This is a genomic window from Enterocloster citroniae, assembly GCF_040545455.1.
GTDB classification, from domain to species: Bacteria; Bacillota; Clostridia; order Lachnospirales; family Lachnospiraceae; genus Enterocloster; species Enterocloster citroniae.
Genome location: NZ_JBEPLZ010000008.1, coordinates 115,343 through 173,013, shown reverse-complemented (window position 1 = coordinate 173,013; position 57,671 = coordinate 115,343). Strand labels below are relative to the sequence as shown.

General features: G+C 51.5%; 47 protein-coding genes, 1 pseudogene and 2 riboswitches (1 of these 50 cut by a window edge). Of the genes and pseudogenes, 40 read left to right on the top strand and 8 right to left on the bottom strand.

Annotated elements, in window-relative coordinates; all coding sequences use genetic code 11:
• The first annotated feature begins 233 nt into the window (after positions 1–233).
• The 5 genes from ABID13_RS13225 to ABID13_RS13205 are packed head-to-tail and all read left to right on the top strand — an operon-like array spanning position 234 to position 5,613.
• A complete protein-coding gene (locus ABID13_RS13225; protein ID WP_007867895.1) occupies positions 234–1,337 on the top strand; it encodes a GntR family transcriptional regulator in 1,104 nt (367 codons plus the stop codon).
• A 33-nt stretch (positions 1,338–1,370) separates the two neighbouring features.
• Complete coding sequence (gene araA, locus ABID13_RS13220) at positions 1,371–2,867, top strand: L-arabinose isomerase (protein ID WP_007867893.1); 1,497 nt, start codon at positions 1,371–1,373, stop codon at positions 2,865–2,867.
• Between the two features lie 14 nt (positions 2,868–2,881).
• Positions 2,882–4,489 carry a xylulokinase gene (locus tag ABID13_RS13215; RefSeq protein WP_048930776.1) on the top strand — a complete coding sequence of 536 codons (1,608 nt, stop codon included), beginning with the start codon at positions 2,882–2,884 and terminating at the stop codon, positions 4,487–4,489.
• A gap of 37 nt (positions 4,490–4,526) precedes the next feature.
• Entirely contained in the window at positions 4,527–5,222 is a 696-nt protein-coding gene (locus ABID13_RS13210; protein ID WP_007867889.1) for an L-ribulose-5-phosphate 4-epimerase, read from the top strand.
• Between the two features lie 37 nt (positions 5,223–5,259).
• Positions 5,260–5,613 (top strand): MGMT family protein, encoded by a 354-nt coding sequence (locus ABID13_RS13205; RefSeq protein WP_040417236.1) that lies wholly within the window; start codon positions 5,260–5,262, stop codon positions 5,611–5,613.
• Positions 5,614–5,702: 89 nt separating this feature from the next.
• Here ABID13_RS13205 and ABID13_RS13200 read toward each other — a convergent pair whose 3' ends face one another.
• Together ABID13_RS13200 and ABID13_RS13195 are read right to left on the bottom strand one after the other, a co-directional pair.
• Positions 5,703–7,436, bottom strand: coding sequence for a sensor histidine kinase (locus ABID13_RS13200; RefSeq protein ID WP_007867883.1), 1,734 nt, complete (start codon positions 7,434–7,436; stop codon positions 5,703–5,705).
• A complete protein-coding gene (locus ABID13_RS13195) occupies positions 7,430–8,170 on the bottom strand; it encodes a response regulator transcription factor (protein ID WP_045093139.1) in 741 nt (246 codons plus the stop codon). Before ABID13_RS13195 ends, ABID13_RS13200 begins: the two co-directional genes overlap by 7 nt.
• 231 nt (positions 8,171–8,401) lie before the next feature.
• Between ABID13_RS13195 and ABID13_RS13190 the strand changes: the two genes are divergently transcribed.
• The 14 genes from ABID13_RS13190 to ABID13_RS13125 all read left to right on the top strand — a co-directional run bounded on the left by ABID13_RS13190 (position 8,402) and on the right by ABID13_RS13125 (position 23,254).
• A complete protein-coding gene (locus tag ABID13_RS13190) occupies positions 8,402–9,763 on the top strand; it encodes an ABC transporter substrate-binding protein (RefSeq protein ID WP_048930775.1) in 1,362 nt (453 codons plus the stop codon).
• 20 nt (positions 9,764–9,783) lie between these two features.
• Positions 9,784–10,701 carry a carbohydrate ABC transporter permease gene (locus tag ABID13_RS13185; protein WP_048930774.1) on the top strand — a complete coding sequence of 306 codons (918 nt, stop codon included), beginning with the start codon at positions 9,784–9,786 and terminating at the stop codon, positions 10,699–10,701.
• Positions 10,701–11,540: a carbohydrate ABC transporter permease gene (locus tag ABID13_RS13180; RefSeq protein WP_048930773.1), complete on the top strand. Its 840-nt coding sequence runs from the start codon at positions 10,701–10,703 to the stop codon at positions 11,538–11,540. Before ABID13_RS13185 ends, ABID13_RS13180 begins: the two co-directional genes overlap by 1 nt.
• Before the next feature lie 6 nt (positions 11,541–11,546).
• Complete coding sequence (locus ABID13_RS13175; RefSeq protein WP_048930772.1) at positions 11,547–12,941, top strand: family 4 glycosyl hydrolase; 1,395 nt, start codon at positions 11,547–11,549, stop codon at positions 12,939–12,941.
• A 61-nt stretch (positions 12,942–13,002) separates the two neighbouring features.
• Entirely contained in the window at positions 13,003–13,515 is a 513-nt protein-coding gene (locus ABID13_RS13170; RefSeq protein ID WP_053095364.1) for an RpiB/LacA/LacB family sugar-phosphate isomerase, read from the top strand.
• A complete protein-coding gene (locus tag ABID13_RS13165; RefSeq protein WP_045093134.1) occupies positions 13,499–14,323 on the top strand; it encodes a transketolase in 825 nt (274 codons plus the stop codon). Before ABID13_RS13170 ends, ABID13_RS13165 begins: the two co-directional genes overlap by 17 nt.
• A gap of 11 nt (positions 14,324–14,334) precedes the next feature.
• A complete protein-coding gene (locus ABID13_RS13160; RefSeq protein WP_048930771.1) occupies positions 14,335–15,264 on the top strand; it encodes a transketolase family protein in 930 nt (309 codons plus the stop codon).
• Positions 15,265–15,282: 18 nt separating this feature from the next.
• Positions 15,283–16,086, top strand: a complete 804-nt coding sequence (locus tag ABID13_RS13155) for a sugar phosphate isomerase/epimerase family protein (protein ID WP_048930770.1) — start codon at positions 15,283–15,285, stop codon at positions 16,084–16,086.
• A 118-nt stretch (positions 16,087–16,204) separates the two neighbouring features.
• Positions 16,205–16,483, top strand: a complete 279-nt coding sequence (locus ABID13_RS13150; RefSeq protein WP_007867869.1) for a type II toxin-antitoxin system HicB family antitoxin — start codon at positions 16,205–16,207, stop codon at positions 16,481–16,483.
• A gap of 257 nt (positions 16,484–16,740) precedes the next feature.
• Positions 16,741–17,457, top strand: coding sequence for an ABC transporter ATP-binding protein (locus ABID13_RS13145; RefSeq protein WP_007867867.1), 717 nt, complete (start codon positions 16,741–16,743; stop codon positions 17,455–17,457).
• On the top strand, positions 17,441–19,711 hold the full coding sequence (locus ABID13_RS13140) for a COG1361 S-layer family protein (protein WP_048930769.1): 2,271 nt from the start codon (positions 17,441–17,443) through the stop codon (positions 19,709–19,711). The genes ABID13_RS13145 and ABID13_RS13140 overlap by 17 nt, the downstream gene beginning before the upstream one ends.
• Entirely contained in the window at positions 19,708–21,069 is a 1,362-nt protein-coding gene (locus ABID13_RS13135) for an ABC transporter permease (protein ID WP_007867861.1), read from the top strand. Before ABID13_RS13140 ends, ABID13_RS13135 begins: the two co-directional genes overlap by 4 nt.
• A 123-nt stretch (positions 21,070–21,192) precedes the next feature.
• Positions 21,193–21,885, top strand: a complete 693-nt coding sequence (locus ABID13_RS13130) for a response regulator transcription factor (protein ID WP_007867859.1) — start codon at positions 21,193–21,195, stop codon at positions 21,883–21,885.
• A complete protein-coding gene (locus tag ABID13_RS13125) occupies positions 21,878–23,254 on the top strand; it encodes a HAMP domain-containing sensor histidine kinase (protein ID WP_048930821.1) in 1,377 nt (458 codons plus the stop codon). The genes ABID13_RS13130 and ABID13_RS13125 overlap by 8 nt, the downstream gene beginning before the upstream one ends.
• Before the next feature lie 63 nt (positions 23,255–23,317).
• Here ABID13_RS13125 and ABID13_RS13120 read toward each other — a convergent pair whose 3' ends face one another.
• Both ABID13_RS13120 and ABID13_RS13115 read right to left on the bottom strand, forming a co-directional pair.
• Entirely contained in the window at positions 23,318–24,382 is a 1,065-nt protein-coding gene (locus tag ABID13_RS13120; RefSeq protein WP_007867855.1) for a HAMP domain-containing sensor histidine kinase, read from the bottom strand.
• The gene (locus tag ABID13_RS13115; protein WP_007867854.1) at positions 24,379–25,053 is read right to left on the bottom strand and encodes a response regulator transcription factor; all 675 of its coding nucleotides are present in this window, start codon (positions 25,051–25,053) and stop codon (positions 24,379–24,381) included. Before ABID13_RS13115 ends, ABID13_RS13120 begins: the two co-directional genes overlap by 4 nt.
• 177 nt (positions 25,054–25,230) lie before the next feature.
• Here ABID13_RS13115 and ABID13_RS13110 point away from each other — a divergent pair, with 177 nt between their 5' ends.
• Genes ABID13_RS13110 through ABID13_RS13095 form a run of 4 tightly spaced genes read left to right on the top strand, consistent with a single transcriptional unit; the run spans position 25,231 to position 31,692 of the window.
• Positions 25,231–26,343 carry an efflux RND transporter periplasmic adaptor subunit gene (locus tag ABID13_RS13110; protein ID WP_007867851.1) on the top strand — a complete coding sequence of 371 codons (1,113 nt, stop codon included), beginning with the start codon at positions 25,231–25,233 and terminating at the stop codon, positions 26,341–26,343.
• A gap of 11 nt (positions 26,344–26,354) precedes the next feature.
• On the top strand, positions 26,355–29,360 hold the full coding sequence (locus tag ABID13_RS13105; RefSeq protein WP_045093131.1) for an efflux RND transporter permease subunit: 3,006 nt from the start codon (positions 26,355–26,357) through the stop codon (positions 29,358–29,360).
• Between the two features lie 44 nt (positions 29,361–29,404).
• Entirely contained in the window at positions 29,405–30,565 is a 1,161-nt protein-coding gene (locus tag ABID13_RS13100; protein ID WP_048930768.1) for a TolC family protein, read from the top strand.
• A gap of 14 nt (positions 30,566–30,579) precedes the next feature.
• Complete coding sequence (locus tag ABID13_RS13095) at positions 30,580–31,692, top strand: TolC family protein (RefSeq protein WP_007867845.1); 1,113 nt, start codon at positions 30,580–30,582, stop codon at positions 31,690–31,692.
• A 79-nt stretch (positions 31,693–31,771) separates the two neighbouring features.
• Here the strand turns inward: ABID13_RS13095 and ABID13_RS13090 are convergent, their stop codons facing one another.
• Together ABID13_RS13090 and ABID13_RS13085 are read right to left on the bottom strand one after the other, a co-directional pair.
• Complete coding sequence (locus ABID13_RS13090) at positions 31,772–33,658, bottom strand: cache domain-containing sensor histidine kinase (protein ID WP_007867843.1); 1,887 nt, start codon at positions 33,656–33,658, stop codon at positions 31,772–31,774.
• Entirely contained in the window at positions 33,655–35,211 is a 1,557-nt protein-coding gene (locus ABID13_RS13085; protein ID WP_048930767.1) for a response regulator, read from the bottom strand. The genes ABID13_RS13090 and ABID13_RS13085 overlap by 4 nt, the downstream gene beginning before the upstream one ends.
• Positions 35,212–35,344: 133 nt before the next feature.
• Between ABID13_RS13085 and ABID13_RS13080 the strand changes: the two genes are divergently transcribed.
• From ABID13_RS13080 to ABID13_RS13030, 11 genes are all read left to right on the top strand, one after another.
• Positions 35,345–36,415: a substrate-binding domain-containing protein gene (locus ABID13_RS13080; RefSeq protein WP_082173970.1), complete on the top strand. Its 1,071-nt coding sequence runs from the start codon at positions 35,345–35,347 to the stop codon at positions 36,413–36,415.
• 199 nt (positions 36,416–36,614) lie between these two features.
• A complete protein-coding gene (locus ABID13_RS13075) occupies positions 36,615–36,842 on the top strand; it encodes an HPr family phosphocarrier protein (protein ID WP_007867837.1) in 228 nt (75 codons plus the stop codon).
• 315 nt (positions 36,843–37,157) lie between these two features.
• Positions 37,158–38,282: an SLC13 family permease gene (locus ABID13_RS13070; RefSeq protein WP_048930819.1), complete on the top strand. Its 1,125-nt coding sequence runs from the start codon at positions 37,158–37,160 to the stop codon at positions 38,280–38,282.
• A 72-nt stretch (positions 38,283–38,354) separates the two neighbouring features.
• Positions 38,355–39,761 (top strand): AmmeMemoRadiSam system protein A, encoded by a 1,407-nt coding sequence (gene amrA, locus ABID13_RS13065; RefSeq protein ID WP_045093129.1) that lies wholly within the window; start codon positions 38,355–38,357, stop codon positions 39,759–39,761.
• Positions 39,758–40,585, top strand: coding sequence for an AmmeMemoRadiSam system radical SAM enzyme (gene amrS, locus ABID13_RS13060; protein ID WP_007867830.1), 828 nt, complete (start codon positions 39,758–39,760; stop codon positions 40,583–40,585). The genes amrA and amrS overlap by 4 nt, the downstream gene beginning before the upstream one ends.
• Positions 40,586–40,747: 162 nt before the next feature.
• On the top strand, positions 40,748–41,785 hold the full coding sequence (locus ABID13_RS13055; protein WP_048930766.1) for a collagen-like protein: 1,038 nt from the start codon (positions 40,748–40,750) through the stop codon (positions 41,783–41,785).
• A gap of 68 nt (positions 41,786–41,853) precedes the next feature.
• Positions 41,854–41,963, top strand: a riboswitch (TPP riboswitch).
• An 89-nt stretch (positions 41,964–42,052) separates the two neighbouring features.
• Positions 42,053–42,349: a thiamine-binding protein gene (locus ABID13_RS13050; protein ID WP_007867824.1), complete on the top strand. Its 297-nt coding sequence runs from the start codon at positions 42,053–42,055 to the stop codon at positions 42,347–42,349.
• On the top strand, positions 42,318–43,079 hold the full coding sequence (locus tag ABID13_RS13045) for an ABC transporter permease (protein WP_007867822.1): 762 nt from the start codon (positions 42,318–42,320) through the stop codon (positions 43,077–43,079). Before ABID13_RS13050 ends, ABID13_RS13045 begins: the two co-directional genes overlap by 32 nt.
• A 69-nt stretch (positions 43,080–43,148) precedes the next feature.
• Positions 43,149–44,258: an ABC transporter substrate-binding protein gene (locus tag ABID13_RS13040; protein ID WP_048930765.1), complete on the top strand. Its 1,110-nt coding sequence runs from the start codon at positions 43,149–43,151 to the stop codon at positions 44,256–44,258.
• 75 nt (positions 44,259–44,333) lie between these two features.
• Positions 44,334–45,092: an ABC transporter ATP-binding protein gene (locus tag ABID13_RS13035; protein ID WP_007867817.1), complete on the top strand. Its 759-nt coding sequence runs from the start codon at positions 44,334–44,336 to the stop codon at positions 45,090–45,092.
• Positions 45,093–45,248: 156 nt separating this feature from the next.
• Positions 45,249–49,910 (top strand): EAL domain-containing protein, encoded by a 4,662-nt coding sequence (locus ABID13_RS13030; RefSeq protein ID WP_048930764.1) that lies wholly within the window; start codon positions 45,249–45,251, stop codon positions 49,908–49,910.
• A 134-nt stretch (positions 49,911–50,044) separates the two neighbouring features.
• Here ABID13_RS13030 and ABID13_RS13025 read toward each other — a convergent pair whose 3' ends face one another.
• Complete coding sequence (locus ABID13_RS13025) at positions 50,045–51,067, bottom strand: PTS sugar transporter subunit IIC (RefSeq protein WP_048930763.1); 1,023 nt, start codon at positions 51,065–51,067, stop codon at positions 50,045–50,047.
• A gap of 234 nt (positions 51,068–51,301) precedes the next feature.
• Between ABID13_RS13025 and ABID13_RS13020 the strand changes: the two are divergent.
• The 5 genes and pseudogenes from ABID13_RS13020 to ABID13_RS13000 all read left to right on the top strand — a co-directional run.
• Positions 51,302–51,823, top strand: a pseudogene (locus ABID13_RS13020) (phosphatase PAP2 family protein); the annotation flags it as partial.
• Positions 51,824–51,956: 133 nt separating this feature from the next.
• Complete coding sequence (locus tag ABID13_RS13015) at positions 51,957–52,982, top strand: MBL fold metallo-hydrolase (protein ID WP_048930762.1); 1,026 nt, start codon at positions 51,957–51,959, stop codon at positions 52,980–52,982.
• A 137-nt stretch (positions 52,983–53,119) separates the two neighbouring features.
• Positions 53,120–53,224: riboswitch (THF riboswitch) on the top strand.
• Between the two features lie 182 nt (positions 53,225–53,406).
• A complete protein-coding gene (locus tag ABID13_RS13010) occupies positions 53,407–53,973 on the top strand; it encodes a folate family ECF transporter S component (protein WP_007867806.1) in 567 nt (188 codons plus the stop codon).
• 67 nt (positions 53,974–54,040) lie between these two features.
• Complete coding sequence (locus tag ABID13_RS13005; protein WP_156200172.1) at positions 54,041–54,181, top strand: hypothetical protein; 141 nt, start codon at positions 54,041–54,043, stop codon at positions 54,179–54,181.
• Positions 54,182–54,297: 116 nt separating this feature from the next.
• A complete protein-coding gene (locus ABID13_RS13000) occupies positions 54,298–55,533 on the top strand; it encodes an NAD(P)-dependent oxidoreductase (protein WP_048930761.1) in 1,236 nt (411 codons plus the stop codon).
• A 2-nt stretch (positions 55,534–55,535) separates the two neighbouring features.
• On the opposite strand, the gene ABID13_RS12995 is transcribed toward ABID13_RS13000, so the two are convergent.
• Positions 55,536–56,906, bottom strand: a complete 1,371-nt coding sequence (locus ABID13_RS12995; RefSeq protein WP_007867803.1) for an MATE family efflux transporter — start codon at positions 56,904–56,906, stop codon at positions 55,536–55,538.
• Positions 56,907–57,092: 186 nt separating this feature from the next.
• On the opposite strand from ABID13_RS12995, the gene ABID13_RS12990 reads away from it, so the two are divergent.
• On the top strand, positions 57,093–57,671 hold the 5' portion of the coding sequence (locus ABID13_RS12990) for a Cof-type HAD-IIB family hydrolase (protein WP_007867801.1). Its footprint extends 219 nt past the window's final position; the window shows 579 of its 798 coding nt (coding positions 1–579); its start codon is at positions 57,093–57,095; its stop codon lies off the right edge, out of view.

Sequence of the window (57,671 nt, the reverse complement as noted above, 5' to 3'; positions counted from 1 at the left end):
ATCAATACTTGTTGACATCCATATCGGAAAAATGTATAGTAGGAATAAAGAGGATTGATTGGTTAAATAAACGAAATATCCAGGGATATGGGCAGATATTATGATCAAAACCGCAGATGGATGCATGCGTTTTGCGAAAAAGACCTGTGATAGGCTGCCCCGTGCACCAAAACTTGGCTGCATGATTACCGGGTAAGTTGTACGTACATAAAAATGAGGAACAGGGGCTGCTTATGGGATTACAGGAACCAAAATATCGGGTGGTCTATAACTGGATTGTGGACAGTATGAGCAATGGGAGTCTGAAGCTGGGGGCCAGGCTTCCCTCGGAGAATGAACTCAGCCAGCGGTTTCAGCTGAGCCGCCAGACGATCCGCCATGCCATCGACCTGCTGGAACAGCAGAAACTGGTGACCAGGGTCAGGGGAAGCGGGACCTATGTGGGCGGAGAGGGCAGGCTGGGGCGCCAGGAGCGGTATATGAACATTGCCGTGATTAGCACCTATGTGGACAGCTATGTATTTCCCACCGTACTCAGGGAGATAGAAAGCGTGCTGTCACAGAAGGGATATACGACCCAGATCGCCTTTACAGGCAACCGGACCGGCAGGGAGCAGGAGATACTGAGCAACCTGATCGACAAGGATATGATAGACGGCCTGATCGTGGAGCCGGCCAAAAGCGCTCTGCCTAATCCCAACCTGCGCTGCTACAGGGAACTGATGAATAGGCATATACCGGTTTTGTTCTTTAACTGCACGTATCCGGAGCTGGGCCTGCCCTTTGTGGCAATGGATGATGTGAGTGTGGGCAGAAAGGCTGTGGAGTACCTGGTAAAGGCCGGACATAGGAAGATCGGCGGTATCTTTAAATGCGATGACGGACAGGGGCCTCTGCGCTACAAGGGGTTTATGCAGGGAATGGAGGAGGCTGGTTTAAGGGCCAAGGACAGGAATGTGGTGTGGATCGATTCCGAGGATATGGTGGAGATGGAGTATTGGTCAGACTATCTCTTCCGCCGCATCGGGGACTGTACGGCTGTTGTGTGTTATAATGATGAGGTGGCCTATATTCTGTCCGGCATCTGTGAAAAACGGGGAATCTCCATTCCGGACCAGCTTTCCCTGGTGGGTATTGACAATTCGGAGCTTTCCACCCTGGCGGAGGTGCCAATCACATCCCTGCCCTATCCCATGGAGGAACTGGGGCGGAAAGCGGCTGAGAATATTGTGAAGATGATCGAGAATCCATGTTTTGACGGGAACTATCGCTTTGACCCGGATGTGATTGGGCGGGATTCCGTGAAGCTTATAAAAGATGATGATGCAAAGCAGTAAAAAAATATTATAATATCCAGGAGGACGATAAAAATGACAGGAGTTAAAAATTATAAGTTTTGGTTCTGCACCGGTTCACAGGATCTGTATGGGGAGGAGTGCCTGGCACATGTGGCGGAGCACTCCAGGATCATTGTGGAAAGCCTGAACCGGTCAGGGATCCTTCCATACGAAGTGGTATGGAAACCAACCCTGATCACCAATGAACTGATCCGCAGGACGTTTAACGAGGCAAATGCTGATGAGGAGTGCGCAGGCGTCATCACATGGATGCACACATTTTCACCGGCCAAGTCCTGGATTCTGGGACTCCAGGAGTTTAGAAAGCCTCTGATGCATTTCCATACCCAGTTTAACCGGGAGATCCCTTATGACACCATTGACATGGATTTTATGAATGAGAACCAGTCCGCACACGGCGACAGGGAATACGGCCATATGGTCACACGCATGGGCATTGAGCGGAAGGTGATCGTGGGACACTGGAGCGATGAGAAGGTGGTCGGCCGAATTGCGGGCTGGATGCGCACTGCGGTGGGGATCATGGAAAGCAGCCATGTGAGGGTGGTGAGATTTGCCGACAACATGAGAAACGTGGCTGTCACAGAGGGAGATAAGGTAGAGGCCCAGGTGAAATTCGGCTGGGAGGTGGATGCCTACCCGGTAAATGAACTGTGCCAGTATGTGAAGGCGGTTCCCAAAGGGGATATCACAGCCCTGGTTGACGAGTATTACAGCAAATATACCATCCTGCTGGAGGGAAGGGATCCTGAGGAATTTAAACGCCATGTGGCGGTGCAGGCGCAGATCGAGGCAGGACTTGAGAGATTCCTTGTTGAAAAGGATTATCATGCCATTGTGACCCATTTCGGTGATCTGGGCGAGCTGCAGCAGCTTCCGGGCCTGGCGATCCAGAGGCTGATGGAAAAGGGCTATGGATTTGGCGGCGAGGGAGACTGGAAGACAGCTGCCATGGTAAGGCTCATGAAGATCATGGCCCAGGGCGTTAAGAACGCAAAGGGCACATCCTTTATGGAGGACTATACATACAATCTGGTGCCGGGCAAGGAGGGGATCCTGGAGGCCCATATGCTGGAGGTCTGCCCGTCCATCGCCGATGGGGAGATCAGCATCAAGGTAAATCCGCTGTCCATGGGCGACAGGGAGGACCCTGCAAGGCTTGTGTTCACGTCCAAGACAGGACATGGCATTGCAACCTCACTTGTGGACCTGGGAACCAGGTTCCGCCTGATCATCAATGATGTGGAATGCAGGAAGACGGAGAAGGCAATGCCTAAGCTTCCCGTGGCAACCGCGTTCTGGACCCCTGAGCCCAGCCTGGCAACAGGTGCGGAGGCATGGATCCTGGCCGGTGGCGCCCATCATACCGCATTCTCATATGACCTGACGGCAGAGCAGATGGGAGACTGGGCAGAGTCCATGGGCATTGAAGTGGTTTATATTGACAAGGATACTACCATCAGAGGACTGAAGAACGAGATGCGCTGGAATGGGGCGGTCTACAGATAAGGGAGGGGGATTTTATGAGTTTAGATCATAATACAGTCAGGGAATGGATTGAAAAAGGAAACACATCGCTGGGAATCGAACTGGGCTCCACCAGAATCAAGGCAGTGCTCATCGGGGAGGACCACACTCCGATTGCTTCCGGAAGCCATGACTGGGAGAACCGGTATGTGGATCATATCTGGACCTATACCCTGGAGGATATCTGGACCGGCATACAGGACTGCTACGCAGCCATGGCGGCGGATGTGAAGGATAAGTACGGCGTCACTCTTACCACGGTTGGCTCCATTGGATTTTCAGCCATGATGCACGGCTACATGGCATTTAATAAGGAGGGCGATCTGCTGGTTCCCTTCCGTACCTGGAGGAACACCATCACAGGTCCGGCCTCTGAGAAGCTGACCCAGGTCTTCCGTTACAACGTGCCTCAGAGATGGAGCATTGCCCATCTGTACCAGGCCATCCTTAACAAGGAGGAGCATGTAAAGGAGATCGACTACCTCATTACCCTGGAGGGATATGTGCACTGGAAGCTGACAGGGAGGAAGGTCCTGGGAATCGGTGATGTGGCTGGTATGTTCCCGGTGGATATCCATACAAAGGATTTTGACCAGAAGAGGATCGACCAGTTTGACGAACTGGTGGCCGGGGAGCATTTCCCATGGAAATTGCGGGATATACTTCCCAAAGCCCTGGTGGCTGGAGAGGATGCGGGCACACTTACAGAGGAAGGCGCAAAGCTTTTGGATATATCCGGCAGTCTGAAGGCAGGGATTCCTATGTGTCCCCCGGAAGGGGATGCGGGAACCGGCATGGCGGCCACCAACAGTGTTGCGGTGCGCACCGGCAATGTGTCTGCTGGTACAAGTGTGTTTGCCATGGTGGTTCTGGAAAAGGAATTGGAGCATGTGTACCCGGAGATCGATCTGGTAACCACGCCGGCCGGTGACATGGTGGCAATGGTGCACTGTAATAACTGCACCTCCGACCTCAATGCATGGGTGAACCTGTTTAAGGAATTTTTAGAGACAATGGGCATGAAGGCGGATATGAACGACCTGTTTGGAACGCTTTATAATAAGGCGCTGGAGGGAGATCCGGACTGCGGCGGCCTGTTGGCCTATAACTATTTCTCCGGAGAGCACATCACCCACTTTGAGGAGGGACGCCCCCTGTTTGTGCGCATGCCGGACAGCAAGTTCAGCCTTGCCAACTTTATGAGGGTACACCTTTATACTTCTCTGGGAGCGCTTAAGACAGGTATGGATATCCTGTTAAAGGAGGAACATGTGAAGGTGGATACCCTGCTGGGCCATGGAGGCCTGTTTAAGACAAAGGGTGTGGGTCAGAGGATCCTGGCAGGGGCCATGAACGCGCCTGTATCCGTGATGGAAACGGCCGGTGAAGGCGGAGCATGGGGAATTGCCCTGCTGGCAGCCTTTATGAGGAACAAGAAAGAGGGCCAGAGCCTGGACCGGTATCTGGCGGATCAGGTATTCGGAGGAGATCAGGGCATTTGTGTGGAGCCGGTGAAGGAAGACGTGGAAGGCTTTGAGGCATTTATGGAGCGGTACGCACAGGGGCTTGCCATTGAACGGGCGGCTGTGGATCATATGAGATAGACGGAATAACAGGCAAAAGGCCGATGGAGGAACAGAGATGTTAGAGGAACTGAAACAGATCGTATATGAAGCAAACATGGAACTGCCCAGAAGAGGGCTGATCACTTATACTTGGGGAAATGTCAGCGGCATTGACAGGGAAAAGGGACTTTTTGTGATCAAGCCCAGCGGCGTGGACTATGACAAGCTGAAACCATCCCAGATGGTAGTGGTAGATCTGGAGGGCAACAAGGTGGAGGGCGATATGAACCCATCCTCAGATACTGCAACCCATGTGGAATTGTACAAGGCATTTAAGGACATTGGCGGCATTGTGCACACCCACTCTCCCCACGCCGCGGCCTGGGCCCAGGCCGGAAGGGCGCTTCCATGCTATGGGACCACCCATGCGGATTATTTTTACGGAGAGATCCCATGCGCAAGGAACCTGACCGAGGAGGAGATCGAGGAAGGGTATGAGATGAACACTGGCAAGGTGATCGTGGAGACCTTTGCAGGCAAGAACCCTGTCTATGTCCCGGCAGTGCTGTGCAAGAACCACGGGCCCTTTACCTGGGGAAAGGACGCGGCTGAGGCAGTGCACAATGCCGTGGTGCTGGAGGAAGTGGCCAAGATGAATTACATGACCGAGATGCTTAACCCACAGGTGGAGCCCGCCCCACAGTGTATGCTGGATAAGCATTTCATGCGCAAGCATGGTCCAAACGCATATTATGGACAGAGGAACCGGTAAGGCGGATCCTAAGCAGAAGACAGGGTCCGGGGCGGCCGTGGATTTTTACCGCCGCGTAGGAGTGGTTCTGAGGGCTGTGCCGGAAGGGCGTGTGGTGACCTATGGACAGATCGCCCTGCTCTGCGGCCGCCCAAAGAACGCCAGGCAGGTGGGCTACGCCCTTAGGAATGATCTGTCCGGCCAGGTCCCGGCCCACCGCGTGGTCAATGGCCAGGGATTCCTAAGCGGGGCGGCCAGCTTTGATTATCCGGGATTGCAAAAGCAGCTCCTGATGGATGAGGGAGTGGCCGTATCTCCGGATAACCGGGTGGATCTGAAGAAATTTGGCTGGAGGAATACCCTGAAGGATGCCATGGGATTTCTGGATGAGTTTGAAAGGGAGAAGATCTGAGATACAGGTCTTCTCCTTTTTGTTTACACCCGTGGCGCGCTTTAACGGGCTGCTCAAGCGGGCGCTGGGAGACGTGTGAAAGGCATTTGTCATGGTTCTGCCAGAGGGCAGGACCAGGATACAATAGTGCCCATATTCTCTTTGGAATAGAGATGGATGCCCGGTGATCCGGGATACTGCAGTTTGATCCTCTGATTGGTGTTGGCCAGGCCGATATGGTTATGAGGCACGTAATTCTCCTGCTTCAGGCACTCTGCGATTTCCCGGAGACGGGCGGGAGCCATGCCGGTTCCGTTGTCTATAATGGTATAGTTCAGTGCATGGTTTTGTTTCAGGATCTTGATCTTGATGATCATTTTTCCCTGTTTTCCCTTCATGCCATAGAGAAGGGAATTCTCGATGATAGGCTGGATCAGAAGCCGCTTCACCAGTTCCTGCAATGCATCCTCCTCATAATCCCACAGCACGTCAAAGGTGTCCCCGTACCGGACCTTCTGAAGGGCGATATATTCCTTGGTCGCCAATATCTCATCCTGGAGGGAAGGCAGCTTTTCAGGGGAATCCAAAGTATAGCGCAGCAGGTGGGAAAGGTTGGCCAGCATCCGGACAGCACCGGCAGAGCCGGGAAGCTGCATCAGTTCAAAATTAATGGTCTGCAGGGTATTGAACAGGAAGTGGGGATTGAGCTGGCATTGCAGGGCAACCAGCTCAGCGGATGCCTTCTGGTATTGAAGGTTGGTCAGCTTCATATTCAGCTCATTGTTCCTCAAAAACGTCTTTATGATATTGTTCAGGATCAGGCTGTATTCATCTGTGATAACAGGCACCATTTCAGGAAGCTGCTGCTGTTTTTCCGCGGCTTCAAAAACCGACAAAATGCTGAAGATCTGGTTTCTTCTCTGGTCATTTGTGTACCAGGCGATACTGATGCTTATGAGAAGCCCCAGCCCGCCTGTGAGAAACGTGGTTGCCAGGATCTTATTGGACAGGGCGTACAGGGATCGGCGGGGGATCAGAAACACATAGTTCATATAAGGGTTGTCATTGACCGCTTCCACGAAATAATCCTGATGGCGGATGGTGATGGTATCTGAATCCTGCTCCATGATGGATGTAAAATCTATGCCATGGCTGTCCTCTGTGTTAAGGCTGGATACCAGGGGCTGGTTCTTAAGATCCAGCAGGAAAAACTGCATGTTCTCCAGCTCAGCCACATCGGTGAGGATATTCTCAAAATAGGAGCTGCGGATATTGATCACGATCACATTGTTTTTGTGAAAGCGCTGGTAAATAGATATCACATCATAGGTGAGGAGGGAGGATTCCCGGATGGTCCTGCGCTGGATCAGTATATTTTCATCTTCCGGCATATTGAGGAACGTCTGGTACCACTCCGGGTCCCTGGTTGTCTTAAGGTTCTCCCTGCGGTTATTGGACGAAAAGAAATTGTCAAACCGGTTGGGCATGTAAACATACAGGGAGTGATAAATATTGTCGTATCCCAAAGTGCTGTTAAAGATCGGAGTGATGGTGCGCAGGGTCTGTACCTGTTCGTAGGTCAGCGTTTCATTGTTGAGAAGCTGCAGGATGGTGAGATACAGAATGGAATTGCCCTCAAACAGCGATTTCTGCTTGTTGACTTCACGGAAAACATTGGTCAGGGACTGCTCCATCAGATGGCAGGAGGCATTAATACGGTTCTGAGTCTCCTTTACAAGGGTGGTGAATGAAAAATAAAAGACCAGGGTGCCGACACAGAGGATGGGCAGGCAGATCAGACTGGCAATGCGCAGAAAACTGTTGCGCAGGGAACGTTTCAGCATTTTGTACGCCCCTTTCTGTATTCCTGGGGAGTACATCCAATGGACTGGCGGAAGGTTTTTACAAAGTTTTTCGGATTGTCATAACCGCACATTAAGGACACCTCATACACCTTGAAATTTACGTTCTGGAGAAGCTGGCACGCATAATTCATTTTTTCCTGTATCAGGTATTCTGTAAATGTGATATCCATCTGCTCCCTGAATAGTTTGGAAAGGTAGTTGGGAGTCAGATTGAGCTCCAGTGAGATCTTATTCAGGGAAGCAGAGGCAAGGTTTTCCGACACATAGCGTTTTATGTAGGGGATGATCGGGGAATCTCCCTGGTCTGTACCGGGAATCAGGGATGTCTGTAAATGCTCACTGTCCAGTACTTCTTTGATCTTATTAAAAACAGTAAATATTTCCATATATGTGGTGGGTTTCAGGATATAATCCGTAACCTGGTACCGGATGGCTTTCTGGGCCAGCTCAAAATCAGAATAACCGCTGAGGAAAACAACCTTTGTGTGTATCTTTTGGTCGTGGATATACTTGGCAAAGGCGATTCCGTCCAGGACCGGCATGCGGATATCGCAGAGGACCGCGTCAACCGGATGGTGGAGAATGTAATCAATGGCCAGTTTTCCGTTTTCCAGGCATGCTTCTACCTCAAATCCAAGACTGTTCCAGTCATATAAGGATGCAATCCCTTCCCGCAGTTTCTTTTCATCATCTACAATTAGCAGACTGTACATAAAATCCCCCTCAGAGTTGTGCGATTATTTTTACCATAAATAGTAAATATATGAATGCTTTTTCATTATACGGTGAAATGTATGGAATTTCAACAAAAATGCCTCAAATTGTAGATTGCCATCCCGATTTTGTAGAATGGCAACCTTTGAAAAGAGGATCATATTGGATATAATTTTAACATCAGTTGGATCGGTCATCATCAATACCGCAACAGACAGGAGGAAGGTTAAATGAATTTAAAAAACATGGGGGCACTTTTTTTGGCAGGAGCTTTGGCAGCCGGAAGTCTGACAGGATGTTCCGGGGGGAACCAGACAGCCGCGCCCAAGGAAAGCGGCAATGAGACCACGGCCCAGGCAGGAAAAACTGCGGGGAAGCAGGAAAAGGTAACACTGAGATTTGCATGGTGGGGAGATGAAGGAAGGCACCAGGCCACATTAAAAGCCATTGAGCTGTATATGGACAGGAATCCCAATGTGACCATTGAAGCGGAGTACGGGGGGTTTGACGGCTATCAGCAGAAGATCTCCACACAGCTTGCAGGACAGACAGCGCCGGATATCATACAGCTTAACGCAAACTGGATGCCGGATTATGCCAACAAGGGAGATTTTTTTATTCATTTACAGGACTATCCGGATTTGATGGATGTTTCCGGATTTGACGAGGAATTCCTGAACAGCTTCTGCGTATTTAATGACCAGCTCATTGCCCTGCCAACAGGAATGAATGCGCGAACCGCTTATATGAACAAGGCATCGGCGGAGAAGTTCGGATTGGATATCAGCCTGGATGACAAGCTGACCTGGGAAGACTATATTGAGATGGGGAAAAAGGTCCAGGAACAGGATCCCAACTCCTATCTTCTTGTAACCGATCCCCGTCTGACCGCCATCTATGTGGTTAAGGGTTATATCCAGCAGACCACGGGGGAACAGGTAATCAATGATGATTATACGATCGGTTTCGACAAGGAGGTTCTCACGGATGCATTTGACCTGGTGCAGCGGATGTATGATGAAAAGGTATTTGAGCCCATTCAGGACTCAGCTGCCTTTAATGATGTGTTCTATACCAATCCCAAAGTGGCTTCAGGGGAATTGCTGGCCAGCTTTGGATGGACCTCCAACATTTCTGAACTCAATGGCCTGATCGGAGCAGACAATATACAGGTTATCCCCATTCCTGTTCTGGACAATGCCAAGGATACGGCACTTTTGATCCGGCCCGCACAGGTCATGTCCATACCGGCTTCCTGTGAGAACAAGGAAGAGGCCCTAAAGTTCCTGAATTTCTTCTTTAATGACGAGGAGGCGGGAAAGATCTTGGGGGATGTGCGCTCCATTCCGTCTGTGGATAAGATTCGTACCATGTGTGAGGAGGAAGGGATCTTGGACAGTAATTCGGTTATCACAATTGATTATGGCATCAGCCACAGCGGAAAAGCTGAGAACGGTCCTTCCTCCAACACGGAAGTGGAGGCGGTATTTACCAATGCGGTGGAGAAGATCGCTTACCACAAAGGGACTCCCGGGGAAGTTGCTGATGAGACCATGAAGCTTTTGGAGGATGTCTTAAATACATTGAAATAAAGAAAAGGGATGTGGGATAAATGGAAAATAAGAAAAAAAGGAGGCGGCAAGGGTTCTTCAAAAGGAATATGGGGCTTATCTATATAAGCCCCTGGATATTAGGATTTCTGCTTCTGCAGCTTTATCCCTTTGTGGCCTCTTTCTGTTATTCGTTTACAAACTATAATATGTTCTCCAAACCTCAATTTGTGGGGCTGGCCAATTATATCAGGCTGTTTACTGTGGATTCTGACTTTTGGAATTCCCTGACAGCCACGTTAAAATACGCAGCCATGACAGTTCCGGCCAAACTGGTCTTTGCACTGATCGTGGCCATGATCTTAAATGTAAATCTGAAAGGGGTCAATTTTTTTCGGACGGTCTATTATCTTCCCTCCATTCTGGGGGGCAGCGTTGCCATATCCGCTCTGTGGAAACTGATGTTCATGAAGGAGGGCATGATCAACACTGTCCTCAGCATGATCCATGTAGGACCCATTGACTGGCTGGGAAGTACGGCCTGGGCCATGCCCACCATCAGCCTTCTCCAGGTATGGCAGTTCGGTTCATCCATGGTATTGTTCCTGGCCGCATTAAAACAGGTTCCCCAGGAATTGTACGAGGCCGCCAGCGTGGACGGTTCCACTCCGGTCAAAAACTTTTTCACCATCACCCTGCCCATGATCACACCCATTGTGTTTTTTAATATGATCATGCAGACCATCAATGCGCTGCAGAACTTCACTTCCGGATTTGTTGTAACCGGGGGCGGGCCCCTCAAGTCCACATATCTGCTGGGCATGAAACTCTATGATGACGCGTTTGGAAACGGAAGCTTTAAGATGGGATATGCCAGCGCCACGTCCTGGATCATGTTTTTGCTCATATTTATTTTCACATTGCTGATCTTTAAGAGTTCAGACGCATGGGTATATTACGAAGATGAAGGAGAATTCTGATGAAAAAGAAGACAAAGAAGACGATTTGGGCTTATGTGATCTTGGTTGTATTTGGATTCATCATGGTCTATCCGCTGATTTGGATGTTTTTTGCCACATTTAAGGATAATAAGGAATTGTTTGGCACAACAGCCCTTCTCCCATCCTCCTACAGCCTTGACGCGTACCTGAAGGGATGGAAGGGCAGCGGCCAGTATACCTTTACCACATTTTTTATCAATTCCTTTAAAATGGTCATCCCTGCCGTGTTTTTTACCATTGTTTCCTGCAGCATTGTGGCATACGGGTTTGCTAGATTCAAATTTGTGGGAAAAAAGCTGCTGTTCGGCCTGATGATCTCCACCCTTATGCTTCCCAATGCAGCCATCATCATTCCGCGGTACCTGCTGTTTCGCAACCTTGGATGGCTCAACACCTTTAAGCCCTTTTGGATGCCGGCCTTACTGGCAGCATATCCCTTTTTTATTTTCATGCTCATACAGTTTTTAAGGGGAATCCCAAAAGACCTGGATGAATCAGCAAAGATAGACGGGGCTAATTCATTTGTGATTTTTAAAAGCATTCTCCTTCCCCTCATGAAACCTGCTCTTTTTTCCGTGGGACTTATGCAGTTTATGTGGGTGTGGAATGATTTTTATAATCCCCTGATCTATATCAACAGTGTTAAAAATTATCCCCTTGCATTAGGAGTAAGAATGGTGCTGGATACAAGCGGCACCGTATACTGGAATCAGGTTCTGGCCATGGCCCTGGTATCCATACTGCCCCTGATCATACTGTTCTTCTTTGCACAGAGATATTTTATTGAGGGGATCGCCACTACGGGTATGAAAGGATAAGACATGATGAAATATGAAAAAAACTGCGTAAAGGATATTAAGATTGCCTACATAGGGGGAGGTTCCAGGGGATGGGCGTGGGGATTTATGAGCGACCTGTCCCTGGAAGAATCCATTTCAGGCACTGTGTTCCTGTATGATATCGATCTGCCCTCCGCCAAGGCCAATGAGATAATAGGAAATAAAGCGGCCCGGATGGAGGAGGCCAGATCACAGTGGAACTATGTTGTCAGCGAGGATATCGACAGTGCCCTGGAGGGAGCTGACTTTGTGATCATTTCCATTACACCCGGCACTATTCTTTCCTTTAAGGAAATGCGTTCAGACGTACATACACCGGAAAAGTATGGGATCTATCAGTCGGTGGGGGATACCGTGGGACCGGGCGGCCTGTTCCGGGCCATGCGCGTGCTGCCCATGTATGAGGGATTTGCAGATAAGATCCGGGAACACTGCCCCGATGCCTGGGTGATCAACTACACCAATCCCATGACATTGTGCACCAGGATCCTTTATGAGAGATTTCCCCTGATAAAGGCGTTTGGCTGCTGCCATGAGGTGTTCGGAACACAGAAAATACTGGCATATGCCCTTAAGGAATTCTGCGGTATCACGGTGGACCGCAGGATGATCAAGACCAATGTGCTGGGGATCAACCATTTTACCTGGATCGACCGCGCGGAATATCAGGGAAGGGATCTGTTTCCGCTCTATGAAAAGCTGGTGGAAAAATATGGGGAAACCGGCCTGGAGGGAGTGGAGAAAAATCACTGGGCCAATAAAGAATTTACATCAGGAAACAAGGTTAAATTTGACCTGTTTAAGAGGTACGGTCTGATCGCTGCCGCCGGTGACCGTCATCTGGCGGAATTTTGTCCGCCGTGGTATCTGAAAAATCCGGAGGTTGTGGCAAGCTGGGGCTTTATGCTGACAACCGTGGATAAGCGGGAGCAGATGCTTGAAGAACGTCTTAAGCGCAGCCGTGCCCTTGTGTCAGGGGAGGAAGCATTCAAGTTCCAGGTTACAGGGGAGGATGGTGTTTACCAGATCAAAGCGCTCCTTGGGCTGGAGGACTTTATGTGCAATGTGAACCTGCCCAACACAGGCCAGATCCAGGGATTGCCAAAGGGGGCTGTGGTGGAAAGCAATGCGTTTTTTACAAGGAACCGTATCATTCCCGTTCAGGCAGGAAGGCTTCCTGACCCGGTCAATATCCTGGTCCTGAGACATGTAATCAATCAGGAAATGATTCTGAAGGCATGTGTGGACAGGGATTACCATCAGGCATTCCAGGCATTTTGCAATGACCCGCTGATGACGCTGGACGTAAGGACTGCCAAAACACTCTTCTGTGAAATGATAGACCATACCAAAGAATTTTTGCCTGATTACAGATGGTGATCCGGGGGAGTGCTGTTTGAGAGCACTCCCTTTGTATGAATGGAAAGAAATGGAGGATAAAATGAAACTTGCGGTTGGATCAGATCAAGCCGGATATGAGTTAAAGGAAAAGGTAAAGGCATATCTGCTGGAAAAAGGACATGAGGTGGAGGATTTGGGCACCACGGACGTGCAGGCGCCTCTTCCATACTTTGAGGCGGCCCACAATGTGTGCTGCCGGATAAGGGAAGGCGGGGCCGAACGGGGATTCCTGATCTGCGGAACAGGCGCGGGCATGTGCATACATGCCAACAAACACCAGGGGATCTTTGCCGTGGTCAGTGAAAGCGTTTATTCCGCCAGGCTGTGCAGGATCATCAATGACGCCAATGTGCTTACTTTTGGAAGCCGGATCGTGCCCGCGGATATGGCATATGAGATGGCGGATGTGTTTATAAAGACAGAGTTTATTGAGGGCATGGGGCTGGAGCGTGCCGAACATTTGATGGGCCAGCAGCAGCGGTATCTGGAACTGGAGCGGTCTTTTGGCAAGGGGGCGGCAGATAAGGAGGTCGGACATGAGATACAGCGCTGAGTTGATTGAAAAACTGGATCAGACCGCTAAAAGGATCAGGAGAAATATGGTGGTCAGCGTTGGAGTGGGAGTGGCAGGGCATATAGGCGGTTCCTGTTCCGCCGCCGACCTGGTGACGGCAATCTATTTTTATAAAATGCGCCACGATCCATTCAATCCCGCAAAAAAGGACAGGGACCGTTTTCTGCTGAGCAAAGGGCATGTGGCGATCCTCCAGTATGCGGCATTGGCTGAGGCCGGGTATTTTCCGATCGAGGATCTAAAGACCACCAAGGAAATAGGATCCTATCTCCAGGGACATCCCGATGTGCAGAAGACCCCGGGAATTGAAGCCGGAACAGGCTCTCTGGGCCAGGGGGTGTCCATCGGGCTGGGAATGGCTCTGGGCCTTAAGGCGGACAAACTGGACAGCCGGGTGTATGTCCTGTGCGGAGACGGAGAAATGGCGGAAGGACAGATCTGGGAGGCCGCCATGGCAGCCAGCGTTTACCGGGCGGATAACCTGGTGGTTTTAGTGGATAAAAATGGACTTCAGGCAACAGGGGGTACAAAAGACCGGTTTGACACGGATCCCCTTCCGGACAAATGGCGCAGCTTTGGCTGGAATGTGCTGGAGATTGACGGCCACCATATGGAAGAGATCCTTGCCGCCCTGGATATGGCTGATTTTATGAAAGGAAAGCCAACAGTCATCATTGCCCGCACGGTAAAGGGAAAGGGGATCAGCTTTGCGGAGCATGTGGCGGGCTTTCACAATGGAATCCTCACAGAGGAAAACTATGAAAAGGCATTGAACGAGCTATCCTAGGAGGTGTTGAAATGGGCTATAGAAATCAAAGAATTGCGTATGGCAGCACGTTGGTTGAAGAAGGAAAAAAGAATGACAGGCTGGTGGTCCTGGATGCGGATCTAAGTGGTTCCACCATGGGAAAGATGTTTGAGCAGGCATTTCCGGACAGGCATTACGAGATGGGGATCGCGGAAGCTGACATGACCTCGGTGGCGGCCGGATTATCACTGACGGGCTGGATCCCGTTTACTAATTCCTTTGCCGTATTTTCAGCCGGACGGGCATATGACCAGATCAGGCAGACCATTGCCATTGGGAACCTGAATGTGAAGATTGTGGGATCTTCCGCCGGACTGTCCGACTTTGGAGACGGAGCCACACACCAGGCCATTGAGGATATGGCATACATGCGTGCAATCCCCAACATGACCGTGATCTGCCCGGCGGACGCAAATGAGACCGTGGAAGCCGTAAAGGCTATGATACAGAGCAAGGGGCCGTGTTATCTGAGATTAAACAGAAACGATTACGACAATGTAACTGAGGAGGGAAAGCCTTTTACCATAGGAAAGCCCTCGGTCCTTAAGCAGGGCACGGATGTGACCGTGTTTACCACCGGATATATGGTGTCCCTGGCCCTTGCGGCCGCCCGGGAGCTGGAAGGGAAGATCTCTGTCAGGGTGGTGAATGTGAGTACCATCAAGCCGTTGGATCAAACCATGATCATTGAACTGGCCAGGACCTGCAAAGGCGTGGTGACAGCGGAGGAGCACACAGTCATAGGCGGTCTGGGCAGCGCGGTTGCCCAGGCTCTTGCAAAGACTGGCAGGCCCGTTGAGTTTGTGGGGATCAATGATACCTTTGGCTGCAGCGGACACAGCTACCAGGAAGTGCTGGAGCATCACGGCCTTACAAAAGAACATATCGTGGATGCGGTTAAAACCATTTGGGAACTGTAACGGAACGTGGAGGGAAGGATGAAATTTGGCTGCTGCTTAAATATGGTGTCATCAGGACCGGATGGAACCGGGATGGAGTGGATCCCCCAGGCCGCCATGGCGGGCTGTGATTACCTGGAGCTTCCCCTGGCAGAGATCATGTACATGATGGAACCGGAGTTTCTTGCTTTAAAACAGAGACTGGGAGATGGGGGGATCAGGTGCAGGGCCTGCAATAATTTTTTTCCGGGAAAACTCAGGCTGATCGGGGAGAGACAAGAAAGGGAAAGGGCGCTTAAATATGCTTATGCAGCACTGCAGAGGGCCGGCAGCCTGGGGGCTTCCTGTGTGGTTTTCGGAAGCGGGGCCGCCAGGTGTATACCAGACGGTATTTCCTATGAAGCCGGTTACGGCCAGATCGTGGGCCTGTTAAGGAGCCTGTCGCCGGTGGCCGGCTTTTATGGCATAGATCTGGCGATCGAGCCCCTGCGCAAAGCTGAGTGTAATATTATCAACACATTCAAAGAAGGGTGCAGCCTGGCAAAGGATGTCAATGAACGGAATATAAAGGTGCTGGTAGATTTTTACCATTTGTGTGAGGAGAAGGAATCCCTTGACCATATTTCCAATTATGGAAAAGGACATCTGCTCCATGTGCACATGGCAGACCCTGAACACCGCGGTTTTCTGAGGGATTCCAACCGAAAGGAGTATGATGCGTTTTTCCAGGCGCTAAAAGGGGCAGGATATGATCATGCCATCAGTTTTGAGGCCTACAGCAGAAATTTTATAAATGATTTGAAGAAAAGCCTAATAATTGGAAACGAATTGTGGCAGTCCTGACACTGAAGGATACAGTCAGCGTCCCATGGCCCTGATTTAGAACAATGAAAGCCTGTACAAAGGGGAAAATTAAGTATATAATGGGGGTGTTTACTATGAATGTTGGAGGAAAACTATTATGACGTTTACGTACCCGGCTGTATTTACACCCCATAAGGAAGATGCGGGTTTTCATGTGGAATTTCCGGATCTGGAGTACTGTGTGGCGGATGGACCGGATTTGGAGGATGCAGTAGAGAATGCAAGATATGCAGCATACAACTGGCTCTGGGTGGAGTTTGAGGAAGGGACTTACGATTTCCCATCCCAGTCCCACTATGATGATATCACATTGGAGCAGGGTTCTTTCATAAAGTATATCATGGTCACGGTTAAACTAATGCCTGATAACGATTAAGACCATATACGATCTGTGCATCTATGGCCTGACTGCACCCTGTTCCTGGGATGCCGATTAAAACATAGAGATATTTAATTGATATCGATTAAAAACACCCCATCTATTTGGATACAAACGGATGGGGTGTTTTTTAGGATCTTAATCCAACCTGCGCATAGCAGTGTCACAACTTCAGATTTCTTAAGAATTATATGAGGCAGATCATGAGATTTTAGCCTGTATGATTGGTGGTATGAAAAAAAGGAGTGGGACAAATGAAGCAAAAGGAGCTGATGATCCATGTTCAGGATGTGCGCAAAGTCTACCGGATGGGGGATGAGGAAGTGGTGGCCTTAAACAGGATCAACCTGAAAATATATAAAGGTGAGGTGTGCTGCATCTTCGGGACCTCAGGGTCGGGAAAGAGCACCCTGTTAAACCAGCTGGCAGGCATGGAAAAACCTACCAGGGGACGGGTCCTGATACAGGGAATGAATATATCACAGATGGATGAGGAGGAACTGGCGGCGTTCCGTCAGAAACATATCGGCTTTATCTTCCAGTCCTACAATCTGCTGCCGTCCATGACAGCGGTGGAAAACGTGGCATTGCCCCTGATGTTCAGGGGAATGGAAAAGGAAAAGCGGGAGGGCATTGCCCAGGTGCTTTTAAGACGGGTGGGCTTGTCCCACCGTCTGCATCACTATCCGGGGCAGATGTCGGGCGGCCAGCAGCAGAGGGCCGGGATCGCGCGGGCCTTTGTGACCAGGCCCCAGGTGGTGTTTGCAGATGAGCCCACCGGAAACCTGGATTCCAGGACCACGGAGGAGATCATGAAAATGATCATGGGCTTTGCCAGGAAATACCATGAAACCATTATCCTGGTCACCCATGACCCGGGTATGGCGCGCTTTGCGGACCGCATTGTGACGTTAAAGGACGGCAATGTAATTGGAGATGAAAGGATGGACGGATATGCTGAATCAATATAGGGGATTTAAAAGACTGGAGGTATTTCTGGCAGCCGTGGTCCTTATGGCCTCGGTTTTTGCAGGAGGGACTGCAGGGCGTGCCCTGGCCCAGGCGGGCAGGGGAGGAGCGGGGGCAGCCACAGGGACCCCATCGAATGCATCTCCCAGACCATCCGGAAGCGGAGAAAAGGAAGAAAATGATGAAACGGAAAATATACCGGGCGCTCCGCTGAACCTGAGCATAGACGGCTATGAGATCTATGCAGTGGCCGGATCAAGGGATACGCTGGATAACCTGCGAAAAGGCAGGCAGGCCAAAGTGCTTGTACATGTAAAGGGGACGGGGATACGCACAAAGGATGTGGGGAAGACCAATATTTCCGTCACAAAACTCAATGACAGCTTTAAAATGTCCGGGAATCCAAAGGTAAAGGTAACATCGGAAAAGGAAGATGATCTGGAGTTTACGGTTACATTTGCCAGGCTTACCTATCTTGGAAAGGGCAATGGCCTGAAATTCAGGACTAGTTTTAAAAAGGCGGGAATCCCATCTGAGATCCAGGAAGCCGCCATACTGGAGTGTGAGGAATCCTATCCCGGGGAGCACGGGGATTCGGGCAGTACAAACGGACAGCCGGTCATTAAAGTCAGAAGGATCAGCCCACAGGCTCCCGTGGGGCCCGGAGACCATTTCACCCTGGAACTGGATATGGAAAATACCAGCAGTGACGCGGATATAGAGGACATGGTGGTCACCGTGAGCCCGGGAGGTTCCGTGTTTATCGGGGATGACACCAATTCCCGGATCGTCAGCCGCCTGGATTCCAGGAAGACGGCTTCTGTAAAACTCAACATGATTGCGGGAACAGAGATATCCGGACCCACCCAGGTCATTGACCTGGAGCTGAAATATAATTATTATTCAGGGGGAAATCTGGTTTCAGGCACCTCCTCCCAAAAGGTACTGATTCCCGTAAAGGGAGGCTCTGTCTCAGGCCAGCCCGTCATCAGGGTGGGGAGGAGCATTGGAAGGACCGTCAACCCAGGGGAGGCGTTCCAGGTGCTGCTGACCCTTCAAAATACCAGTGCGGACAAGGATATCCGCAACCTTGCAGCCACCTTTGAATCCAATGACCAGATATCGCTTTTGGAGGAGACGGATACCAGGCGTTTGGGGGAACTGAGGGCCGGCCAGTCCATGGAAGTGCCTGTGCGCCTTCAGGCAGGGGCTGAGCTGTCCTCAGCTGCTTCCCAGTTATTGGGGATGACACTGAAATTTGATTATGATTCCGACAAGGGAGCAGTCCAGGGCACTTACAGTGAAAAGATTGTGATCCCCACCAATGGTCAGGCAAAGGGACCTGGGAATCCCACACCCAATGTGATCGTCACAAATTATACATATGGGGAAAAAGTGACGGCCGGCCAGGTATTTGATCTGGAGATGGAGTTTCAGAACACCAGTAACGCCTCAGCAGTAGAAAATGTGGTGATGTCCCTGGACACTGGGGAGGGCATCTCCATCAACTCATCCTCCAACACATTCTATATTCCAAAGCTGGGGCCGGGTGAGAGCAGAAAGGAGAAGGTAACGGTACAGGCCCTGTTCCAGTCCAAGCTTCAGTCACCCAAGATCACCATTGCCTGCAAATATGAATATGTGGACAAAAGGGAGCGGAAACAGTCCAACTCCAATGAAACCATTGCAATACCCGTATATCAGCCGGACCGGTTCCAGGTAAAGGAGCCCTCATTTACAGAAGCCATACGCCAGGGTGAGGAGGCCGCCATTTCTATTCCCTATGTAAATAAGGGGCGGGGACAGGTGTACAATGTGGAAGCCAGGCTGGAGGGGGAGATCGATGCCCTGTCCAGGGACCTGACCCTGGGGAATTTTGAACCGGGAAAAAGCGGAACCATTGATTTTGTGGTAACGCCTGGAACAAAGGGGGAATTTAAGGGACAGGTGATCGTGACCTATGAGGATGAGGCCATGGAGGTGAAGACCCTGCAAATTCCGGTGAATTTTACTGTGCAGGAGGCTGCACCTGAAATGAGTGAGCTCCCCGTGGATGCGGGAACGGATCAGGATCGGGGCGGCGCAGGCCCCGGGATATGGCTTATGGCCTTGGTGCCGGCCATTGTTGTTCCGGCCGCAGTGGTCCGAGTCAGAAGAAAAAGGAGGAAAAAGAAAGAGGCGGCGTCCGGGCTGGATCCGTGGGATGAGCTGGAAGATATGAGCCGGGATGACACAGACCAGGAGGGACGATCATGAAGACAAGGGATCTGATCACCGTATGCCTCCAGAATTTAAGCCGCCACAAGGCCCGCACCCTTCTCACTGTGCTGGGGGTCATTGTGGGCTGCTGCTCCGTGGTGATCATGATATCCATTGGGATCGGTATGAAGGACGCCCAGGAAAAGGCGCTGGCGCAGATGGGGGATCTGTCCATTATACAGGTGTATCCCACCGGGAAGGGAGCTAAATCCGCAAAGCTGAATACCAGGGCCATAAACAAAATAAAAGAACTCCGGGGGGTGGAGGCTGCCACTCCCAAGCTGAGCGAAGAAAATGTTCCCATTACAGTCTATGGGGGAAGGGATAAGCGGTACAAGGCCGGTTACGCATCCATTGTGGGAATTGACCTGTCCGCTGCCCGGGCCATGGGTTATAAGCTTACGCAGGGGGATTGGCAGCCGGATAAAAAGGACTGTATTTATGCCGGACAGAATTTCGCTTATATGTTTGAGGATACCAAACGGCCCCAGGGAAAAAATACAGTGGATATGTACGGCGGAGAATGGGATGACAAGGGAATGCCGGTGATGCCGCCGCCCTATTTTGACATTATGAAAACCCCTGTCACCATGGAACTGGACAGCGGAAAGGAAGACGGAAAAAGGGTGGTTCAGGCATTTAAGGCAGCAGGGAGGCTGAAAGAGGATTTCGCAAAGGGTGAGGAGACTTCCATGGGCCTGCTGATGAGCTTGGAAATGTACCAGTCCCTTTTGGAGCAGCAGGCCCGATTGGCTGGAAAAAAGTGGGATTCACGTAAGGGATACCAAAGCGCTCTGGTAAAGGTAAAAGATATCAGGGATGTGGCCCGGGCGGAATTGGAGATCAAAAAGATGGGATTTAGGACCAGTTCCATGGAGAGCATACGAAAGCCCATGGAGCAGGAGGCAAGACAGAAGCAGATGATGCTGGGAGGCCTGGGCGCAATCTCCCTGTTTGTGGCGGCATTGGGGATCACTAACACCATGATCATGTCCATATCAGAGCGCACAAGGGAAATCGGCGTGATGAAATCACTGGGGTGCTTTGTAAAAGACGTAAGAAAAATATTTTTACTGGAAGCCGGGTGCATCGGCCTGTTGGGAGGTATTGCGGGTTCGGTCCTAAGTTATGGGATCTCTGCTGTCATGAACCTGGCAGCTGCCCGGTTACCGGTCTCCGCCTCCATGCAGATCATAGACGGGATGGCGGATATCCCCTCCCGCCTGTCCGTGATCCCGTGGTGGCTCAGCCTGTTCGCCATCCTGTTTTCAGTGGCCATTGGCGTGGGAGCGGGTTATTATCCGGCCAACAAGGCGGTGGGGATCCCGGCCCTGGAGGCCATTAAGCATGACTGATCCCCAAAGAGTGTTTCTGAAGAAAACTTAAGAATTACTGTATTATATGGAATGCGTCCCTTGCCTGAGATATAATGGGGAAAAGTGCCGGGAAAGAGGCAGACATTGGAGGATGGGAATTTGATGGAACGAAAGATTCTGTTTGCAGATGATGATGCTGAGATAAGGGAGGTGGTGCGGATCCTTCTGGAGGGGGAGGGCTACCGGGTGGATGAGGCTGCTGACGGCATATCGGCAGTGTCCATGGCGGATGACACCTATGACCTGATCATACTGGATGTGATGATGCCCGGCCGCTCCGGTTTCTCCGCCTGTGCGGAGATCCGCAAAAAATCCGTGGTGCCGATCCTGTTTTTGACAGCCCGCACCCAGGATTCCGATAAGACCATGGGGTTTGGCGCAGGAGGGGATGATTACCTGGCAAAGCCCTTTTCCTATACGGAGCTGGCCGCCAGGGTGAAGGCCATGATACGGCGATACCATGTATATAAGGGCAAGACGGAGGAAAAGGAGGACGGTGCGGTTACGGTCAAGGACCTGACCATCCAGAAAGCATGGAATGAGGTCAGGAGAGCAGGGGAAGAACTCCTTTTAACGGATTTGGAATACCGGATCCTGCTCCTTTTGGCATGCAACAGGGGAAGGATATTTACCATTGAAAATATTTATGAGAGCGTATGGGAAGAGCCTTTTTTCTACAGTGCAAATAATACGGTGATGGTACATATACGGAACTTGAGGAAAAAGCTGGAGGCGGATCCTAAGAATCCCAAATATGTGGTCAATGTCTGGGGAAAGGGGTACCGGGTTGAGTAAAAGATGCAGGATCAACAAGCTGGGGATGGAACTGGCCCTGTCTGCCATCCTCTCTGCCATGGTCGGTATGTTCCTGTTCATGGGACTGAATTCCCTTGGCTATGGAATGTTAGACAGGATGCTTTTCAGGGAGGATGTGATACTGGCCAAGGAACAGGGGTGCATAGACAGCCTCCAGGAATATGTGACAAAAAACAGCCTGTCCTCAGGGGACAGCAATATGCTGGACCAATGGGCTAAAACACAGAAAAACCTTCTGATCACCCTGTATAAAAATGATAATATCTTTTACAGCAATGACGGAAAGATTGCGGCCGCGATCCCTTACATGGAGTACGGAACCTCGTCAGAGGAGGAAAAGGCAGGGGAAGATGAGATGAGGACAGATATGGATGCGATGGGCATTCCGTGGGCCTACCGGCTGCAGTTTGCAGACGGGACCGTGGAGGCTGTCATCAGCTATTTCTTCGAGGCCGGATACTATACGGCGGTGAGTGCGGTCAATGGAATCATATCCGTTTCGGCTTTTATGATCCTTTTGTTCCTGCTGATCCGCAGGAAGGTGCGTTATATTGCCCTGCTGGAGCGGGAAATCCATATTCTGAAAGGCGGGGACCTGGATTACAGCATCACGGTCAAGGGAAAGGATGAGCTGGCGTCCCTGGCGGCTGAGATGGATGCCATGCGCCTGGCCGTGAGGGAACGTCAGGAACAGGAGGAGTCGGCCAGGGATGCCAACCGGGATCTGGTGACAGCCATGTCCCATGACCTGCGCACGCCTTTGACCTCACTTCTGGGATATGTGGATATCCTTCAGATGGAGCGGTGGAAGGATGAGGAGCAGTACAGGCGGTGCCTGGCGTCTGTTAGGGACAAAGCCTATCAGATCAAGGATATGTCGGATAAGATGTTTGAGTATTTTATTGTTTACGGTAAGGAGAAGGAGGAACTGGAAACCATTGAGGTTAATGGGGCGGAGTTCCTGGGCCAGGTGGTGGAGGAGAGTCTCTTTGACATGGAAAACCAGGGATTTGCCATTGAGCGCAGTTCAGACGACATTGACTGCCGCCTTATGGTGGACATCGGGCTGGTGCGCCGGGTGTTTGGGAACATCTTCTCCAATCTCCTGAAATATGCAGATCCTTCCCACCCTGTTACAGTGGAGTACAGGCAGGGAAAGGACCGTCTGTGGATCCGATTTACCAATCATGCCGCAAAGGATCTTGCACAGAAGGAGAGCAGCAGCATCGGACTTAAGACATGTGCCAAGATCATGGGCCGCCACAGGGGAAGCTTTGTCTGCAGCAGGGAGGGATGCCTGTTTGTGACAGAGCTGGAATTTCCCACACTGCAATTTCCCGCAGAATAACTGCAAGACGGCCATAAAGCCTGATAAATAAGACTTGATAAATAAAGCCTGAATTTGGAAAGCCTACGTATTCCGGGGCTGGATATCCGGCAGGGTAACCACGAAGGTGGTACCGATACCCTCCTCGCTGTGAACCGTAATATTCCCACCGTGAAGGCGGATGATCTTCTCCACCACCGTAAGTCCGATCCCGTTGCCTTCCGTGGTATGGGAAAGATCACCCTGATAAAAGCGGTCAAATATGTGCTGACTGGTCTCCTCGCTCATTCCGCAGCCGTTATCCAGGATATGGAAGACAGAGGAGGTGCCTGACCGGTGAAGTTTCAGTTTGATTTTGCCGTGGTCGGGAGAGAACTTGATGGCATTGTCGATCAGGTTGATCCATACCTGGTTCAACAGGTTACGGCTGCCGTAATATTCAATCTCCTCCATGTCAATGATGAGTTCCAGCTGTTTTTTCTGCCATTTGGATTCCAGGAGCAGTACGGACTGGCGCACCTCCTCGGTCAGATCAAACAGCTCCATATCCGAGAGGATGTTCAGGTTTTCGATTTTGGACAGGTTTAGTACATTGGTGGCCAGCTGTGAGAGACGGTTGGATTCATGGATAATAATGTCCAGGTACTCCTGCCGCTCCTGCTCCGGCAGGTCGGGATTTTTTAAAAGCTTTGCAAAACCCCGCAGGGATACAATGGGGGTTTTAAATTCATGGGAAAAATTATTGATAAAATCAGACCGCAGAAGCTCTGTGTTCTCCAGCTCCTGAGCCATGGAATTAAAACTCTCGGAAAGCCTGACAAATTCCCGGGTCAGGTCCAGATGGACCCTGACATGGAAATTGCCTTCCGAAAGCTGGTTAATGGCTTCGATCAGGTCACGGATGGGTTTTAAAGGGATCCGGCTGGCCAGTATGGTGAGGACCACGCCCACCAGGGTGCTTACCAGTATGGTAAATGGTATGGGACGCCAGAACTGAGGCATAGGGATATCGGCCTGATACCATATCTTCAGGTATAGGTACATAAGGGTTCCCTGAAGTGTCATGACCGCAAACATGATCACAAAGATCACCAGGGACAGTACCAGGATAACGGTGCGCAGCGGTTTGTGATTGATTTTTTTCTTCATACGTTTTTGACCGCCTTATAACCCAGGCCGCGAATGGTTTCAATGGTAAACTCCGGATATGCCTCAAAGCGTTTGCGGAGCCGGTTGATGTGGACATTGATGGTATTGTCATCGGATTCAGATTCCATTCCCCATATTTCATCCATGAGCTGGATGCGGGTGAATATCTTGCCCGGATAGGAGAGGAGTTTATACAGCAGATAGAATTCCTTTCTGGGCAGGGTCTGGCTGTTACTGTCCCTGGTCACGGTAAGGGAATCATAGTCCAGGATCACATCACCGATCACGATTTTTCTTTCGCTGGCGATCTGAGCACGGCGCAGCAGAGCCTTGATGCGCAGGATCATTTCCTCCTCATCCACCGGTTTTGTCATATAGTCATCTGTTCCCACAATAAATCCTTTGCGTTTGTCTTCGGGAAGCTGCTTGGCGGTGACCATCAGAATGGGCAGGTTATAATCTGATGCCCGCAGCTGTTTTGTAAGTTCATACCCATCCATGCCGGGCATCATGATATCCAGAACCGCCAGGTCTACCAGGTGTTTGTCCAGAAGCTTCAGGGCTTCCTCCCCGTTGCAGGCCATGATCGGATGGAATCCATTGCTTTTTAAAACAGCCTCCATTAGTTTACGCGTGTTTTTATCGTCTTCCACTACTAATATCTGAAACATGGCATTATCCTCCAATTGATTTCTATTATACATTTATAGCATTCATTTATAAAGCGAACATGAATAAATCACAGAATGTTCACTTTTATTTTACGTACATTAGGGATTTGTTAATGTTTAATTTATCTTGAACCTTTACTATATGAGACGAATGGATAAAGGCAAAGGAGAGAGATAATGGAAAAGAGCATGAAGGTTAAGATTGGGATTGGGGCAGCTGTAGCGGTTGTGGCAGTCCTTTTGGTGCTGTCAGGAATGGATAAGGGACAGAAAAAAGCCATGGGGGCAGGCCAGGAAGCTTCCCCTACCATTGTAAAGGCCCAAAACCCGGTTAAGGGGGATATCAGACTGACCACTGGCCTTACCGGAACCGTGGAGCCCTCTGATTTTGTCTATGTGTATGCCAAAGCCTCCGGTGATGTGACCAGCGTTCTGGTTAAGTCCGGAGATGTGGTGGAACAGGGACAGGTGCTCTGTGAGATTGACACGGAGCAGGTGGAGACATCCAAGAATTCCATGGATGCGGCCTTTGTTTCCCTTTCCGAGGCCCAGAGCAATCTCAGCAGGATGCAGATCCTTTATAACAGCGGCGACCTCTCGGATCAGGAATATGAGCAGTACTCCAACCAGGTCAAGTCAGCCAGGCTGCAGTATGAATCGGCAAAGCTGGCCTATGAAAAACAGGTGGAATACAGCACGGTGACAGCTCCCATCAGCGGCAAGATCGAGAGCTGCGATATAGAAGTACATGACCGCGTGTCCCAGTCGGCCCAGCTGTGCGTCATTGCAGGGGAGGGAGAGAAACGCGTATCCTTTTACGTGACGGAGCGGATGATGGGTAACATAGCATCCGGGGATGCGCTGGATATCCAGAAGGACGGGGTGACTTACCAGGCAAATATCAGTGAGATCAGTTCCATGGTGGACTCGGATACAGGTCTGTTTAAGGTTAAGGCAGAACTTAAAGACGCGGACGGCATAGCGACAGGCAGCACCGTTAAACTGAGTCTGGTAACGGAATATACGGAAAATGCAATGACCATACCGGTGGATGCTGTTTACTACAGCGGCGGGGACGGGTATGTATATCTCTATAAAGACGGCATAGCGCAGATGGTGCAGGTGGAAGTGGGGCTTTATGATTCCGAGAAGGCTGAGATCCTGTCCGGCATTTCAGAGGATGACATGGTGGTAAGCACCTGGAGCTCCAACCTGTATGAAGGGGCCAGGGTTCAGCTGAGAGAAGAATCCGGCCAGGCGCAGGACAGCAGTGCGGATCAGGCAGAATAGGGAGGCATACCATGGGACTTACAAGACTTGTATTAAAACGGCCGGTAGCAACGGTCATGACCCTGCTTTGCCTGCTGGTGTTCGGTATCTCCTCCGTATTTTCAGCTACCCTGGAGCAGATGCCCGACACAGATACTCCCATGCTGATCGTCATGGGAAGATATTCCGGCGCAGGGCCTGAGGATATCAATGAACTGGTGACAGAACCCATAGAGGATGAGGTCAGCACCCTGGAAGGGGTAAAGAGCATGTCCTCATCCTCCAGTGACGGCCGTTCCATGGTCATGCTGGAATATGACTACGGTACGGATATGGATGAGGCATATGATGACTTGAAAAAGAAACTGGACAGTCTGGAGCGCCAGCTTCCGGATGATGTGGAAACTTCTGTCATGGAAATGAACAACAATGCCAGCTCGACTATGATGCTGTCCATTTCCCACAAAACAGAAAAGGATCTGTACGATTATGTGGACCAAAAGGTGGTGCCTGAGTTTGAAAAAATAACCTCAGTGGCCGATGTGGAGGCCATGGGAGGTTCCTCGGAATACATAAGGATCGAACTCCAGTCTGAAAAGATGGCCCAGTATAAACTGACCATGAGCCAGATCGGGACAGCTATGAGCGCAGCCAATCTTTCCTACCCCTCCGGTGATGCTGTGGCAGGGAACCTGGAGCTGTCCGTCACCACCTCGGTGGAGAATGACACATTGGACGACTTAAAACGTGTTCCCATCACCACATCCAGCGGACAGATCGTGTACCTGGAGGATGTGGCCAATGTATATGAGGCGGAGGAGCAGAGAGGCGGCATTTCCAGATATGACGGCCAGGAGACCATTTCCCTGTCCATCTCCAAACAGCAGAGCAGCACGGCCATGGATGTGTCGTCCGCCGTGCAGAAAACCATTGCCTCCCTGGAAGCAGCGGATGAGGATCTCCACGTTACCATTGCCAGGGACACGGCTGACAGCATTTTAAGTTCCCTGCAGGACGTGGCCGTGACCATGGTGCTGGCCGTGGTTATTTCCATGATCATTATTTTTGTGTTTTTCGGGGATTACAAGGCATCCCTGATCGTTGGAAGCTCCATCCCTACCTCCATCCTGCTTTCACTGATCCTCATGACCTCCTTTGGATTTTCCCTGAACGTCATAACCATGAGCGCCCTGGTGCTTGGCGTGGGCATGATGGTGGATAACTCCATTGTGGTGCTGGAGAGCTGCTTTAGGGCAACGGATGAAAGTGAGGACAAGGGACTGCTGGGCTATGCCAAATCAGCTTTGGGAGGCACCGGCATCGTGCTCCAGTCCATCATCGGTTCTACGATTACAACCTGCGTGGTATTTATCCCACTGGTATTCTTACAGGGTATGACGGGCCAGATGTTCAAACCGCTGGGATATACCATTGTGTTCTGTATGAGCGCATCCCTGTTCTCAGCCATGACCGTGGTGCCCTTAAGCTATATGATGTATAAACCCAAGGAGATGGAAAAAGCACCCATGTCCCGTCCCGTGGTCCATATGCAGAACGCGTACCGGCGCATCATGCCAAGCCTGTTAAAACACAAAGCCCTGGTGATGATTGCTTCGGTGGCGATCATCATTGCAACCCTGGTGCTGGCAAACGGCATGGAAACAGAGCTTATGACTTCGGATGACACGGGAACCGTAAGCGTATCCATAGAGACCAGGCCCGGCCTTCTCACCGACCAGGCCAATGACATGCTGTCCCGTGCAGAGGGTATTGTGGCGTCCAATGAAAATGTGGATTCCTACATGCTGCGGTATAACAACAGCAGCGGTACTATTACCGCTTATCTGAAGGATGACAGAACCATGGATACGGAGGATGTGGCCACGCTGTGGGAAAAGGAAATGTCGGATATTGACAACTGTACAATTACCGTGGAGGCGTCCACTTCCATGAGCTTTATGGGAAGAGGAAGGGGATATGAGACCATTCTCCACGGCACCCAATATGATGAGTTGAAGGAAGTGAGCGATAAGATCGTAAAGGAGATGACAGCCAGGGAGGATGTGGCCAATGTCCATTCCAGCATTGAAAATACAGCCCCTATTGTGACCATTGAGGTGGATCCTGTCATGGCGGCGGCGGAGGGACTTTCCCCTTCCGAGATAGGAAGCATGGTAAGCCAGATGCTGGATGGCGTGGAGGTTACCACCCTGGATATCGATGGCCGGGAGGTCAGCGTTATGGCTGAATACCCGGAGGAGGAGTACAGGACAGTGGACCAGTTACAGGGGATCATATTGTCAAAGCCCTCCGGCGGTTATGTGGCCCTTGCCGATGTGGCGGAAATCTATTTTAAGGACAGTCCGGCCTCCATTTCCAAAACAGATAAGTCCTATGAGATCACGATCACAGCAGACTACACGGGCGGTAATGTGAAATCCGTCATTGACAGCGAGGTCATAAATCCCAACCTGTCCGGTACCATTACCACAGGCGTTAACTCCAGGGACCGGATGATGCAGGAGGAGTTCTCGGCCCTGTATCAGGCCATTGCCATTGCCGTGTTCATGGTATTTGTAGTCATGTCGGCCCAGTTTGAGTCTCCAAAGTTTTCCTTCATGGTTATGACCACCATTCCCTTCAGCCTGGTGGGGTCCTTTGGACTCCTGAAGCTGACCGGCGTGTCCATCAGTATGACTTCCCTGCTGGGATTCCTGATCCTGGTGGGAACCGTGGTAAATAACGGCATCCTTTACGTGGACACCGTAAACCAGTACAGAATGACCATGGATTTAAAGACAGCCCTGATCGAGGCAGGCGCCACCAGGCTCCGCCCCATCCTTATGACCAGCCTGACCACCATCCTGTCCATGATCCCTATGGCGCTTGCCATTGGAAGCAGCGGTTCCACTACCCAGGGACTAGCGGTGGTTAATATCGGAGGACTGACAGCGGGTGTGCTGGTAGCCCTGTTCATACTGCCGATCTATTACGCGATCATGAACGGCAACAAGAAGCGGGTGGTCCTGGATATTTAGCGGGATCCGGCCCAAAAAAGGATTTGAAAAGGAAAGGTGATTACATGACGGGTAAAAGAAAGGCGGCAGGGGTCCTGCTTTGTGCAATATGCGTGGCTCTGACCCCTGCCAGTGCCCTGGCGGGAAGCCCTGAGTTTGCCTATACCGCTGAGAAATGGGCGCAGCTTCGGGACAACAGGCTGGAATTTGACGAGATCGGTGACCTGGTCCATGAGTATAACAACACGGTCATCCAGAACCAGATTGAATACGAGGAGTACAGAGGAGAAAGCCGGGATGATATTTCCCAGGATTATTATGATGCTGCGGATGATGTGTACGGCACCATGGATTATCCGGATTCCAGTGATTCCGACTATGCAAGCCGTCTGTCCTCTTATCTGAACAGCCAGATCCAGGTGGATAAGCTGAGGGAGCAGGGGGATGACAATGTGGATGACGGCGATACCAAGAAGCTGGGGTATGACCAGACCGAGGCCGGTCTGGTAAAACAGGCTCAGAGCAGCATGATCGACTATTGGAGCCAGACCTATGCCCTTAAGCGGCTGGAGGAAAGCAGGCTCCAGTCCCAGCTGGCCTATGAATCAACGGCCACAAAACTCAGCGCAGGCATGAGCACTCAGGCGGACCTGCTTTCCGCCAAAGAAGCGGTGACCACAGCCGAGGCATCCATTGTATCTGCAAACAGCAGCCTTGGCAAGACAAAGGAAACACTTTGCCTCATGCTGGGCTGGACTTACGGAGCGGATGTGGAGATCTGTGATGTTCCGGAGCCGGACCTGGAATGGATGGAATCCATTTCCCTGGAATCCGATATCCCGCTGGCCCTGGAAAATAGTTACAGTCTGAAAATACTGAAAAGACAGATTGAAAATGCAGTCAGCGTCAGCAACAGGGAGAGCCTGGAGCAGTCCTATAAAAGCCAGAGGGAAGTGGCGTCCAACAGTGTGAAAAATGCGTACCAGAACCTGCTGCTGGCCAGGGAAGACTATACCCAGGCCCTTCAGACATATGAGCTTGAAAAGAATACCATGGACACGGCTGACAGAAAACTCCAGGCAGGCACCATGACCAGGAATGCTTATGAAAAACAAAAATCCTCGTTTACCACATCGGAGATCAATGTGCAAACCCAGAAACTGGAACTTTTAAGGGCGCAGCTGGATTACCAGTGGGCAGTAAACGGCCTTGCATCTGTATCATGACAGGAGGGATCGGCATGAACAAACAACGTGTGCTCATATCCGCGTTTCTGTGCGCGTTTCTGGCCCTGAATCCGCCCATCACATCCTTTGGAGAGGAGTCTGATCCCTCTGGGGCTGTAAGGGTGGAATATGATGATCTCCGCACACTTCTGAAGGAAGGGAACCTGACCCTGAAAAAAACCATAGCGGACCAGGAGGATACCATCAATGCCTACCAGGAGATGTGGGATACCATGAAATGGGAACAGGATAACATGGAAGACAAGGCCGAGGACCTTTCAAATGAGAATGGGGAGACATCGGCGGTTTATTCCTCCAATGCATCCATGCTGAAGGCATCGGCCAGCCGTATCTATAACCAGATTAAAAACCTGACGGATGAAAAGAGCGCCAGGACCATAGAAAAGTCAGCGGATTCCTATACATATACGGCACAGACACTGATGAACTCCTACAATCAGATGGCGCAAAACCGGTATGCTGCCGAAAAAAATGTCCAGGCTTTGGAAGCGTCCTATCAGGCTCTTGTAAGAAAAAGTACAGCCGGTTCAGCGACCCAGGCCCAGGTCCTTTCTGAAAAAAGCAGTCTGGACATTGCGCGCAATTCCCTGGAATCCCTCAGGGAGCAGGAGCGGGAACTGCGCTTTCGCCTGCTGACCATGCTGGGTCTGGAGGATAGAGAGGATGTTGTCATCGGCGCCATACCGGCCCCGGATATGGAGGCCATTGCCGCCATTGATTTTGAATCAGATAAACAAAAAGCCGTGGGCAATGATTCCAACGTCCAGAACGAACGTCACACCAGGGCCTACAGCACAGCGGATATCAACAGGAGATTTAAACAGGTGGGGGAGGCCGAGGGCACGGCAGAGGCCTCCATTCAATATGCCTACCAGGAGCTGGAATCCAGGGTCATCCAATACCAGGCAGCCCTGGAGTCCTATGAAAGCGCCCTGCTTATCTACCAGTCTCTTCAGAGAAAACAGGCGGCCGGCCTGCTCTCCAACACAGAGTACCTGGAAGGGGAAGCCGCCTACGCACAAAAGCAGGCGGCCAAGGAGACTGCGTCCATGAATCTGGTGCAGGCCTATGAGTCCTATTGCTGGGAGGTGAAAGGGGTCAACTAGGAGCCTGCATCTCCTTTGGTAGTCTGTACTTCTTGGGGAGCCAGCGTCCGGTTGGGGAGCCAGCGTCCGGCCGGTGAGCCTACATCCGTTCCAGGGAATCCGTAATATGCCGTGCCGGAATCTTAAAGGTCACCTCCGTGCCCTTCCCCAGCGTGCTGGTAAAGAAAAGGCCATAGGACTCGCCATACAGACTCTTTAAGCGCAAATTGGTGTTATAGATTCCAATGTGTCCGGGAATGGCGGGCTGCTTTACTCCGGAATCAGTGTCCGTATGGTCCACATCATACATCAAAGTATCAAGTTTTTCAGGCGGTATGCCTGCTCCATCGTCAGAGATGATGAACTCAATGTCATCCCCTGACCTCCAACCAGTGAGCAGGATGCTGCCTTTTTTTTCTTCCGTGGTCATGATGCCGTGGAGAAATGCGTTTTCCACAATGGGCTGGAAGGTGAGCTTGGGGATGGTATATTCATAAAGCTCCTCCGGGACATCGATCACAAAGGTGACGCAGTCATCGTAGCGCATGTTCTGAAGCTTTACATACAGGCTCACGTGCTGGAGTTCCGTCTCAATGGAATTCATCAGGCTTTTGCGGCTTAAGGTCAGCTTGTAGAAACGGGAAAGGGCCTGGATGGCCTGGGTGACCTCCTCGCTGCGGCCGGTCTGGGAAAGCCAGTTGATCATGTCCAGGGTGTTGTACAGGAAATGGGGATTGATCTGGGCCTGCAATGCCCGGAACTCGGCACGTCTTAAGTCATCGGCCGCCTGTTTCTGACTGTCCATTAGCAGGCCGATCTCCTCGGTCATATAGTTGTAGGTATCGGCCAGTACACCTACCTCATCGCAGCCGGTGTCTTCAATGTCCATGGGCTGTGGACGCCCGGAGCGCACCTTTTCCATCTGCAGGGCCACGGCAATGATACGGTCCGCAATGGAGTTTGACAGCTGGAATGAGATATACATGGCGACCGCGGTGAACAGCAGGTAGACAACTGCAAAATGCATCATCATCCCCCTGCCCGCATCTGTGATATGAAGGGCCGGGATAATGGAAACCATGGTCCAGTCCGTGTCATTGATGGGAAAATAAGCGGCATAGGCCGTGCTGTCCAGGAATGATACAAGGGAAAATTCCTTTTCCGTGCCCATACGGGTGCTAAGCTGGGATTGGGGGATGAAATACATGCCGGCCAGGCTCATGTCCGAGGCCGACACGATCACATCACGTTCATTGATGATAAATGCAGCCTCATCCCTTACCGTGGCATCCTTTCTCAGCACATCGTCAAAGGCTGACCGGGACAGATAGACCGCCACATAGGCGGAAGCGGTGTTGGAGCCGGCCGGCATCTGATCGGCGTTTGTGTAGGGGATCCTTGTAATATAAGCCAGTTTCCCGTTCTTTTCCGCTTCGTCCGGTGTCAGGTAAAGCTCCGGGCAGAGCAGGTGGATGCGGTCGGAGGAGCTGTAGATCCCATACCAGTAGCTGCTGGAAATGGAGGACATGGGGATGAACAGGGCATTTCCCACCCGGTTGTACTGCATAAGGTCGTTGTAAGCCTTGTCATCATAGTATATCTTCACATCCGTGATCAGGGATGTATCCGTGATGTTCTGGGCCAGGTGGAACAGGCTGTTCATCCGCGAGGTGGTAATGGTCCTGTTTCCTGCTATGTCGGTGGGGATACGGAAGATATCCTGCACAAACAGGGAGTTGGTGATGGTATCCGAGGAGGAAGCCACATGGGACATCAGGTTCTCGATGGAGTTGACTGTCTGGGAGGAGAGTACCTGCTCGGAGCGTATGTTGTCCTTCATCACGATCCCGTAAATACGCAGGAAAAAGAAACCTGACAGCACTGCTGTGGGCAGAAGGATCAGGATGATATGGGATATGATGAGTTTTGTCTTCAGCCGCAGGTCATAGGTGTACCGGTGGACCAGCTGGTTAATGGGATTTTTCATGACAGCATTTTCTCCCTGTATTCAGAAGGGGAAAGCCCCACCAGCTTTTTAAACGCCTTGCTGTAATAATTGCCATCGCTGTATCCGACCTTGGAGGATATATCGGTTATCTTATACCGGGGATCGCTGAGGAACTGCTTGGACATCTTGATCCGGTAATCCGTCAGGTACTGGTTCAGGGTCTGGCCTGTTTCATTTTTAAATATGGTGCACACATAGCTGGGGGACAGGTGGACATGTTCGCTGACATCCGGCACGGACAGGGATGCGGTTCCGTAATTCTGGCGTATGAATTCCTTGATCTGGAACACAATGGGGTTCTCCCCGCTGTCTGCCTTTAGCTGCTCAAAATACAGGCGCAGCTTGGCGCATAAAAGCTCATGGAGTTCCTTTAAGGTAGCGCACCCCATAACACCGTCCCAGATGCTTTCCGCGTGCAGGCCCTCCTTCTGCCACAGGGAAATATAGTTGTTCATACTGTGCTCATCCAGCTTGCTGAAATATCTGTAATAGATATCCTTTACCTGGCTGGCTCCCAGCATGCTGCTGGGCACAATGGAGCGGTACAGCCGGTCCGCCAGTTTAAGAGCGTGTTCCTCCTGTTTTTCCGCCAGGGCAACGGTAAAGTCAAGCATCACGTCAGCAGGCGGATGAAAGGGGACATTGACCATATCTTTTGTGAGGATGGAGCCGTACTCATGGAAAAAGCTTTCCTTCAGATATTCCTGGGCGTCCAGGAAGGAGACATGGGCCCGCTCCATTCCGCTGACCATGGGACCCACGGATATAAAGGAGAGGAAATAATCCCGGATCTGATCGGACAGGAATTTGGCACAGGACCAGATCACCTCTTCCTCCTGCCTGGTGCCGGAATACAGGAAAATGATGATGTACCGGTCCGCTCTCAGAAGATACATCTGATGCATTCCCCTGTCGGCCACAAAGCCGGTAAATGATTTCCTGATCTGTTCCATCCCCTGCTCCGGAAGCAGGCTTAAGGGTGTCCTGCTCTCCACGATCAATGCACAAAAGCAGGTGGTGGGTGTGATGGAGAGGGACAGGCGGTTGATGATCCCGGATGCCTCCTCCATAAAATCCGTATTCTGTTCCGTGAGAAGCATGGACAGGTGTCCAAGCAGTTCCTTTTCATGGCTCCTGGCGGCCACCTGGCGCGTGCTCATGGTGCGGCAGTTTTCCACTGCCTCCCTCACGGCACTGGCCAGTTCCTCCATATCCAGGGGCTTTTCCACATAGCTTACTGCCTTCAGCTTGATGGCGGCTTTCAGATATTCCTTATCCGAATAGGCGCTCATGAAGATAATAACCGTATCCGGCTGAGCTGCCAGCAGTTTTTCCGCCATCTGGACACCGTTCATACGGGGCATGCGGACATCTGTAAGTACGATATCCGCATGCTCCCTCAGGCCTGTCTCCAGCCCGTGGATCCCATCGTCAGCCAGGAATACCTGGGTGATCCCCAGGCTCTGTAAGTCCAGGTTGCCACGGATCCCCTCCCGGGTCAGTTTTTCATCATCAGCAATCAAAAGTTTCATCTATATGCACGTACCTTTCATTCAGTCATACAATCATTTTAACAAGAAATCGGCAATTTGCAACGAAAATAGACAAAATACCTCATTAGGTATATACTGGAAAAAAGAATTGGGACAAAGGTGGTGGCTGGAAATGAAAGACAAGCGCGGGCTGTGGGCGGCGGCATGTATTTTTATGATCGTGGGTATTTTCGTGAGTTCCTGCTATGGAGAGCAGGTCCACGACAAGGGGACCTACGCCATCATCATGAAATCCAGGAATAACTGGTATAATGAGCTGGCCAGCCGCGGATACAGACAGGTGATCGAGGCGGCGGGAAGGAACTGCATTACCCTGTACCCGGATAATGCCACGGCCCAGGAGCAGATACGCCTGATCCGCAACCTGATCCACGAACAGGTGGATGGAATTGCCGTGGCAGCCAATGATGAATACGCCCTGTCTCCTGTACTGAAGGAGGCAATGGATCAAGGCATACCGGTGGTTACTTTGGATGCGGATACGGAGGCAGGGAGCAGGAGCATCTATGTCAAACCCGTGGACGCGGGGAAGCTGGGGCAGCAGCTGGTACAGTCCGTGTGCGATGTGTGCGGGGGCAGCGGACAGTGGGCCATCCTGTCTGCGGGAAGCCGGTCGGCCAATCAGAACGAGTGGATCTATTGGATGAAAAAGGAACTGGAGGGAACCAGGTACCGGGACTTGAGGCTGGTGGACATAGCATTCGGGGAAGGAATCTATGAAACCGCTTATGAGGAGACAAAACGGCTGCTGGACACATACCCGGATATGAAGGTGATCTGCTGCCTGTCCACAGAGGGGATCAAGGCTGCCGCGGACGTGGTCAGCGTCCGGGGTATTGAAAAGGACGTAAAGGTCATAGGACTGGGATTGCCGGGGCAGATGGCTGATCACATCGGTGATGGGGCGGAAGATGTCTGCCCTGTGATGTACATATGGGATCCTGTGGTCATGGGGGAGGTAGCGGCCTATCTTTCCCTGGGCTTGTCAAACGGTGAACTGGGTGATCCTAACGGTCAGAGCGGGACCAATGGGCAGAGCGGGACCAGCAGACAGGAGATCAAGCTGCCGGACGGCAGCAGCTACAGGCTGGAATTGGGCCGTGGCGGGGGTATGGAAATCATTTCCGGTGAGCCCATCCGGGTGGATGCAGACAGCGTGGAATACTGGAAAACGCAGTTTTAGGTAAAATATTTGAAAATTTTACAGCATATAATAGAATATTACCATGGAATTCCATTATGGTTGCGTGGTATGATAAGAGCGTACAAAGAATTACAGAAGAAAAAGGCAGTAACCATTGTCAGATGCCGGCTCTGCAAGGGCCATATCCCCCATGCACCTGACAGTGACTTACAAGATCACTATACGGAGGTGAAAAAAGATGAAACATGTAATGGTAAAGTTCGAGCAGGCAGACCAGATAATTAATTTCGTGAGAATCATCAACCGCTATGCATATGATGCAGATGTTAAGTGCGGCAGCCGTGTGGTTGATGCAAAGTCTGTTGTTGGAGTGCTGTCCCTGGCAAAATCCAAAACAGTAGAGCTTATTCTTCATACGGACGAATGTAATGAACTGCTGGAAGAGCTTGCTCCTTTTGCAGCATAATAATTTTTGATTTTCCTTACTTGAAATTCAGGCACGGACCGGTTGCAGGATATGCAGCCGGTCCGTGTTGTTTTTATATGAAAGGAAAATTCTCTGGAATTCCCTATGATATAAAAAACGCTCCGCGGAAACCGCACTGCGGCGGAAGGGAAAATGCCGCTGAAGCGGCCCGCTGCAGGCGGAGAATCCTGGAGCAGGATTCATTATTCTTCATTGATTCTTTCTCCCATAGGTGATATTATTCCTATGGCTGGAATCCTGAGGGGGACCGGATGGAACAATCGAATGAAACAACAAAGGATGGGGACATATGGTATGAAGCGGATAAAAGCGTTTGCAAAAAAGGAAACAGTGCTCAGCGCAGCCATTGTTTTGGCACTGGTATCCATGGTGTTGGTGAAACCGGACAAAGAGTATCTGGCGTACATGGATTACAGGACCATGGGGCTGCTGTTTTGCCTTATGACGGTCATGGCCGGCTTTAACCGGCTGGGGGTGTTTCGGGCAGCCGGCGGAAAACTGCTGGGAAGGGTCAGCCGGGCAGGCTGTGTGGCGGCCGTGCTGGTGTATCTGTGCTTCTTTTTCAGCATGATCATCACCAATGATGTGGCGCTTATCACATTTGTGCCATTTGGGATCACTGTACTTAAAATGGCGGGCATGGAGGCCATGGTGGTGCCCGTGGTCCTGCTTCAAACCATTGGGGCGAATCTGGGCAGCATGATGACACCTGTTGGAAATCCCCAGAATCTGTATCTGTATTCCAGGGCCGGGATACCGGCCCTGGATTTTGTGGGCCTTATGATGCCTTATACATTGGCATCCTTTGCGCTGCTGGGAATAGGTCTGATCATTGTGGGAAGATTATTCAGGGGACTTAAACGGGGAGAAGAATGCAGGGAAGGGAAAACATGTCCCGGGGAAAAGCTGCCCTTGGGACCGCTTTTTACATACACGGCCCTCTTTGGGCTGTCCATATGCTGTGTGGCTCATATGCTGCCGTGGCAGCTTCTTCTCATCCTTGTCCTGGCGGCAGTGTGGATGGGAGACAGAAGCCTGCTGCAGGCCGTGGACTATTCCCTGTTGGCGACCTTTGGGGCATTTTTTATCTTTATTGGAAATATGGGGCGTGTCCCCGCATTCTGCCGTATGCTGGAGGATATCTTAAACGGCAGGGAGATCCTTACCGCCGTGGCAGCCAGCCAGGTGCTGAGCAATGTGCCCGCAGCCCTGCTGCTGTCAGGGTTCACAGACAGATGGGAATGCCTTATAGTGGGGACGAATCTGGGCGGTCTGGGCACCCTGATCGCATCCATGGCCAGTCTTATTTCCTATAAATATATAGCCAGGCTGTACCCCATGTACAGAGGCAGGTATCTGGCCTGGTTCACGGCGGTAAATTTGGCTTTTTTGGCCGTTCTGCTGTGGATCGCGCTGTAAGATTGACCCTTTTTAAATGAGATGGGGAATGCTATACTTAACTTAGGACATGACTAAGGAAGGAGAGAGAACATGGCTATCATATCAGGAATTATGGTGCCCCATCCGCCGCTTATCGTACCGGCTGTTGGCAGGGGGCAGGAACTGTTGATCAGGGATACCGTCCAGGCATATCATGAGGCAGCCCTTCTGGTGGCGCAATCCCGGCCCGAGACCATTGTGATGCTGTCGCCTCACGCGGTAATGTATGGGGATTACTTTCACATTTCCCCGGGAAGGGGAGCCAGGGGAGATTTCGGTCAGTTTCTTGCGCCTCAGGAAGCCGTGGAGGTTGAATATGACAGGGAGCTGGTAAAGGAACTGCGCAGTCTGGCGGATGAAGCGGATTTTCCCATGGGAACGGAGGGGGAACGGGACAGGACTCTGGATCATGGAACCATGGTACCGCTGTTTTTTGTGAACCAGCACTACAGGGATTACAGGCTGGTCCGCATAGGTGGTTCCGGTCTGCCTTTTGCGGATCATTACAAGGCCGGACAGCTGATCGAAAAAGCAGTCTCACGTCTGGGGCGGAGAGTGGTAATCATAGCCAGCGGAGATCTGTCCCATAAGCTGAAAGGGGACGGACCTTACGGGTACAGCGCCCAGGGGCCGGAGTATGACCAACGGATCATGGAGATTATGGGGAATGCCCGGTTTGGACAGCTTTTGGAGTTTAAGGAAGAATTCTGTGAAAAGGCTGGGGAATGCGGCCACAGAAGCTTTACCATGATGGCGGGGGCCATGGACGGCATGGCTGTAGAGTCCAGACGCCTGACCTATCAGGGCCCCTTTGGAGTGGGATACGGCATTTGTACCTTTATGGTGAAAGGAAAAGATAAAAGCCGCCATTTCCTCAAGGAGTACGAGGCGGCTGAACAGGAGAGATGCAGGCAGATGCAGGATGGGGAGGACGCCTATGTATCCCTTGCAAGAAGATCCCTGGAACACTATGTGCGCACAAGAAGGATGATTTCCCTGGATACGGTTAAAGATGAACTGCCTGAGGAGATGCTGGACACCAGGGCTGGGACGTTTGTGTCCATTCATAAGAACGGCGCATTGCGGGGGTGCATCGGCACCATTGGCCCTGTGTGCCGGAATGTGGCTGAGGAAATCATACAGAACGCGGTAAGCGCCGGGATCCATGATCCAAGGTTCCCATCCGTAATGGAGGAAGAGCTGTGCCGCCTTGTGTACAGTGTGGATGTTTTGGGAGAGACACAGCCCATAAGCGGAACGGAGGAACTGGACGTAAAGCATTACGGGGTCATTGTCACCAAAGGGCAGAGACGCGGCCTGCTTCTGCCAAATCTGGACGGTGTGGACACAGTGGAGGAGCAGCTGGAGATCGCGAAACAGAAAGCCGGAATCGATGCGGATGATATGGATGTCAGGCTGGAGCGGTTCCAGGTCATAAGGCATGGTGATAAGGGATGAAGATCAGATGTGATGTGTGTATGCACCATTGTGAACTGGACAGGGAACAGACCGGGTTCTGCCGGGCCAGGAAGAATACGGGGGAGAGGATCATACCTGTAAATTATGGGAAGATCACTTCCCTGGCTCTGGATCCCATTGAAAAAAAGCCTCTTGCCATGTTTTGTCCGGGAACCATGATTTTGTCGGCCGGAAGTTTCGGATGCAATCTGAGATGTCCCTTCTGCCAAAATCATGAGATATCCATGGCCGGGGAGGGGGAAAGCGAAGCGGCTTATATAGAGCCGGGGGAACTGGCTGCCCGGGCCCAGGCCCTAAGGCCCCGGGGAAATATAGGAGTGGCATACACATACAATGAGCCTTTGGTGGGATGGGAATATGTGCGTGACACGGCCCGTTTTATCAGGGCAGCCGGGATGAAGAATGTGATTGTAACCAATGCAAGTGTGACGGACCCGGTTCTGGATGAGATCCTGCCCCTTACCGATGCCATGAATATTGACCTGAAGGGGTTTACGGACCAGTTTTACGCAAAGCTGGGCGGAGATTTGGGGACGGTCCGGCATTTCATCCAGCGGGCGGCTGAAGCCTGCCATGTGGAACTCACCACCCTGATCGTGCCGGGGGAAAATGATTCAGAACAGGAGATTAAGGAGCTGGCCTCCTGGGTTGGTGGGATCAGTTCGGACATTCCCCTCCATATCACACGGTTTTTCCCAAGGTGGAAGATGACGGACCGGGGGGCTACTGATATCCGTACGGTCTATTCCCTGGCAGAGACTGCCCGTAAATCCCTTAAGCATGTGTTTATAGGGAATTGTTAGCAGTCTGGAGACGCTGCCCCCGGGAATGGGCACTCCCCTTATGTACGCCCTGGATTAACGGGGAACTCAGACGTGCATATAATAAAAGTAACGAACGCAATGCACTGCCGGAACGATCCGGAAGTGCATTTGCTTTGTAATCTATGTGAAGGGGAGAGTACGATGTATCAAGACGATATAAATGAATGTAGCAATGGAAATGGATGCGGCAAAAAAGGCTGCGGCAGCGGAAGTGGGTGCAATAGCGGAAATGGATGCGGCAGCGGATGCAGATGCAATGACTGGTGCTGCTGCCGGGGACCAGCCGGGCCTCAGGGAGCCACCGGCCCCCGGGGAGCAGCCGGGCCTCAGGGAGCCACCGGCCCCCAGGGAGCAGCCGGGCCTCAGGGAGTTACCGGCCCCCAGGGCCTTCAGGGACCCATGGGGTTCAGAGGTGAGGTTGGACCCACCGGCGCCCAGGGAGCAACAGGGGCAACAGGCGCTACCGGCAGTACCGGGGTTATGGGACCCATAGGCGCCCAGGGACCTGCCGGCCCCCAGGGGAACACGGGAGCCACCGGCCCTCAGGGGGCGGCCGGTCCCACCGGCCCTCAGGGACTCCAGGGGCCTGCGGGACCACAGGGAAACCCGGGGATCACCGGCCCCCAGGGACCATCGGGAGCCACCGGCCCTCAGGGACCTGCCGGCCCTCAGGGAAATCAGGGAGATACAGGTCCTGCGGGAATAACAGGCCCAACAGGAGCCACCGGACCTGCAGGCGCTACTGGTGTCACCGGTCCTACCGGCCCCACCGGTGTGGTACCCAACGACATATTTGCTTCCTTTATCAATTTTGCGGCACTGTATGTCAATGCACAGCAGATACCCATGGGAATTGGCGTGGCGGACGACACAGGTAATATTGTGCTGACCGATCCCACCCATATCACTCTCCAGCCAGGATATTACTCCATTTTTTATGAGGTGACCGTACTGTATTCTGAAAAGACATATATGCAGATCACGCCGTCCTATAACGGCGGACCTCATATTGAATATGGGATCTATTTCATGACCGGGGAAGGACGGTCCAGTGCGGTGGGATCTGTCTCCTTTATCATTGCAGTTCCGGAGGAGACCACATTTACTTTGACCTATAACAGTCCTCTTCCCGGCCCGGAGGGATCACTGACCATGGTGATCTTCAAACTGAGGAGATAAAAGCGGGGATATAATATATTAAATGGCATATATTGACTTTTAATATCACGGGTAGTATACTGAAGCAAGAAAATCAAGAGGGGTGCTGGGCTTGCTTGGCTGAGATGGGACTTAGGTTTCCGAACCCTGACACCTGATCTGGATAATGCCAGCGTAGGGAGTATTCAGACCATGTCTGTGATGTCCCGCCAGGATTGTCCTGGCGGGATTTTTATATTCTGTTCTGTTGGAGCATCCTATGGGACAATAAGAGAAAAGGAGAGAATTATGAACGCAAGTGTAGCAATTCAGACATTACCGGAAGCAGAGAACGATGAGGAGCTGATCCGCATTGTGGACCAGGTCATTGATTATATCAAAAGCACCGGGTTAAACTATTATGTAGGACCGTTTGAGACGGCCATTGAAGGCGACTATGACCAGCTTATGGATATTGTGAAAGAGTGCCAGCACATTGCCGTCAGGGCAGGTGCGCCATCCGTGGCGGCATATATCAAGGTATCCTACCGCCCTGAAGGAGATGTGCTTACCATTGAAAAGAAAGTTACAAAACACCACAGGTAAATTCTGGTCCTGTTCGGCCATTGTCACCATACTCATATTGTGGCAGGCTGCCGTGTCCATGGGAATCATAGAGGGCTTTATGCTGCCCTCGCCTGTCCATGTGGCGCGTACCTTTGTGAGCGAGTTTCCTGCTCTGATGGACAATGCCAGGATTACTTTGACGGAGGCAGCCCTGGGCCTTGGATTTGGAATTGCAACCGGATTTTTTGCCGCAGTACTGATGGACCGGTTTGAGCAGGCATATAAGGCATTCTATCCCCTGATCGTCCTGACCCAGACGGTTCCGGCTGTGGCCATGGCTCCGCTTTTAGTGCTGTGGTTCGGGTATGAGATGACGCCCAAAGTCATACTTATTGTCATCACAACGTTTTTTCCTATCACCGTGGGACTTCTCACAGGTTTTAAGTCCGCTGATCCGGACGCAGTGAACCTTCTTCGGGCAATGGGGGCGGGCCGTATGCAGATATTCCGTTACCTTAAGCTTCCCGGAGCGCTGAACCAGTTTTTTTCCAGTCTCAGGATTTCAGCATCCTATGCAGTGGTAGGCGCCGTGATCTCAGAATGGCTGGGGGGATTCGGCGGACTGGGCGTGTACATGACACGGGTCAGAAAGGCATTTTCATTTGATAAAATGTTTGCAGTGATCTTTCTTATTTCAATGATCAGCCTGCTGCTTATGTGGCTGGTGGAGCTGCTTCAGAAAAAGTGCATGCCCTGGGAAAAACGTTAAGAATTAGTTGGATAGAGTAGTGTACTTTCGGAATCTTCGAGAGCACACAGTAGGATTCAGGAGGAGAATATGAAGAAAAAAAGATACGCAGGAGTCCTTGGGGCGGCTGTGCTTGTAATCATGCTGTCAGGATGCGCGGCCCCGTCCGGTCAGGAGAAGACGTCACCCGGACAGGAGGCAGCCTCATCAGGACAGGAAGCGGCGCCATCCGGGCAGGAAGCGGCACCGGATAAAGATCAGGCAGGAGAGGAGACGTCCGGGCAGGCGGAGGGTCCGCCAAAGGAGATCACCTTTGTACTGGACTGGACGCCTAATACCAACCACACAGGAATTTATGTGGCGGAGGAAAAAGGATATTTTAAAGATGCAGGACTGGAGGTAAGCATTGTGCAGCCGCCGGAAAACGGAGCTGAGGTTTTGGTTGCCTCAGGCAAGGCACAGTTTGCAATGTCCTTCCAGGACAGCCTGGCGCCTGCGTTTTCAGGGGATACCCGGCTGCCCGTGACTGCGGTGGCAGCTGTTATCCAGCACAACACATCCGGCATCATTTCCCGCAAGGGGGAAGGGATGGACAGGCCCAAAGGGCTGGAAGGCATGAAATATGCCACATGGGATCTGCCCATAGAAAAAGCCACCATCCAGGACGTGATGGAGGTGGACGGCGGTGATTTCAGCAAAGTACAGCTGATTCCCAGTATGGTAACAGACGAGGTTACGGCCCTTAAGACAAAATCAGTGGACGCTATCTGGATCTTCTATGCGTGGGCCGGCGTAAAGACAGAGATCGAGGGGTTGGAAACGGATTATTTTGCATTTGCGGACCTGAATCCTGTATTTGATTTTTATACCCCGGTCATCATTGCCAATAATGATTTCCTGGAACAAGAACCTGATACGGTCAGGGCGTTCATGGAAGCGGTGAGTAAAGGTTATCAGGATGCCGTTAAGGAACCTGAGGAAGCTGCGGACATTCTCTGCAAGGCCGCCCCTGAGCTGGATCCTGAACTTGTAAAGGCAAGCCAGATCTACCTGGCGGATCAGTACCAGGCAGATGCGGAGCGGTGGGGGTATATTTCACCGGACCGGTGGAATGGGTATTACAGCTGGCTGAATGAAAAGGGGCTTGTGGAAACGCCCATTGAGGAAAACACAGGTTTTTCCAATGATTATCTGCCCTGACATGTGTGAGGAGATCCAGCAGGGCGGCTGTTAAGACGCCGCCCTGAAATGCGCCCCTGGGGCAAGGAGGAACAGATGGTACAATTAAAGGTGGAAGGGGTGTCCAAATCCTTTGACGGGGAGCCGGTTATCCAGGACATTTCCATTGAGCTTAATAAAGGGGAACTGGTTTCCCTCCTGGGGATCAGCGGGGGAGGAAAAACCACCCTGTTCAATATCATAGCCGGTTTAAGTACCCCGGACAAGGGGCGTGTATTGATGGAGGGAGAGGATATCACAGGATGCCCGGGACGGGTCAGCTATATGCTGCAGAAGGATTTGCTGTTTCCTTTCCGTACGATCGAGGACAACGTGGCCCTTCCGCTTATTATAAAGGGCATGAAAAAGAAAGAGGCCAGGCAGGAGGCGGGAGGATATTTTGCCCAGTTCGGACTGGAGGGTACACAGAAAAAATACCCGGCCCAGCTCTCAGGCGGCATGCGCCAGCGGGCCGCGCTCCTTCGGACCTACCTCTTTTCAGGCAGCGTGGCCCTTTTGGATGAGCCCTTTTCAGCGCTGGACATGCTGACCAAGCAGTCGGTCCACAGCTGGTACCTGAATGTGTTGGAGCAGATCCGCCTGTCAACCTTGTTTATCACCCATGATATTGATGAGGCAGTGCTGCTGTCCGACCGTATTTACCTGCTCACAGGAAAGCCGGGCAGGATCACAGGTGAGATCGTGGTCAGGGAGCCAAAACCCAGATCAGGGGATTTCCATGTGACGGAAGCATTTCTGGAATATAAAAAATGTATATTAAACCATCTGAAAGAGCACTCTGAGGCGGCACTGTGACAGGTTGAACCAGGGGACTTCCGGCTGTAAAGGCCGGAAGTCCCTTTTGTGCACCTATATGTCTGTCCGCAATTCCATTCTTTGGTTGACGGATACATGAAAAAAATAATATAATAGGGTTATATGTGTCAGCAGATTGCAGAAAAGAGGTCATGCATGAACACCATGAAATGCAGTAATGAAACCAGCATTTACATTATTGATGATAATTACCGGATCGTTCATTATAATTCCACCCTGCAGGAGAAATTTCCCGAGCTACAGTGCGGGGATCTTTGTTATGAGAAGCTGTGCCAGGAAAGCAGGCCTTGTGAGGAATGTCCCTTCAGCAAAAGGGACGGATCCGCTGTGGTATTCTACAATAAGGTAGTGCAAAAATGGCTGGAGGTGGGAACGGGTAAGATAGACTGGCCCGGAAAAGGCACCTGCAATATGGTGCTGGTCCGTGAAATTTATGAGGGAAATAAAAACCTGTTCTATAATCTGACCAATATGTCTGCGTATGATGAGCTGTTTGAACTGAATTTTACCAGGAATTCCTATAAGATACTGTACCATGTGGAGAACAAGTATATGATCCCCCATACGGAGGGCCCCCTGGACAGGATGCTTGAGGATGTGGGGAGTTATATGATCCATCCGGATGACGCCCGGGCGTTCAGGGAGTTCTGGGATGCGAAAAGGATAAAAGAGTTTTTAAAGCATGGGGTCCGGAACGGGAGTTCGGTCTTAAAGGGACAGTTCAGGAAAAAGAGGACGGACGGATCTTACTGCTGGGTGGCCCAGATAGCGGTTCCCCTGAATCAGGGGGGAGATGATGAGGACATCCTCATGTGCTTTATCCAGGATATCAGTGAGCAGAAGCGCCGGGAGGAGGAGATGAAGAAGTCCCTTTCCCAGGGCACGGACATGGACCAGCTCACCGGTCTTTACAGGCGCACCGTGTTTTTTAAGCGGGCCGGGGAGTTTGTCCTTAAAGCCTGTGGCGGTTATTGCCTGGTGGCGGTTGATATTGAGCATTTTAAGCTGTTTAACGAGTGGTACGGACAGGAGGAGGGGGACCGGCTTCTGGCCCGGGTGGGAGGCCATTTAAGGGATATACAGGACCAGTACGGCGGCATGGCGGGCTACATGGGGGGAGATGATTTTGTCATCATCCTTCCCGATGAGGAGGATGCTGTCGGGCAGCTGCAAAAGCGGATCATGGAATATGTAAGGCAGTGCGGCGGTACGGCAGGATTTCTCCCTGCCTTTGGTGTTTATGGAATAGAGGATAAAAGCCTGTCCATCAGCACCATGTATGACCGGGCCTGCATTGCCCTGTCATCGGTAAAGGGCAGCTATGCCCAGCGGGCCTGCCGGTATGACAGCCGCATGATGCGGCAGATGGAGGAAAACCACAAGCTCCTTTCTGAGGTCCAGAAGGGGCTGGAACATGGGGAGTTTACCTTTTACGGTCAGCCCAAGTGCAATCTGAGCACGGGCAAGATCGTGGGGCTGGAAGCCCTGGTGCGCTGGAACCATCCGGTGCGGGGGATGATCCCTCCCGGGGATTTCCTGCCTGTTCTGGAGAACAACGGGCTGATCTCCAAGCTGGATCTGTACCTCTGGGAGGAGGTATGCAGGAGGATGCGAAGCTGGATCGACAGGGGGCACCGCGCCGTCCCTATTTCTGTAAATGTATCCCGAATGGATATCTATGCCATGGATGTGGCTGATGTCTTCAGGAAGCTGGTTGAAACGTATTCCCTGGATCCAAGGCTTTTGGAAGTGGAGATCACGGAAAGCGCTTATGTGGAAGAATTTGAAGCGATCACCGGAGTGGTGGAATCCCTGCGGGAAGCCGGATTCACCGTACTTATGGATGATTTCGGGAGCGGGTATTCCTCACTTAACATGCTGAAGGATGTGAATGTGGATGTTCTGAAGATCGATATGAAGTTCCTTGACATGGATGGGGATACCGCCGGGAAGGGCGTGGAGATTCTGGAGGCTGTCACAAGGCTGGCCAACATTATGGGGCTGCGCATGATCGCGGAGGGGATTGAGACAAAGGAACAGATAGACTTCCTAAAGAGTATGGGATGCGCCTATGGTCAGGGATATTATTTTTTCCATCCCATGCCCATAGAGGTATTTGAACCCCTTCTGGCAGATGAGGACCAGATGGATTACAGGGGGATCAAAGCAAAGCAGATGGACCGTATCCGGCTCAAGGACATGTTTGAGGAGGATATTGCCAGCGATGCCATGATGAACCATATCCTGGGAGCCGTGGCGTTCTACCAGCTTCAGGGCAGTGAACTGGAACTTTTGAGAGTGAACGAACAGTACTGTGCCCTCACAGGGACCAATGCAGTGGATCTGGAATCACAGCGCAGGTCCATTCTCCAGGACACGCGGGAGGAGGACAGGCCGCGTGCCATAAGAATATTTACCCAGGCGTATGAGAACCAGCTCAATGGAGCGGAAGGGGATATCAGGCGCAGGAAAGCGGATGGAACCTATATGTGGATGCACCTGCGGGTCTTTTTCCTCAGAGAACAGGACGGGCGCAGGCTGTTTTATGGAGCGGTGTCCGATGTCACGGAGCAGCGGCGCAGGGAGCAGAAGCTGGAGGCATCCCAAAGGGCTCTGTCCGCTGTGGTCCACATTGCCCAAAAGGATGAGTCCTTTATGAAGCTCACAGAGGAGAACCGGCGGGCCGCGGCATCCATTTTTGCCCAGATGACCCCGGGAGGCATGATCGGCGGATACTGTGAGGAGGGATTCCCACTGTATTTTGCCAACTATGAGATGGTTAAGCTGCTGGGGTATGACTCCTTTGAGGAACTGGAGGAGGCGATCCGGGGCCTGGTCCTCAATACCATCCACCCGGATGACCGGGAGCGCGTGAGCCGGGACATTGGGCAGGAGTATTATCCGGGGTTGGAGTACACCACCACCTACAGGATGCCCAAGAAAGACGGCTCATGGTTCTGGACCCTTGATAAGGGGCGGGTCATTGAGGCGGAGGATGGCCGTCTGGCCATTGTCAGCGCATGTACGGATATTTCGGAGACCATGGAAGCCCAGGAGGCCTTAACTGAGCGCAACAGTGAGTTGCTTCGCAAGAATGAGGAGCTGAATTTCCTTAATAATGATATGCCCGGCGGTTACCACCGCTGCGCTAAAAATAAAGAGTTTGATTTTACCTATATCAGCAACCGCTTTCTGGACATCTTTGGCTATACCAGGGAGGAGATCAGGCTTCTGTTTGACAACAAGTTCATCAATATGGTCCATCCCGATGACCGGGAGCGTATGGTGAGAGGCGTGGACATACTCACTGACAGCGAACAGGCTTACAACATGGAATACCGCATGAGATCCGCCAAAGGCTATATATGGGTTATTGACCAGACACGGTACATGAGTTACGGGGGAAATGAATTTTTCCAGGGCGTGGTCCTGGATGTCACGGAGATGGTGACACTGCGTGAGCGTCTGCGCCTGCTCCTGGATTATGTTCCTGAAGATTTTATCCTTGTCAGATCCAGGGACGGCCGGTATGAATATGAGGTTATGGCGGACGGACTTGCAAGGTCGCTGGGGTATACAAAGGAAGAATACAGGGATATGCTGCCAAAGGGCGGGTATCTGGAACAGGGATACGGGGACGGATTTCCGGAACTTCTTCATAAGATCAGCTGTCTTTCAGACAGCGGACAAAGGTTCACCCATGTATCCGCCTTTATCCGGCCGGACAAAAAGAAGGTCTGGATCCGTACGGAGGCCAGATCCGTGAAACAGGAATCAGATGAGACCATCTACCTCTTTAACTACAAGGATGTGACGGATATCCAGGAAAAAAGGCAGGAGCTGGATCTTTTGGACCAAAAGCAGAAGACGATTCTCCACCTGGCAGGGATCAACAGCTGGGAATGGGATCTGAGGGATGACAGCCTGGTCCTCACTAATGTGACCAGCCCCAACTTCGTAAAATACCTCTGCAGGCAGGATGAAGCAAACGGGGAAACCGTGACGGGTCTGACCGGACTTCTGGACAGAAATGCATGTATACTGGACAAATACAGGCAGCCCTTTTTGGATTTCATGATGCATCTGCGAAGAAATGTGGGCCACAAAACCTTGAGTTTTGAATTTCCGGTAACAGCGGATGACGGTTCCCTCATATGGTTCCGGTCTGCGGGGGAAACCATTCTGGATGAGGAGGGCACGCCTTTGGTGGTGCTGGGATACTGTACGGACATTACGGATAACAAGCTGCAGAAACAAATGCTGACAAAAATGGCGTCCACGGATTCCCTTACCGGTCTTCTCAACCGTCAGTCCGCCCTGCCGGCCATCCGTGCCTATCTGGCACAGGGTGCATGGTCCTCGGCAGCCCTTATCATGTTTGACCTGGATAACTTCAAGATGGCCAATGATGTATTCGGCCATGACTTCGGGGATTCCATGATCGTACAAAATGCAAGAAAGCTTAAAAGTTATTTCCGGAGTGAGGATATTGTGTGCAGGATGGGCGGTGACGAGTTCATCATCCTTTGCAAGAACATAAGTGAGAAGGACATAGAGGCAAAGCTGAACAGGATCGTGGATGATATGTCCGTTACACGCCGCGGCGAAGGAAAGGACATCACATTCTCTATCTCTGCCGGCTATGTCATGATCCCGGAACAGGGGATCAACTTTGACGAACTCTACCACAAGGCGGACATAGCCCTTTTTGCGGCCAAGATGTGCGGGAAATGTGCCTACAGGAAATATGACCCGTCCATGAAATCAATCCGTATAGAACTGGCGGGCACGCCCTGAGGGCGCGGCGGCCAGAGATTCCCGGAACAGGGATCGAACGAAATACGTATCAAAAAGATTGCGTATAAAAAAAGCAGGCGGAACCGACCATGAATATATCAGGTCGGCTCCGCCTGCTCTATGTTTCCCCAATCCTACAGATCCAGCTTCAGATCCCCCTCTTTGATCCATCCCATCCTGCGCAGGATCTCCCCGAAGATAAAGGTGAGCACTGCCGGGAGCACAAAGCAGACCAGCAGGATCCCAAGCCACATCCGGGCGCCGCCTCCCATGGCGGTGTAGACGCCGATGGGACCCACCAGGCCGCAGGTGCCCATACCGGAGCCCGCCGGGATGTTCTTAAGGCCAAAGACCACGGTTGCAACAGGGCCTGTGATCATGGATGCCAGAGTAGGCGGGATCCAGATCCGGGGGTTCAGCACAATATTGCCCATCTGCAGCATGCTGGTGCCCAGACCTTGGGCCATAAGGCCGCCAACCCTGTTTTCGCGGTAGCTCATCACTGCAAAACCGATCATCTGCGCACAGCAGCCGGCAGTGGCCGCTCCCCCCGCCAGTCCGTCCAGGGAGAGAGCGATACAGATGGCAGCGCTGCTGATGGGAAGGGTAAGGGCAACCCCGATCAGGGCGGATACCAGGATTCCCATGATAAAGGGCTGCATTTCCGTGGCTGTTTTTACCAGGTTTCCGAACCAGTTCATAAAGCCCGCCACGCCCGGTCCCACAAACTGGGCCACCAGTACGCCGGAGATAATGGTGATCCCCGGAGTGACAATGATGTCCAGCCGCGTTTCCTTGGAGACGATCTTGCCCAGCTCAGCAGCGATGATGGTGGCCACCAGAGCGCCTACGGGACCGCCCAGGGTATTGCCCGCAATCCCCACGGTGGCTGCGGAGAACAGCACCAGCTGAGGCGCCTTCAGCGCGTGGGCAATGGCAATGCCCAGAGCGGCTCCTGTGGCGCTTTTGGCATAATCAGCGATCACATTAAAAATCTCAATGTCAAATTGTTGTCCCAGGGTTCCGAATATGGTGCCGATGAGCAGGGAGGCAAACAGGCCGAAGGCCATGGCTCCCAGTGCATCGATCAGATAGGTCTGGACAGTGATGTTAACATTTTTCCGTTTTAGAAACTCCTTTACACTCTCGGTTTTCATACTCATTCTCTCCCTTATTCAAACATCGTTACTGCCGTCTGTACATCCCGCCCCGGGGAATATTTGTCAGAAAGCATTATTTAACACGTTATGGATAGGAATTTTACCATACTTTGACAAAAAAGCAAGGATTTTTGACGAAAACCCGCTGAATTGTTAAAATATTAACATATTGCAAATTTATATGGCGTGGGATATAATGGTACGAATAGGGGACATTAATTCCAGAGAGAGGTGGACGATATCGAATTCCGTTTTTTATATTTACTCCAGGATCTGCATACTCCCCTGGTGGATGGCCTTATGACATTGATCACATCCCTTGGGGATCACGGGATATTCTGGCTGCTGCTTGCAGCAGTGCTGTTTGCTGTTCCAAGGACCAGGCTCATGGGCGCCTGTATGCTGGTATCCATTGGCATAGGTTTCCTGTTGGGAAATGTCGCCCTAAAGAATCTGATTGCCCGGGACCGTCCCTGCTGGCTGGATCCCACCGTACAGCTGCTGGTCCAGGTGCCCAGGGATTATTCATTTCCCTCCGGCCACACCCTGGTAAGCTTTGAAGGCGGGGTGACTATATTCATGTTCAACAGAAAGTGGGGGATTCCCGCCCTGATGCTGGCAGTGCTGATCGCATTTTCCAGAATGTATCTGTTTGTGCATTTTCCCACGGATGTGCTGGCTGGCATGGCGCTGGGAATCATCATTGCATGGTTTGTTGCCAGAACTGCTAAGAGGATGAGTACCGCCAAAGACATAAGTACCGCCAAAGATATAAGTACCTCCAAAGGCATGGGGACCGCTAGTGGCATGGGGACCGCCAAGGGATCAGAGGAAAATCAAAGACAGGATGATGAAAGATTGACAGAATAAAGGACAGGTGACATATATGTTGGAACGCGCACCGGGAATCTATGAGGTGGAGTTATACAGCAACCAAAAAAGTATCAGTGAAATAAAAATATTCCTGATTCCGGGCAGGGACGGGGGGCGCAGCCTGATGGTGGATGCCGGGTTCAGGAAACAACAATGCCTGGAATCCATGGAGGAGGCCCTGGCCAGCCTTGGGATCACTTATGATAGACTGGATATTTTCCTGACCCACAAGCACCATGACCACTGCGGACTGGCCAGTGTGTATGCCCAGCGTGGGGCCAGGCTTTTCATGAATCCCCAGGAGGACAGACACTGCTATGACTGTCTGTACTATAACCACAGTCATGGCTCCCAGGAGGACCAGCCTGAGGTGCTGCGGGCAGTGGGCGTTACCGAAACAGGGACACCCCAGGTCTGGAACATGTTCATGGAGGTGAACCGCCGTGTGAATGAGAACAAGGGGTGGGAATTTGAGATCCCCGGATTCGCCTATACACCGGTAAAGGCAGGGCAGATCCTGTCCTACGGCGGATATGATTTTGAGACCGTTCCCCTGAAGGGACACACCTTTGGACAGATGGGGCTTTATGAAAAAAAACGCAGGATCCTGTTCTGCGCAGACCAGGTCATTGACGGCATTGTGCCCATTGTGGGGACCACATACCCGGATGAGCATCTGCTGAAGGGGTATTTTGAATCCCTGGAACATTTTAAGCATGAATATAAGGACTGTCTGGTGCTGCCGGCCCACAAGGAGCCGATCAAGGATGTGAAGCGGGTGGTGAACCGGATCGTGTTCGCCTATCTGGATAAGACAGACCTGATCAAACATATTCTGGATCACGGACACCGCAGGATGACCACCAAGGAGGTGGCCTGTCTGGCTTACGGCATGGAATCCGTGCCAAAGGATGAGGCGGAGTTTATCAAGCTCAAGATGGTGATCAGCAAGACCTTTTCCTGCCTGGAGTACCTGTATGATGAGGACTTTGCCATCCGTTCCAGGGAGGACGGGATTTTTTACTGGGAAGCTCCCTAGAGGGTGGAGCAGACAGAGGGCCCGCATGGCGGAATCCCCATGGAACGGTCATGGGCCCCGGAGGGTACTGAAAAATATACTTGCATATTTAAGAAAATAGTGTATAGTATACATTAGCAATAAAATAAAATAATGAAAGCAGAGTAGGCATATGTGCGTTAAGTGCCGGCTGAACAGGGAGTTGTCAGCTGGACGAAAGGAAACTTGCGTTTCCTGCGGTACATAGGCCGCATCCCGCTGCAACGGAAGATAGATGGAGCGGCTGAGAGCGGCTTTGGATCAGGATTAAAACTGATGCAGGGCTGTTTTGTAAGGCCGTTTTTTATGTCTGGAACCTGGGTGCAGGTATGATCCTGAACCTGTTTGGAACATGTCGGATATCTCCCATTGTAGTACGAGAAATCTGCAAAGGAGGTAATTGTTCATGAAGAAACTGGCAGCTTTATTTACCAGCTCATCCCAGGAGATGAGACAGGTCAGGACCGTTACGGTATGCGCCATGATGGCGGCTATAGGAGTGGTTTTGGGGTCGCTGACCATTTACATTACGGATACGGTGAGGATCGGATTTTCCGGGATCCCCGTTACCCTTGTAAGCTATCTGTTCGGGCCCGTGGTGGGGGGCATGTTTGGAGGAGCCCTGGATGTGCTTAAGTACCTGGTCAAGCCCATGGGGCCGTTTATGCCAGGTCTGACCCTGATCGTGATGCTCAAAGGACTGCTGTACGGCTGTTTCCTTTACAAAAAGCCCCTGACCCTGTGGCGGGTGCTGGCCGTCCAGCTGGTGGTGGCTGTTGTGTGCAACCTGTTCCTCAACACCCTGTGCCTGTCTCTTGTGTATGGAAAGGCATTTATGGTGCTCCTGGCCCCGCGTATTATCAGAAATCTGATCATGTGGCCCATTGACGCTTTTATATTCTTTAATACTGCAAAGGTCCTGGAGATGACAGGGGTGTTCCGCATATTGGGAAAGACCAGGACCGCTGTATGATTTTGGGATGCCCCGGCACGATCCCGGCCTGTTTAAGGGATGGAATACGAATTGGAAAAAATAACTGATGAAATTATTAACGATCCATTGGTCTGAGGAAAATGCCTTTGGTCCGCCTTTAAAATGGCTGGCCGGAGGCATTTTTGCGCAGTGCGCAGCCATGGTACATTCTGGAAATAAAACAGAGAGCAGCCTTCAATACCGTTAATTTTCCGTCAAGCTGTTTTGCAAAAAGTACACCCGGCCTGTTGCAGGAAGCACCGGTCCGTGCTATGATGATGTCTGCAAAAAAAACAGAAGTCAAGATTGAGGAGGAACCATGCCATGGCAGTTCATGTAATTGATGAAGCAAACAGATGCCTTCAGTGTAAGAAACCAATGTGTCAGCAGGGATGCCCCATCCATACACCCATTCCGGCCATGATCAAAGCATTAAAGGAAGGGGGACTGGAGGACGCAGGCGCCATGCTGTTTGCAAACAACCCAATGTCCCTGGTGTGTTCCCTGGTGTGTAACCATGAGCGCCAGTGCGAAGGCCATTGTGTCCTTGGCAGAAAGGGCCAGCCGGTCCATGTGAGCAGTATTGAGAACTATATATCAGACACCTGTCTGGAACGGATCAACATAGAATGTGCACCTAAGAACGGAAAAAAGGTGGCGGTCATCGGTGCCGGACCGGCCGGTATCACCATTGCCATTATGCTGACCCAGAGGGGGTACAGCGTGACCATCTTTGATTCCAGGGACAAGATCGGAGGGGTACTGCAGTATGGCATCCCGGAATTCCGGCTGCCCAAGAGCATTCTGGACCGTTATAAGAAAAAGCTCCAGTCCATAGGGATCAGGATAAGGCCCAACACCACCATTGGCGGAGCACTGGAGATCAAGGACCTGTTCCGGGACGGATATGAGAGCATTTTCATCGGAACTGGCGTCTGGCGTCCCAAGACCCTTGGGGTAAAGGGGGAGTCACTGGGAAATGTTCATTTTGCCATTGATTACCTTGCCAATCCCGATGCCTATGACCTGGGGGATAATGTGGCCATTATCGGCGTGGGCAATTCAGCCATGGATGTGGCAAGGACCGTGATCCGCAAGGGATCCCATAATGTGACCATGTACGCAAGGGGAAAGCATTCCGATGCCAGCCTGCATGAGACCCAGTATGCTATGCTGGACGGAGCCAGGTTTGAGTTTGGGAAAAGTATTGTGGAGATCAATGATGACGGACCGGTGTTCCGGGATGTGTGTTTTGATGAGGAGGGGAATATCACCGGATACTCTGAAGAAACAGAGCAGGTGAAGGCGGATTCCGTGATCATTTCCATCAGCCAGGGACCAAAGAGTAAGCTGGTCAACACCACAGACGGTCTGAAGGCCACAAAAAACGGGCTGCTTCAGACCTCGGACAACGGAGAAACCACGGTGGAAGGCATATTTGCCTCCGGTGATGTGGTCCTGGGAGCCAAAACAGTGGTGGAGGCGGTTGCCTACTCCAAAACCGTGGTGGATGCCATGGACGAATACATGAAAAACAAGGATAAAAACAAAGGGAATTAAGATTATTTCATTTCGCGTTTCAATTTCCTGAAGGAAATGATAAACAGTGATACCGTGGTGCAGACTGCCAGTGTATCTGCAATGGGCTCTGCCAGGAAAACCGCAAATACCTTGTTTTCAAAAAATGCAGGCAGGACGTAGATAAGAGGTATCAGCAGGATGACCTTTCTCAGCAGCGCCAGGAACAATGAAGTCTTGCTGTCGCCCAGTGCGATGAAGGTCTGCTGGCAGGCCAGCTGGGCGCCAAAGAGCAGGACGGCGGCCATGTATATATGGATGGACCAGGTGCTGAAGGCGGTGAGGGCAGGGTCCTTGGTGAAGATACGGATAAAGACCGAGGGAGCAAACATGCTGACCGCCCACATGGCAGTGGAATAGCACATACAGGAGATGAGCAGAAGACGGAAGGTTCTGCTGACCCGGTCCAGTTTTTTTGCCCCAAAGTTAAAGCTGATAATGGGCTGCGCGCCCTGGGTCAGCCCCTGAAGGGGGAGCAGGGAGAACTGCATCACGCTTCCCATAATGGTCATGGCCCCCACGGCCACATCACCTCCGTATTTTAACAGTGAAGTATTAAAGCAGATGTTCAAAATGCTTTCCGTGAACTGCATCACAAAGGGTGCGGCCCCCAGGGCAATGGCAGGCATGAGGACCTCTGCTTTTGGTTTCATATAATGGGGGCGTATGTTGAGATAACTCTTTTTGGAAAGCAGGAACAGTACCACCCAGGCAGCGGAGATGCCCTGGGAGATGATGGTTGCCAGAGCGGCGCCCCGCACGCCCATATGGAACCCAAACATGAGAATGGGATCCAGGATGATGTTGCACACGGCTCCGATCAGTACGGTGAGCATTCCGGTTTTTGCATATCCCTGGGCATTGATAAACGCATTCAATCCCAGCGCCAGCTGCACGAAAATGGTCCCCAGTGAATAGATCTGCATGTAGGCCCACCCGTACTCAATGGTATTGGCGCTGGCGCCGAACATCAGCAGGATACTGCGTCCAAAGGTGAGGAAAAAGGCGGTGAGCACCACCGCCACCACGATCAGGGCCGTGGTGCAGTTGCCCAGGATATTTTCAGCCTCATCCTTTTTACCCTTGCCCAGCATGATGGATGCCCTGGGCGCGCCGCCCATGCTCACCAGGGCTGCAAAAGCTGAGATGGCCATGATGACAGGAAAGGTGACGCCCACGCCGGTCAGGGCATTGGCCCCCACGCCGGGCAGGTGGCCTATGTACATACGGTCAACCATGTTATATAATACATTGATAATTTGGGCGGTAATGGCTGGAATTGCCAGATTAAACAGCAATTTTCCCACACTGCCCGAACCCAGGTCTACTTCTTTTGCTTCTTTTGATGTTCCCATAAATATTACCAAGTCCTTTCTATCTCTAAAAAATGCCATCTAATAAATATATCTCCAAACCAAAAGAAAGTCAATAACGGGTCTTTTACATTAAGGGAAGGACTGGTATAATGTGCCATAGATACCTTGGAGCATGATGCAAGGAGGAACGTAAAGGGAAAGTAAGGGGAAAAAGGAGAGACGTGCATGGTAAAAGCAATATTCTTTGACATTGACGGTACTTTAAGGGAATTTGAAAAAAAGGGGATCAGCATGAGCACAAGACAGGCTCTGGATAAGGCCAGACAGGCCGGTATCCGGCTGTTTATCGCCACCGGCCGGCATTATCTGGAGATCGAGGAGGAAAAACTGTTGGATGACCTTGTGTTTGACGCCTATGTCACCCTTAACGGCCAGTACTGTTATGAGGAAAGCCCGGGCAGACCGGTGCTGTATAAGAATCCCATTGCCCGGGATCAGGTGGAGACAATCCTTGAGGTCATGGAAAAGGAGCCGTTTCCCTGCCTGTTCATGGAAGCCCACCGGTGGTACCTGAATTATGTGGATGAACGGGTGGAACGGGTGCAGCAGAGCATAGGAACCCGTATTCCTCCTCTGGGAGATATAAAGAGGGCTCTTTTCCACGATATTTACCAGGTCATTCCTTACCTGGATGAGCCTGGGGCATTGGAGCTGGTAAAGAAGCTGCCGGGCTGCGAGTACTCTGTATGGCACGATGGGGAGGGAGTGGACCTGACCCCAAAGGGAGGCGGAAAATGTACAGGG

Coding starts and splice junctions, on each gene's coding strand:
- ABID13_RS13225 (WP_007867895.1), top strand. CDS start 234: ATGGGATTACAGGAACCAAAATATCGGGTGGTCTATAACTGGATTGTG.
- araA (WP_007867893.1), top strand. CDS start 1,371: ATGACAGGAGTTAAAAATTATAAGTTTTGGTTCTGCACCGGTTCACAG.
- ABID13_RS13215 (WP_048930776.1), top strand. CDS start 2,882: ATGAGTTTAGATCATAATACAGTCAGGGAATGGATTGAAAAAGGAAAC.
- ABID13_RS13210 (WP_007867889.1), top strand. CDS start 4,527: ATGTTAGAGGAACTGAAACAGATCGTATATGAAGCAAACATGGAACTG.
- ABID13_RS13200 (WP_007867883.1), bottom strand. CDS start 7,436: ATGCTGAAACGTTCCCTGCGCAACAGTTTTCTGCGCATTGCCAGTCTG.
- ABID13_RS13195 (WP_045093139.1), bottom strand. CDS start 8,170: ATGTACAGTCTGCTAATTGTAGATGATGAAAAGAAACTGCGGGAAGGG.
- ABID13_RS13190 (WP_048930775.1), top strand. CDS start 8,402: ATGAATTTAAAAAACATGGGGGCACTTTTTTTGGCAGGAGCTTTGGCA.
- ABID13_RS13185 (WP_048930774.1), top strand. CDS start 9,784: ATGGAAAATAAGAAAAAAAGGAGGCGGCAAGGGTTCTTCAAAAGGAAT.
- ABID13_RS13180 (WP_048930773.1), top strand. CDS start 10,701: ATGAAAAAGAAGACAAAGAAGACGATTTGGGCTTATGTGATCTTGGTT.
- ABID13_RS13175 (WP_048930772.1), top strand. CDS start 11,547: ATGAAATATGAAAAAAACTGCGTAAAGGATATTAAGATTGCCTACATA.
- ABID13_RS13170 (WP_053095364.1), top strand. CDS start 13,003: ATGAAACTTGCGGTTGGATCAGATCAAGCCGGATATGAGTTAAAGGAA.
- ABID13_RS13165 (WP_045093134.1), top strand. CDS start 13,499: ATGAGATACAGCGCTGAGTTGATTGAAAAACTGGATCAGACCGCTAAA.
- ABID13_RS13160 (WP_048930771.1), top strand. CDS start 14,335: ATGGGCTATAGAAATCAAAGAATTGCGTATGGCAGCACGTTGGTTGAA.
- ABID13_RS13155 (WP_048930770.1), top strand. CDS start 15,283: ATGAAATTTGGCTGCTGCTTAAATATGGTGTCATCAGGACCGGATGGA.
- ABID13_RS13150 (WP_007867869.1), top strand. CDS start 16,205: ATGACGTTTACGTACCCGGCTGTATTTACACCCCATAAGGAAGATGCG.
- ABID13_RS13145 (WP_007867867.1), top strand. CDS start 16,741: ATGAAGCAAAAGGAGCTGATGATCCATGTTCAGGATGTGCGCAAAGTC.
- ABID13_RS13140 (WP_048930769.1), top strand. CDS start 17,441: ATGCTGAATCAATATAGGGGATTTAAAAGACTGGAGGTATTTCTGGCA.
- ABID13_RS13135 (WP_007867861.1), top strand. CDS start 19,708: ATGAAGACAAGGGATCTGATCACCGTATGCCTCCAGAATTTAAGCCGC.
- ABID13_RS13130 (WP_007867859.1), top strand. CDS start 21,193: ATGGAACGAAAGATTCTGTTTGCAGATGATGATGCTGAGATAAGGGAG.
- ABID13_RS13120 (WP_007867855.1), bottom strand. CDS start 24,382: ATGAAGAAAAAAATCAATCACAAACCGCTGCGCACCGTTATCCTGGTA.
- ABID13_RS13115 (WP_007867854.1), bottom strand. CDS start 25,053: ATGTTTCAGATATTAGTAGTGGAAGACGATAAAAACACGCGTAAACTA.
- ABID13_RS13110 (WP_007867851.1), top strand. CDS start 25,231: ATGGAAAAGAGCATGAAGGTTAAGATTGGGATTGGGGCAGCTGTAGCG.
- ABID13_RS13105 (WP_045093131.1), top strand. CDS start 26,355: ATGGGACTTACAAGACTTGTATTAAAACGGCCGGTAGCAACGGTCATG.
- ABID13_RS13100 (WP_048930768.1), top strand. CDS start 29,405: ATGACGGGTAAAAGAAAGGCGGCAGGGGTCCTGCTTTGTGCAATATGC.
- ABID13_RS13095 (WP_007867845.1), top strand. CDS start 30,580: ATGAACAAACAACGTGTGCTCATATCCGCGTTTCTGTGCGCGTTTCTG.
- ABID13_RS13090 (WP_007867843.1), bottom strand. CDS start 33,658: ATGAAAAATCCCATTAACCAGCTGGTCCACCGGTACACCTATGACCTG.
- ABID13_RS13085 (WP_048930767.1), bottom strand. CDS start 35,211: ATGAAACTTTTGATTGCTGATGATGAAAAACTGACCCGGGAGGGGATC.
- ABID13_RS13080 (WP_082173970.1), top strand. CDS start 35,345: ATGAAAGACAAGCGCGGGCTGTGGGCGGCGGCATGTATTTTTATGATC.
- ABID13_RS13075 (WP_007867837.1), top strand. CDS start 36,615: ATGAAACATGTAATGGTAAAGTTCGAGCAGGCAGACCAGATAATTAAT.
- ABID13_RS13070 (WP_048930819.1), top strand. CDS start 37,158: ATGAAGCGGATAAAAGCGTTTGCAAAAAAGGAAACAGTGCTCAGCGCA.
- amrA (WP_045093129.1), top strand. CDS start 38,355: ATGGCTATCATATCAGGAATTATGGTGCCCCATCCGCCGCTTATCGTA.
- amrS (WP_007867830.1), top strand. CDS start 39,758: ATGAAGATCAGATGTGATGTGTGTATGCACCATTGTGAACTGGACAGG.
- ABID13_RS13055 (WP_048930766.1), top strand. CDS start 40,748: ATGTATCAAGACGATATAAATGAATGTAGCAATGGAAATGGATGCGGC.
- ABID13_RS13050 (WP_007867824.1), top strand. CDS start 42,053: ATGAACGCAAGTGTAGCAATTCAGACATTACCGGAAGCAGAGAACGAT.
- ABID13_RS13040 (WP_048930765.1), top strand. CDS start 43,149: ATGAAGAAAAAAAGATACGCAGGAGTCCTTGGGGCGGCTGTGCTTGTA.
- ABID13_RS13035 (WP_007867817.1), top strand. CDS start 44,334: ATGGTACAATTAAAGGTGGAAGGGGTGTCCAAATCCTTTGACGGGGAG.
- ABID13_RS13030 (WP_048930764.1), top strand. CDS start 45,249: ATGAACACCATGAAATGCAGTAATGAAACCAGCATTTACATTATTGAT.
- ABID13_RS13025 (WP_048930763.1), bottom strand. CDS start 51,067: ATGAAAACCGAGAGTGTAAAGGAGTTTCTAAAACGGAAAAATGTTAAC.
- ABID13_RS13015 (WP_048930762.1), top strand. CDS start 51,957: ATGTTGGAACGCGCACCGGGAATCTATGAGGTGGAGTTATACAGCAAC.
- ABID13_RS13010 (WP_007867806.1), top strand. CDS start 53,407: ATGAAGAAACTGGCAGCTTTATTTACCAGCTCATCCCAGGAGATGAGA.
- ABID13_RS13005 (WP_156200172.1), top strand. CDS start 54,041: ATGAAATTATTAACGATCCATTGGTCTGAGGAAAATGCCTTTGGTCCG.
- ABID13_RS13000 (WP_048930761.1), top strand. CDS start 54,298: ATGGCAGTTCATGTAATTGATGAAGCAAACAGATGCCTTCAGTGTAAG.
- ABID13_RS12995 (WP_007867803.1), bottom strand. CDS start 56,906: ATGGGAACATCAAAAGAAGCAAAAGAAGTAGACCTGGGTTCGGGCAGT.